Raw genomic sequence first — 57,671 nt, 5'->3', positions numbered from 1 at the left:
ACAGGTGCAGTTTGATTGGCAGTTAAATGATACTACCCATTTTATCCGAATGATGAGCCCCGATGCAGGAGGAACAGATACAATAAGCCAGAACAGAGGATTTGTTGCAGTTCCTGAAATCGGAGATCAGGTAATGGTTGGCTTTGAATATCACAATCCTGATTTTCCTTTTGCAATGGGTGGAATGTTTCACGGAGGTGTAGGTTTAGGAGGTGGCATGGATAACCGCGTAAAATCTTTACAAACAAGAAGTGGGCATAGGTTAATATTCACAGAAGATGAAAGCATTTTATTGACCGATAAAAGTGGCAATGAATTGAGATTTGATACAGAGGGAAGCAACATTAATATCACTGCTCCTGAAACCATTACTATAAAATCCAAGAACCTAAAGTTTGATATTGAAGAGAATATTGAAACCAAAGCAGGAAAGAATATGGATACCAATGTTGGTCAAAATATCAAGATTATTGCCAGACAAGAGATAAGCCAAGACAGTGGTAAGAAGACTATTATAAATGCTGGTACTAATACTGAAATATCAGCAAAAGCCCACCTAGACCTCTATGGTAAAGAAAAATTCATTGGCTATACCGATGGACAGACAGAATTTGGAGCAAAAGACAGAATGCATGTATATGGAGCTAACTCATTATTGACTGCAAAAGATAAAATTGAGTACAAAGCTCCACAAATGAATAAACTTCCTCAAAATGGAGAGTTTGATTATACGAAAGAAAAACAAATAGTCAGTGCACAATGGATGGATGGTGATATGAAAGAGATTATTGACACAGCTTTTATTGGAGAAAAGATAAGTATTTTGGTATATACTCGAAATTATGATGAAGGAGAAACTATTGATGTTGATGTTGAACATGATTATAATAATGAGAAAAAGAAAGTAATTTATTCAGGAACTGTAAATAAAGAAGGTTTTGCAGAGTTAAAAGAAAAGGTGGAGATAAAAAAGAAAGAAAAAGAATATACAAACGAAACTAATATATAATTATTATGTCTGGAACAGTAACAATAACAGGTATAAGCGGAAGTGTTAACTTCCAACATTTGAAAGTAAATATCGCTCCATTCAAGCAGTACATATTGGTTTCTGGACTATTTTATCCTGATGACCATAACAATTATCAGCTTTCAGGCTCTTTTGATAAATATGTTCAAAGCTATGTGAAGAAAATCATTCAGAGCCAAAAAGGAAATGATTTTATTATTTATGATGTAAATATTTTAGCAGGAACTATTACTAAAACTGAATACTTTGCAAACTCATCGCCTAAGAAAAGCACACTAACATTTGATAAAGTAATCAATAGTGACTATGTGAGAGCTAATAATAGTATTCGATTTGAGAACAATAGTAAAAAGATAATTTCAAAAACTGATGTCTATAAATTGATTGAAGATATAGGAACAAATAACCCTAATACATTACAGGAAGTTCATGTCTTTTCTCATGCGTATTGGAATGGTCCAATTTTAGTAAATACAGATAGTGGTGGTGGAGATTGTGATATGAGAAAAGCTGACTTTACTTCAGGGACGATTAATGTTACAAATTTTAAAAATGCATTTACAAGTTCTGGCTTTATGAAAATTTGGGGATGTAGCTTTCCTGTTGCAACAAATGCTCTTTTTTCAAAGTTTAGGAATAACAAACAGTATAGTACTACTAAAACAATACCTGATTCTACTATTTTTAGTTTTGTACCTAATACATTTTATTATCATCCTAGTGGTTCGTTACCTGTTGATTTAACTCCTCAAATCAATGGTATATTAGGTACAACACATAAAGTAAATGATTCAATAAAACTAACATTTTTAGAAATAAAGAAAATACTAGCATATAACTATCTTAGTGTGTATGCAGGAGTAATTGCAAAAAAGATTGGTATTAAAGTTATATCTGCATTACCAGCAACTTATGCCAATATAGACCCAACATTTCATATTGCACCAAGTACAATGGCAAATGTAACATTTTATAAAAAGCATTTAGATGTTAAAATTGAAGATGGAAATTACGGTGTCTATGATGAGTCAACCGTTCAAAGTTTAGAAGCAATCTAATAGTTAAGAAAATGAAAAAAATAATCTTAGTTTTTGTTATATTATTAAACATTTTAATAAATGGGCAAATAAAACATATTTATATTGGAAAAGTAGATAGCATAGTTATAAGGAATTATTCCTACTATGATAAGGAAACATCTACAGTCAATGATACTAATGAAAGTAACTCTATTCAGCTACTGAATAGTAAAAAATTGACAGGAAAACAAATAGTTTTACTTAATACCCTTTTAAAATCAAAAAAAAGCTATTTGCCTGAGAGAGCTTTGCTATCACATTTTAATAAAAAAATTGAATTCTTTCTTAATGGTGATAAAATACAGGACATTACAATTTCAACAATGACGAAGAATATCACAATCTATAATAGAGAAAAATTGATTTATAAAGCTAAAATGTCAACTTCTCTTGAAAAAGGAATTTTAAATCTTGAGAAATAATGTCTCAGCATATCACAGATACTACCCAGCTAAAATGTGATAAAGGAACTTCACCAACTCCACTCACAGTAACAAGTCAATCTTTTATGAGTATTGATGGAAAGCTACAGGCTACAGAAGAGGACAAACAGCCTAACACTAACATCAAACCGTTTGGAATGTGCAGTGTTTTAAGGTCTTCCTGTACGCCCGCACCTATTAAATGGGACAACACCTCTGATTTTAAAATTGAGGACAAAAAGGAGCTATTAGACAGCTCTACATGTCAGTGCTCTGTCGGAGGACAAATATCAGTTGTGAAGTCAGCACAGAATTTTGTAGAAGAATAATATTGTAAATAATAAAAATCTGGAATACAAACCTTTATCTCTGTTGATAGAGGTTTTTTATTTAACAACTACCTAAAAAATTAATCATGAGATTTAATAAAGAAAAACTTAAAGAACAATTTGTAACTATAGCTGATAAATTAAACTCAGCGTATGAGCCAGTAGATGAAAAACCTCTTATTAAAATTGCCGAATTAACGGTTGTGTTTACTACAATGGGCTTTTTTATATATGGCTATATTTACAAGAATTTGGTATAAATTACTTTTATTATTTTAATATTTCAGATTCAATTGAGATATTATATAATAAGCTTATGCCTATAATATTTATATCTGTCATATTATCCCCCCTTATGGCAATTATACTACCAGACTTATTTAAAAAGTCAACAGAAAAAAGAATAACAGTAATTTCAATAATTGTTCTAATAATATTTATTATATCTGTATTTTATATTTTGTTTAGCGTATATAAATTTTCATTGTTACAGAAAGCTATATTTTTGATTTTAATTGGATTTACATCTATTTTATGTTTATTCAAACAACCACATTTTGGTTTGATTATGTTAATTATAGTAGGTTTCATATATATTTTTGCGGTTGCACATTTAGAAGCAAAATCAGCAAAGGAAGAAAAATTAAAATATAATTCTACTCCAAACGAATATTTAAAAGCCTCTTTACTATCAGAGGAAAACAACTGTAGAAATTTAATATATAGAACACAAAATTATACTTTTGTAAAAGATGATTGCGATAATTTAATATATGTTCAATCGAGAACAACAGGTGAAATAGAAAGTTTTACTTCAAAATCCAAATAAATTAAAAATGATTGGTTCTACCGCAGAAGGAAAAGCCAATCATTTTGATTTTAAGCCACTTGCAGGCATCTATTACTATTATTTTATAACTCAGTCTTAAAACTTGGTAAAACGTCCTGAGATAGAATAAAACAGTTATTACACCATAGGTTACAAGACAATAAACAAACTTTGTATAGTAAAAAATTATGCATTAAATTAGTTGTCCAATCCTTTGACAGTGTTCAGTACACAACGATAGTATTTTTCAACTGTATTTTTACATCTGCCTGATACAATTCTTAATGTTTTTTGAGTGATTTTTGGATATTTTGTATAATCCCAATTGGATACACAATCCACTAAGCTATTAAAGGTATTTTCAGACCTTTCATTTCCTAATACTCTACCATTAATTTTTCGCTTTTCATCTATTGTTTTGATTTTATCTTCATAAACAATCCGTCTCTTAGCATTATTTCTCGGTTTTACACTTCCTCTCAGATTATAAATTTTAGTTACTATTTGGTCTATTTCCTCCATGTTAAGTGGGGGGTTACAACACTTTGAGTTATATTTTTGAGTATAGCGTTTAAAATTGGTAAAACCTGCATGGGGATTTATGGAAATGATACAATAAGCATAAGAGCTTACACTCCCGCTTCTTTGTATATACTTAACAAATATACAATAGAAGTAGAAAAAATAACAACAAGTTTATCAAAAGCATATGGGGGTTTAAACCAACAGCACATCTGACTGAGATCATTAGTATCTATACAAATTAAAAATAGAAATTCGATGGCTTCTCTTACCGATTAGTAGGAAATACCAGACAGCGCACTAAACGCATATTGGGTGACAAAACCTTATAGAAAGTGATATTCCATCAAAAGAACAAATGATTGGATCGATAGTTATAAAATGATTCTCAAGCGATTTGAAATAGGTATTTCAAATCGCTTGAGTAAGTTTAAATTTTATTGCATGCATGATTTTTAAAATTAAGAAAATTATAAAATCTAAAAAGTCTGAATACCTTTATTGCAAATAATGAATTCAACGATTTACGTTAATAGTAATACATTCGTCAATCCTAATTTATTCCAAAAAATCATTTAGGAAGTAACCCCTAGTTTCGTTATTCTATAAATTATTGAATAGATTGATTTCTTTTAAAATGGATTGTAAATTTGCATTATCGGTTAATGCGCAGTTTTAGAAAAGAAATTCATAATTACTACTCCAATAATTATGAAAGCAATTCCAACAAATGCTGCCAGATCCAGTTTTTGTTTGAAGATAAAAACAGAAACGGCTGCTGTAAGGACAATGCCCAATCCTGCCCATACAGCATAAGCGATCCCTAATGGAATTGTTTTTAATGCCAGTGATAAGAAATAAAAACACACAACATAAGCTGCAATGACAATAACAGAAGGAAAAAATTTGCTAAATCCATCAGATGCTTTCATAAAGCTGGAACCAATTACTTCAAATATAATGGCTAAAGCAAGAAATAAATACTTCATATAATTTTAATCTAAAAATGTTTCTTTTAAATATGTTTTTAAATCAGTTGGTTTACGTCCCAACAATTGCTCGATATCAGAACCTTTTATATCATATTCTTCGTTCTTAATTACTTCGGCAAAAAGCTTTGAAAACCAAATATCTCCTTCGCTTACCCCATACTCTCTTAATCTTGTTTCGTATTCTTCCGGTTCCGGACTGAAATATGAAACTTCCGCACCTGACAATTCTGAAAGAATCTGAGCAATTTCATTAAATGAATAAGTAGGCTGAGTAGTTGTTAAATACACTTTATTTTTGTGTCCCTCAGTTCCTAAAACATTAGCGATTGCTTCTCCAATCTCTGCTCTCTTTATAAAGGAAGCCTTACCCATTCCGGCAGGAAAATAGATCCCCGTATATAATGCTTCATATCCTATGAAATCAGGAATCGTTTCTGCATATAGACCATTTCGAAAAATAGTATACGGTAAACCACTTTTTATAATATAGTTTTCAGTGGTAATATAGGAATCAGCCAAAGACTCTAATTTTGAATTTTCTACATTACAATTTAATGCTCCACTCGTATAAAAAATATGTCTAACACCCGTTTCAACTGCGACATCAATAACATTTTTATGTTCTTGCAAAGCATCATTATTACTACTGCTTATCAATAATAGTTTTTCAATCCCTTTAAATGCATTTACTAAAGACTCTTTATCAGAATAGTCTCCAATACGTATATCAATACTTTCAGTGGATACTTTAGATTTTTTTGGATCTCTAAAAAGACCAGCTATCCTAATATCAGGAAATAATTTTACAAAATTTTTAATAACAGCCGTTCCTAAGTTTCCTGATGCCCCTGTAATCAATATCATAATTATATAATTAATTTATGAGACAAAAGTATACCCAATGTTAAGAGCTTAATTTGATAAAAGTCAAATAAAATAACATATTTTAGTATCTACAAAAATCTATATTAAAAATTTCTATTTTTTATGAAGATTGTAGCGTATCCAAACCATTCCGTCTGGTAATATTTCAGTAGAAATATGCTCTAATGACTGGCCTAAAGCCCATAATTCATACTCATTACCTCTGTAATCAAAAATGGTTGGCAATCCTTTTAATTCATCAATACCAGAATAAATCATCAGACTTAGCTCTGCAATTAAACCTGCTTGAAGAAAACCACCATTAATGATTCCTCCTCCTTCAAGCAATAGATTTTTAAGACCAAATTCTAAATGTAATTTTTCCATAGCTAATTAAAGATCATTTCCATCTAAACCAGCAAATAAATAAGATGTATTATTACACAGATGATTTAGGTATTCATCTGATAACTTCTCACTAAGCATCGCAATAATATTATTTTCAAAACCATTTTTATTCTCATATGAGGTTTTATCTAATGAAAACAACTGTGGTTTTAAATACTGTTTTAGATGACAGGTGAGTCTGAAAACTTTTTGTTGGCGGATAATTATCCCCTTGGAATAATTCAGAAATGAAAAATTCCTGCAGACTATTCTGACCAATAACCACACCATCACTTTCAAACTGATCACTTAGATTAAAATAACTTTCTGCAAATTCATCCATTGATTTTTGACTCAAGTCAAAATCTTTTATTTCTTTCTAATTCTGCTTAGGGTTTCTTGCTTTATTCCCAAATAAGAAGCGATATGCCCCAATGAAATTCTTTGTATTGCATTCGGCTCATTTTTAAGTAAGGAATTGTAACGTTCTTCAGCACTTTCTGTTTGGAGGGAACTTATCCTTTCTTCTAAAACGACACAATATTCTTCTGTCATTTTTCGTCCAATAGTATTGAGATCATTATGTTTTTTATATAACTCTTCCAAAGTTCTATTTGAAATATAATGAATAATTGACGGCTCTAAAAATTGGATATTTTCTTTTGAAGGAGCATTGTAAAATAGAGGAAGTATAGAACCTAAAATAATATTTTCAAACCCAAACCATGAATTGAATTCAGAGTTATTTTTCTCAAAATAAGAACGAACTAAACCTTTCTCAATTACAAATAAACTAGAAGTTACCTGCCCCTTTTTAACAAAAAAATCTCCTTTCGGCCTTAACTGAGTTTTGATATTTAATTCAAGTTCTTTCTCAACTTGCTCCGAAATATATCCGTATTCTTTGAATTTTTTTATTAATGGATTCATTTTATAATATAAATTACAAATTTAGAATATTACACTTCTTATTCTTCGTAATTTTTCAAGACTTTTTTTAACGCTAAAAAAAGAAGTTTTCTTTGGTTTGAATATAGTAATGTCAAATACCTGCTTTAAGATTTAATGCTGTCCATAAATCCGCTGCATTATTAATTGGCTCAATAATATCCTGATATTCAAATTGTTAAAAATTCATGGTTAGTTTATTTTGGATAAAAGTTACAATTTATAACTGCAAAAAACTAAAATATTATTACAAGATAAACATCTCTTTTTTTCTTTAAAAAAATTAACAGATTTGTTTTTTTTTTATGTATTCTAAGACAAAAAACAGCAAACTTATTTTTTTGCTAAATTCATAACAATATGATGCATATTTACGTTTGTTCCATTACGATTGTGAACAATTGTAAATTTTCTCAAGTCCGAAAATTCTACAGAATTATCCTCCACAAGAGGTATTAATGGATATTTAAAATCATGATTTTTAAAAATCTTATCGATATGAGTTTTAATATAATCCTTTACTACTGACGAAAGATTAAGAGCCTCAATAATATTTAATGGATAACCATTAATATCTTCTATAAAAATATCTACCTCCCCTGCAGACTTTCCTGTTTCCGTGGTACTTTTCCTTGTTTGATCCTTCACGTGAAAGCCTGCACTGATGAGCATGCTTGCTATAAAAGTATTTCTGTCGTCCTCGGAAAAATTCCCATAGTAAAGATGATTTTGCTGCATGTTCAAACAGCTTTTAAGGATCCTGTAATCACCAATCCTACCCCATTAACTCTTTTATGGTAATATTCGACTTCTTCATCAGATATGGTAAAGTCTTCATTCGATGCCCAAGTGGTCATTGGCGACATCACAATTCTGTTTTTTAAACTAATCCCTTTATCAAATGATAAAGGAGAAAATAGCTTATTATATTTATTCATTACTTAAAATTCTTTTTTTATTAAATATTACCAGTCTTGCAATGTTGGGCTTATAACAATGTCATTCACGTTAACATTATCAGGTTGATCAAATGCAAACAGGACAGCATTGGCAATATCATCTGGCTCAATAGCCTGCTTGTTCAGCTCTGCAGCGATCTCTGCTCCTTCTTTGTTGGTCACTTTATCTGCCCATCCAGTGTTGATCACTCCCGGACTTATCAGGCTTATCTTGATGCCTTTATGAACAGAAACTTCTTTTCTTAAACTTTCGGTAATTGCCCGGACGAAAAACTTAGTTCCGTGGTAGATTCCTGCACCGACATCGATATTGATTCCCGCCACAGATCCCATATTGAGAACATGACCTGATCTCTGCTCCAACAGCTTGGGAAGTACAGCTGCAATGGCATTTAAATAGCCTTTGATATTGGTGTCAATCATCGAATTCCATTCATCAATCGCAACGTCCTTCCATTGTGAAAACAACATCAAACCTGCATTATTGACCAAATTATCTACTCTTCCGAACTTATCAATAGTAAAATCAACCATCGCTTTCATTTGGCCAATGTCTGTTACGTCTGCAACAAATATTTCGGCTTTACCTCCTTCTTCTTCAATCTGTCGTTTTACTTTTTCTATTTTATCATCCGCTCTGGATACCAAAATAATACAGCTTCCGGCTTTGGCTAATTTCAATGCTGTTGCCGCACCAATTCCGGAAGATGCTCCGGTAATAATGGTTACAGACTCATTTATTTTTTTCATATTTCTAAATTTTATAAATGATTATAAATTCTACTAAAAATTATTTGGATCGATACATAACCGGTTGCTCTTGTAATTTGTCGAAAGACGCAAAAAACGCCTTTGAATACGATTGTTCATTATGGAGATTTAAGCCATCTACACTTTCCCATTTTTCATTAAGGATAAAAGTATTTTCATCATCAATACTCTGGTGAACATCGTATTCGATGCAAGCCTCTTCTTTCTTAGATAATTCCGGGAGGCTGTATAAAAGCTCTTTTATCTCTTGCTGATGCTCAGGCTTTGCCTGCACAATCACCGTTAAGTAAATACTCATAAAATTTGTTTTTTTATATTAAAAGGCAAGCTCATAAGGTTTAGGAACCGGGATTTCAGAACGAAGCTGTTTTGCAGCCTCTAATGGAAAATAAGGATTTCGTAAAAGTTCCCGGCCTATAAAAATAAGATCGGCATCTCCATTAGTCAAGATCGTTTCTGCCTGGTGTGCATTGGTGATCATACCTACCGTTCCTACCAGTAATTGATCTTTCAACTCATGTTTAATGGTACTTGCAAAAGGTAATTGATAACCTGGGCCTACTGTAATTTTAGCATTCGGAACGGTACCTCCGGAAGAAACATCAACAATGTCAATTCCCCTTTCTGATAATTTTTTACTTAACCATACTGAATCATCAATATTCCAACCATCTTCCATCCAGTCTGTAGCCGAAATACGAACGGCAATTGGAAGTTCAGAAGGCCATACAGCTTTTACTTTATCTATAATTTCAAATAAAAACCTTGCTCTGTTTTCAATGCTTCCGCCATAATGATCGGTTCTTTTGTTTGGAATAGGTGATAAAAATTCGTTGATCAGATAACCGTGAGCACTGTGAATCTCGATCATTTCAAAACCAGCCTTTAATGCTCTCACGGCAGCATCTGCAAAGGCTTTTTGAAGCTCTCCGATAACTTCCAAAGTCATTTCCCGGGGCGTTTGCATTGTTGGGGAAAATGCAACAGCAGATGGCGCAATCACTTCCCACCCATTTTCTTCATCGGGCATTAATGGGTGGCTTTCACGTCCTGAAGCCCAAGTACTTCCTTTTCTTCCGGCGTGTGCCAATTGAATTGCAGGAACAGATCCGGTACTTTTTATAAATGATGTTATCTTGGTAAGCATTTCGATATGTTCATCTTTCCAGATTCCCAAATCTCCAACTCCAATACGTCCGTCGGCTCTAACAGCTGTTGCTTCCAGCATTACTGCACCTGCGCCTCCCATTGCTCTCGAACCATAATGAATCAAGTGCCAATCACTTGCAAATCCATCTTCGCCCATATACATACACATTGGAGAAGTGATGATTCTATTTTTAAACGTAACTGATTTTACAGTCAGCGGACTGAATAATTTTGACATTTTTATTTTTTTTGACGCAAAAGTTCCCGCTGGAAGCAATATGGTGCTTCCAGTAAAAACTTTAACGGAATGATTTTTAATTATTTATCGTAGAGATGAAAAAGTTTTGCAACAACTTTCCAAGATCCATCAATTTTGATTAATGAATGAAAATCTGTAAAATCTTCATCGGCAGCATCGTGTTCCATTTCAATACGGACAACTGCTGTGGTGGGTGTTTTATGTAAAACCGTAAGATTGGTTTTGATGTTGGGCGCTGCGCCAAATTTCTCCACATAAGTGTACAGATTATCTACACTTCCTTGCGACAGATCATTACCTAAATGACCATACATGATCGCATCCTGATGGAAGGTCTTTTTTAATTCTGCTACATTTCCTGTTTTAAGTCCATTGACATAGCCTTCCATTGCCGCCAAGACCTCTTCATAATCCTGAACGGTGTTAATATTTTTATTTGCTGACATTATTTTATGGTTTGATAAATTTTACTGATAATTTTCCAATCATTGCCGTCTTTCACCAGTGTAAACATATCGGCATATTTGTTCGGTCCAAATTGAGATTCAATTCTCACAATCGCAGCATCACCTTCCACATCTAAAGTAGTTAGTTTATAATTTGCTTCCATAGGCTCTGCTGCCGAAAATCCGTCAAAAAGTGTCTGTATCGGAACACTTTTCAATGCTCCTTCTTCAGACCATGACATGGTTGCGGTTGATGCGAATGCAGGTTTTGCAATATTGCCGTCTCCTTTTCTTCCTGCTTCAACATATAAATCTATTGCTTTCAGGATAGCTTCTTTTTGTTCTTGATTGTTTTGCATAACTTCTGTTTTATTATTTTGATTGTTATTACCTTGACAGGAAATTAATAATCCGCCAATTGTCAAGGCTGAGATAATTGCTACCGTTGGGACTGAAGAAAATATCTTCTTCGATATTCTTCCAATGTTTTGCCTTAACCCATCAGGATTAGAATTTGCGAAACCCGAAATGATTTTTTTACGGTTTTGAATGTTTTTCATAAATCGTCCTTTTTTGAGTATTGTTAATTTTTGAGCATAATTAACTGTGTTTTTGAACAGAATAATTAAGCTCTTCTTCTATAACAAAGGTACAATGACGATAATGGAATGCTTTTTCTAATTAGTTCAAAGATTTTGACTAATTAGTCCTTTTTTGAGGATTAGAAATTGTGAAATGAAATGTTGAAATTTCCGCTTTAAATCAGATTTGATATGGAAAATATTTAATGCGAAAATGAGAATATGTTGAGAAAATATTTAATAACTGAATTATAAGATTTCATCTAATGCTTCGGCAATTGGAGTATCCCCATCATGCATTAAAATTACCTTACCAATTGTTGAATTATTCTCTAAAACTGCAACAAGGGTATCTACCACATTGGCAATAGAATTAGATCCAGGATTGGTAACTTGGGTTTCTATTTTTCCAGTTCCTTGCTCTTCTTTAAGCGCTCCGGGCTGTAAAATCGTGTAATCGAGTTGGGTTTGAGTAGTAAGATAAAGATCAGCATAGTGCTTGGCAATATTATAATCAGCTAAATCACTTAGAAAAGACTCATTCCAGCGTTCGGGTCTCAATGCAAAAACTGAGCTCAGCATTATATAACGTTTAACCCCGGCTTTTTCTGCAGCTTGCATGGTTTTAATTGCTCCATGTAAATCTATCTGTAAAAGATTTTTCCCACGCGACCCGGAAACAAAATAAATGGCATCAACACCATTCATACTTTCTGCAAGCGTATCAACATCGCTGAGCAGATCCATGTAAACCTGCTCAATATTATCAGCATTATTTGGTGAATCTGGATTTCTAGAGCCCGCTAAAACCTGATGCTGAGCAGCTAGTTTAGTAACTAAAAGAGATCCTACTCTCCCATTTGCTCCAATGACTAATATTTTCATCCGTTTAATTTTAAAATAATCTGTTAACGAGAGATACTTGGTGTCTGCCCATGAAATTCCTTATATATTCTTGAAAAGTGAGAGACATTCTCAAATCCTAGAGAGTAACAAATGTCTGAAACCGACAAAGATGTTGTTTCAAGCATATCTTTTGCCTTTTCCAATCTCTTTTCTCTGATCCAGGTTGCGGGTGCAACATTGTATATATTTTGAAAATCTCTCTTAAAACTTGACAGACTTCTGCCGGAAAGATAAGCCAGTTCGGAAACAGAGACTGGCGAGGCATAATGCTGTTCCACCACGTTACGGATATCCGTTCTTATAGGCTCGTGTAATTGTAGGATTTGTAAAAACATATTTCGGTTACATTCCGCAACATCGTATAGCAATTCCATAATTTTCAACCGAAGTTGTCCGGGATGAACCACAGATTGATCAAAAAAATAGGGCTTCATAGAATGAGCAAAAGCAACCAGACATTCATTCATTGGATATGGTCGTGTTTTAATCTCACCTTCAGGTTTAGACACCTTGATCTCTGACGTTGACAGAAATGATTTCAAAAGATCATCCTTGATACTAAACATTAAGCTATCGTAGATATTGTCATTTTCAGCATTTCCAAATTTATGATACTTTACTGCAGTAGCTTTCTTTAGTAAAATCATATCATTTTTGCCCACTGTATATTCCTGTTTTCCATAGGTAAGAACAACCGTTCCCTCGAGGACAATAAGAAGCAAATGCTGTTCGAGATACATTGTTCCTTTAACTTCCGTACTGTGTATACACTGCTCAATTAAAGTACAACCATCCAGCTCCAAAGTATTCTGAGGTGTATCAAGACCTATCAGAGAAGTCGGAAACTTTATCATTTTTTTCATTTACTTATTTTTTTGTTATATTCAATTTGATTAATGTACAGGCAATACTAATTTAATCAATAACTGCTAATCCATCACAGATTAAAGTACTACTTAAAAATATACAAATTGAGAGTACACAAATTTATGGTTCTTTTATATAAAATAATATTCTATTTGGCTCAAATTATCTTACTAAACAGTTCAAATAATAGCGTATTGGAATTGAAGCAGATTGAAAAAGTTTTTCGTATTGCTCTTTTTATTTCTTCAAATTATATTTTATAATTTATCAATTTTACGAACCTTGTTGTAGCAATCAATTATTTTACAAATCGAAACCTCTAGGTATTACAATGCTATGAACCTGCAATAGATTTGACATTTAAGCTTTCATTTGTGATAACTCAGAAATTCTTTCCAAGTCTTCTGTACGGGTCTGACTAATCGTTTTACACCCTCTATGTTCTTCTAAGTCATTTAACTCATCTATTTTTCCAGCTTCCTGTTTGTAGTTTTCATATTCTTCATCAGTAATAAAAAAGATGGTATTTTTATAGCCATAATAAGTTTCTGGATCTGAATAAATTGGGTTTTTAATTTCAGACTCTAATATTCTTACTTGTCCTGCCCATTCATTGCAAGGTAAAATAATATAAGACTCCATAAGAAGTAAAGCTTTGCGAATATCTTAAGCGAATTGTATCAAAAGATTGAAGTACATTAAAAGAAGAAGTAAATAAAACAATAAGAAATTAACTACAAATATGATGGATATAAAAGAAATGCAGCAACTACTTGAGAATGAATCAGACGGAAACGAATTGTATGATTTGCTAATAGATTGTGGAAAAAAATATCCCTGGACACCTCAGGAAAAAAATCAGTTAAAGAGTATTATTGTAAAAATATGTGACGATCCTAGCGAACAAGCACGCAGTGCATCCATCAGAGTTTTGTGCTTTTATTGGGGAATGGAAGAGTTTAGAGATAAAGCATGGGAAATGTTTTCTTACGATAAAAATGACGACGTAAGATCAGATGCCCTGATCAGTTGGGCCAACACATATCGTAAACAGAATAAAGCATCAGTTATGAAAACACTTTATTCAATTCTCGAAAATAAAAACACTGAAGTTCATGTTAGGGAAACAGCTTACCGATGTATATTTTATGTATCTCCTCTACCCCCTGAAAACAGACCAAACCAAATTTTAGATTGGGATCATTTTGATGAAAATGTAGATTGGAAGTTAATAGAAAAATTGATTTCAGAAGCACAATGATTTTAAATTCAAGCTTAAAGAACCTATTCTTTAGTAAATTAATATGTTACATCTAAACTAAAAAAATATGATCAGAAAAAACGAAGTTTCCAATACTTAAATGTCTTTCATTTTCATATAATTGTAATGAAGGTGTATTTAAGAAAGAGGTGCTCTGTAAATTTAATCCATAGAACGTAGATGGTCAATTTGTTTCGAAACCGGTGGTCAACTCAACTGGAATTTACATCTATGAAAGAGGCAGGCTGGTTTTCTGTACCGAACACACCAACATATCTGCTTCAAAAAGAATATTGCCGCCAGTTTTAAAACCGGACAAAAGCGAATAAATCTGTTGTTCCTTTTCCTGACGCTCATCAGCGGAAAGCGCAGACAATAATGTATTTATGATAGGATTGCAGTCTTTGAAAAAAGCCCACAATTCCTGTTCGTTACCTTCCCAGTTCAAAACGGTTTTTCTTTCCATTACCCGGAGATTGCTGACAGGCTTGTCATCGAACAAGGTCTTAAGCGCCTGGCTGTCAGAAAACATAAAGGGGTCCTGGCCGTCGGGATACTTATGGTCCGCCATAGCGAATGTGTCCTTGACGAGCCGGAACAACTGGTTGTCGCCCGTCCAGGTCGTGATTGCCATATGTCCTTCTGGTCTGAGTACACGCAAAAACTGATCTATGGCCCTGGATGGATGCTTAAGGTACATCAGGGAAAAAAAGCAGGTAAGCAGGCCGAAGCTGGCATCGGGATAATCCAGAACTTCTGCATCACACACTTTGAACGAGATATGAGGCAGCTTTTCTTCCTGTGCCAGCAGCCTGGCAATTTCGATCGATTCTGTGGCAATATCACAGGCCTCAAAACGGCATTGCGGCCATGCCTTCGCCAGGTCTAGTACCGGGGTGCCGGTTCCTGTGGCAACATCCAGTGCAGCAGCCGGCAAGGTCATCTCCTCCATCAATTCCTGAATGGCGAAACAGGCGTCTTCTGTCCATCGGGTGAGGTAGGCATGCCACCTAATCCAGGGATCCGAAGTTTTTGCGATGATAGACGCCCTGCGTGCCACCTGTACGAACCTATTATCTAGGGTTAATTTTTCACTGTTATCCATAATAGCTGCTACCTTTTTAGGACGGGTAATGGGGTTATTTAATTTACAACAATCGGTTTGGCTCAATCTGAAAATCCTGATCTTTAAGTGATGCTATTTCCACTATCGCTTTATTCCAGACTTCTTCCGGTGCATGAATAACCAGCTGCCCCAGCGTTTGTAAATGCTCCACTTGTATGTCCATTTCTTCCAGTTGGTTTTTTAATGCGATGAGCCGGTCTCTGCCTTTTTCCTTTGTATAAAGTACAGGTGATGGGGCATCAGACAAACTTACCAGGAAACTGATTTCTTTTTTTTCCATAACTTTTTTTTAACTGCTTAAATTTATTCTGCCTTTACCAGCCCGCTCTACATCCTGCAAAGGTATTACCATATTAAGCAATAATTCTTTGAGCTTTAGCGGTTGAGTGATCAGTTCGGGCTGCCGTTCCAGCAATAGTGCTGCTATCCCTGCTGCTACCGGCGAAGCCATTGAGGTGCCGCTTTGTTTGAAATATTGGTTCCCGGGTCCTGACAGACTGGAGTACAGCCAGACGCCCGGAGCACTGATATCCGGTTTGGTGATATTGCCCAACTGGGCTACTGTGCCCCAGGAGGAGAAAGAAGCCACCTGGTCATTTTCGTCCAAAGCTCCGATACCCAGTGTCAGGTCGTAATTACCCGGGCTGGAATCGCTGTTTTTTCCTTTACTTCCATTATTGCCTATTGCTGCAATCATCAGAGTGCCTGGCTCCGTAAGCGCCATGTCCAGTGCACCGTGCAGGTAGTCATTGAAGCCGGATGCAGACTCTATGGAGGCATTGATCAGATGGACTCTTCCCTCCTGCGTATCATTGTCACTGCCTTGCTCCAGCAGGTAATTCAGACCGCCCAGTATTTGTGCCAGGTATCCTGCTGTACCACCTCGTTCCGTAAGACAGGCTGCTACAGTCAATGAAGCATCCGGTGCTACACCAGCATTTTTGCCGGCCAGCAGGCCGCATACATGAGTACCATGGGTACCGTAGTCTTTTGGGGTTGTGCCTACAAGTTTACCGACACTGTCAAACTCCGCAAATTTTATCTGCTTGCCGGCAAACTCCTGGTGACTAGCGTAAATTCCACTGTCGATGACGCCTACATTGATATTCCTGCCGGTAAGGCTCCCATCCAGGTTAAGCTTTTTTTTATGCCAGAATTCCGGTAAGGTAGCCAATGACTCCTGCGATATTTCTGCGGGTGTAACTGATGCCACTTCTACGTTTTCCCTGATTGTGGCATCGAAAGCATTTTTGAAGTAAGATTCATCGATCTGCTCTTCGTCGATAACAAAAGTGCAAAGATTGGCAAGGGCATGGTACACGCCCTGCGACCGCGATGCTGCGAGCGCTGATCTCATCTTTTTTTGATTTGGCCCATTTTGAATAAGATCATGAATATGGGCGGTTTTACCCTTTGCTGAATGGAGATCGAGACCTGGTCCTGCACTCCTTAGTCTTTGTCCTCTGGACTCCAAATCCTGCAAAAAGGCTTTGGATGGAATAACGATTTTAACTGCCATAGCTATAGATTTTTGGGTCTTGTATCCCTGATTGTGATTACTGTATTTTTTCCTTTTAGTTCCTTCGGATCGAGCTGTATAATACCCATAGGATGCTTGGGCATATACGCCGGCATCGGAATATAGAAGGCCCAGGTGAAGGTTAGCCCAATCGGACCGCTTAGCTGTTCTTCGGTAAGGAGATGCGTGACAAGGAAATGCCCTCCCGTATCCCCTTTTCGTGGCTGCATAACATGAAGCAGGTGCTTTTCTGCAGATACCAGGCCACATTCCAGCTCAAGGTTATAGCTGATGTCCCAGGTAACAGTCGCTTCGTTCTTTGTATCGAGGTCATGCTGGTGTTTTTCAACAGAGCAAGCCGGCAGGTTAAAGGGAAAATAGTCGGCCGGCCAACGGAAATAAGCATCCCAGTAAGGGTCCAGGCGAACAATGGATTGTGTTTCAGTATTTATGTTTATCATGTGATTATAGATTTTTGAAAGAATTTAAACGACGGAAGGAGCCAAACTTCCCAGCCTGGTCTAACCTTAAGAATAAGTGGCATAATGCACCTGTTCCATGAATAACAGACAACAGGTGTATATCGGAAGCCCAGCTATCGGCAAACCATTGACCTGTCTGCTCTTTTCTGGAGACGATCGCTGCAGCAAAACGCATTGCCTGTACGAGGTATTGTCTGTCCCCGGTAATATCAGAGAGATTCAGCGCCAGTTCTGCATGATCGATCAGCTGCTGTACTGTTAACTGCCGGATATCCCGGGACAGCCGTGCAGCATAAACATCGGCACTGTTTTGATCATACCTGTATTCCAAAGCTGTAAATAAAGTTCCCATGTCCGGGTCTTGCCCGAATGAAAAATTACCGGATTGACCCTCCACAATCTGGTTGAGGTAGTCATACCCCGGCTTTAAGGAAGGCAGTACCTCCAGCGGTCTTGCATATGCCGGAAAAATGCTTTTGGATTCAAAAGAATACCGGGTAAGTTCCGCAAGTTCCCCGGCCGGTTTAAGCCCGTGAAGACTGAACAGCAACCCGGAATAACCACTGATGAAATCCGGAGAAGTATACTTCCTGAGTTGCTCCAGAGGAATTGCATCGACGTAAAGCTGTAAAGCAGCCCTGGCTTCAGCAGATTGCAAATGCCGGGCGGCATATTCCAGAGCGATAATCTGGGAGCCGATGCCTGCATAAGCGCCAAGCAATAAAGGTTTGTCTGTAGTACCCCATACCAGGTCCAGGTGAATGAAGTTGGCAATAGAGTTTTTCACAACGGATAAGGTGGAGGCCAGACTGCCTAATGCATATGTTTTATAATCTTCCAGACCATATGCCCGGTAAAGATCGATAAACATCATACTCAGCCCGCAGGTACCCGATAAGAGGTCGGGCTTCAGTACCTCCAGCATATAAGTACCGATATGTGGCTGGTAATCCAGGCCTATCCAGGCCATATCGCCCTGCGGGCTTTTTATAGCCTGATCCATGATCAGGGAGGCACAAGACTTTGCCTGCGCGGCCCAGTCCGGAATTGGCGCTTGCCCGGCTGTTTGTTTATAGCCGCCTGCCGGAGCCGCATGATCCCCGCAATAGAAGGTGCTTGCAACGATTTGCTGATGTTTTTTGATGTCGAACGAATCGATCGAGCGTAAACGGCCGGTCATCATGTCAAGAGCGCTATGGTCAAAATAGTTAAATACAGCGGTATCCACCGCCAGTTGTTTACTTCCGCCCGTGGCCGTAAAAAGCGGGATGTCCAGGTGGCGCATCGACGCGATCTCATTAGCCAGGATGGTTGCTTTTTCCCTGTTCAGCTTATGGTCTTCCCATACTTCTTTGAACAGCGAGAATAATGATTTATCCCTGATGATACCACCGACCATGTTTTGTGAATGTGTCGAAATTTTGATAATACGCATATAAGTCCAGGTATCGCGGTGGATATACCGCAGGAGTGCGTCCGAGAATTTATTAAGACAGCTGTTTTCTGCCAGCAGCTTATCTTTTAAGTGTACCAAAGCGTGATTCATATCTGCATAACCTTGCTGGAACACATCCATATAATCCGAGGAAAGAGCAAATACTCCCTTGACACTTGGCAGGTAATCCGTTTTTTCCCAGGTAATATACCCCGCATCCGATTTCTTGATCCCTATGCTGATATTGTTATCGGCGGCCAGCGAAAGTTTGAAAGGAGAAGAAAAAGGTTTGATTGCAGCCAGGGTACCCAGGTCTTCTGCTTTTACACCCATGCCTATCGGTGTAGGGAAAGAAATGATGCCGATCTTGATCACGGACTCTTCCACTTCCTGTAATGCTTTCTGCTCTGATGGTAACAGGTCTTTACCGGTCTCTTTTATATGCTGGATCACCATTTCCAGGTCGACAAATACAGGTTGATCTCCGTGTGCTACCAGGTTGTCCAGCCAGAAATCCCTGGCACCGCACAACTGGAACAAGCGGGTAAGCATGCCCATCCGCTGAAAAAAAGCCGGAAATTCCGAAGGGTCGCTGCATTCCTTATGGGTAATAAACTCCTCCCAGGTATAGTCGCCCATTACCGCTATCCGACGCGTAGCCAGGTTCAGGGGTAATACGGTATTCAGCTCTGTGATCAATTCAAAAAAATCATTGGCGATCTGTAAATTCTTGGGTTTGTAAACCAACTTCCTGCCGCCTGAAAAAGTAAGTAACGCTACCGATCTCCCGTTGCAATGCACATCACCCGCATCTCCGGAGTAATCGACAAGCAGCCCGAGCTTATCCGTATTGAAGAAGGTGTTGGCGATCATCACCCTGTCCTCCGACAAACGTTCTAAAAACTCGGTTATACTATCGGCCCAATTGGTGTAGGCAACGGCTATTAAACGGCCAAGAACAGGGTAATGTTCGATCCGTTGCAGCCATGCCTCAAAGCCTGCCAGGTCTGTTGTTTTATCACCAACGGCAAATGAAGGAATAATACTGTTGAGATAAATCTCGTTATCCAGTACAGAAACAGAAAGCGTCACCAGCCTGCGGCCAATAGCCTGCACCATCTGTGCACCAGAATGGTAAGTGATTCCTAAACCGAGTCTGTCTGATTCGGAAATAACATGTGCTTCCGCCATTTTAACGAACGGAAGTAATATACTTTCTACGGAGTTCTCCTTCTTATTTCCGGAGTGGGGCCGTGTGTTACAAAAATCGGGCAGGTTCTGAAATACTTTTTTTAGTGCTCTGCCCCAGTCCGGCAACAAATCCGGATCGTCAACGATCACATGCGACTGAACTGCACTTAAGAATGTGGTTTTATCCCAACCCATGAACTCCAGGAACGCATCTAATTTGGCGATATCGCCATAACCTACTATATCTGCCCACTCCTGCGTTATGGCCGGTGTGGAACCTTGTATCTTTTCCGAACAGGTAAATGCCTTATCGGCCATCAGCTCATCAATAGAGCAGGCAAGTGCAATAACCCGGTGCAAGCGCGCTGTTGTTATTGTTGCTGAGGGAGATATTATTTCGTTAACATCCATAAAAGAAGCCTTTTTTATAAAGTTCGTTAATTAATGAGTCTGATACCTGCGATGGGATTGAAAGGTGAGCCTCCGCGTACTGCCGGATATCGGCAAATCTGACCGGAGCTTCGGTTATATGCTTTGCCAGATGGTACAAGGATGGATTGTCCGTTTCATCTATAATTTCCTTCTGATTAAAACGTCCTTTTATCTCGATACGATCCGGTAACACCCTTACATCCAACCATGGATGAAAGCGAAGGATGTCGTTGTCCTGCAGCGTCTCCTTAAAATATTCTATGCTCCATGCCTGCAGGATCGCTTCCAACCCGGCAGCATTTTCATAGATTGCCTCTGCAAATATGATATAGCCCAAAGGCCATTCATCTGATGCCGTTGTGGGGCTTATCAGTTGTACCTTCCTGCTTACCGCGTTAATCAGAAAGCCGGTTACACAACAAATGCTGCCATTGGCATATTCTTCCGATCCGGCGTAGTCGGGATTAAGACGGTGCCAGGGCGCTTTGCGCAGCTTATTGTCTTGCTGGGACAGTATTTCCGGTCTTTCCAACGCTTTCTTTCTGAAATTGCCGGCATTGCCGTAAGCAAAGCTGGTATTCATATTGAGGGCCAGGCATTCCACTTCAGCGAGCTCTTCGGCGCTAAATGCTTTATGAACTTTACTCATAATGCCCAGCGAGGTCAGGGAAAACCGGTTGAGCCAGCAGCCATGCTCTGCGGAAAGCCTGATAAAATGACGTATGCGTTCTGTATCCTTATGAGCTACCGCCGTAGTGGTAGGCGGGAAAACCCCGCATGATTCATAAACATCAAGGCAGAATTTTTCATAATCAGGGTTGTCAAAAGGTTCGGTGGCCCAGTAAAGAAATGTGGATTTCATAGCGTCACCAAGGAAAGAATGCATGGTATCGAGCAGCCTGAGCCACTCTTCGCGGTTGTCGTCGTAATTGTAGTTTTCTTTAAAACTATCCGGTGACAGGGCACAAAACCAACATCCTACGGAGCATCCCTGTGATAACTCGACCGTCATGGAGGAGTGAATATTAGTATCGGTAAAGAAAGGCCCGAGATCGAATCGCTGGCGCGCGATCTGCCGGTTTCTCCAGGCAAGCATGCCTCGATTCCCCGGCAGGTTTTCAGACAGGTAAAACGACTGAATAAGATCCTGCTTGCTCTTCGATATTTCCCACATGGTTTGTACCGGTTGCGGCAACTCCGTTATGCGGTCATCGATCATGTATTTTATATCATCAGGAGTGATCGGTATGGCGTGCTTTTCCAGGGTCTCTGCTGTATTGTTGATCAGGTCTTGTTTGAAATCGGGATCAGCCGACCAGCGTTCAAAAAATCTCTTCAAACCTGCATAACGATGCAGATTATCATGATAGCTGTTTCTGTAACTCAGGCTCTTTTCCATGTTTTTCTAATTTATTGATGGTTTCCTAAAATAAATTCTCCAACAGAACTCTCCTGCAGGACCGTTTTTTTTGTAAGCCTGCCGAGCGTCTCAATATTACCGTTGCCTATCGCACAGGCGCCAAGACCAAGGTCAGTAGCAACAAGGTATAGGGTCTGGAAAACTACACCGACATTTTTCAGGATGGCGGCGTAAGCCATATTTTCATACTTCCAGAACATACGTTCAAAATCGGCGGCGAAGGTAATAACGGCGGGAGGCAGCTGCTCACTTCCGGTACAGGCCCTGGCATACCACATCATGGTATCGGTATCTCTGTTTTTGCGCTGCAGCAGGCATAACTTATGCTCAAACGCATTGTACTGATAAAATCCGGGTTCGAGCCCTTCACATTCATAAATAGTTATGTAAAAGACAAGTTCGTACATACTGCCTCCCGAAGGGTATGGCGCGCTTAATGTTTCTATTTCTCCGGTATCGCCTGCCGCGTTGGTTACCGGGTATGGGCGGCTACCCTTAATATGCAGACATCTGTACAGCAGTATGCTCAGCAACCGGAGATCGAGCCCGTTAAAGGTCCGGGTAGAATGTCTTTGTCCCATACAGTAACCCAGTGACTGCGATAATTGCATTTCTTCCGGATCCGGTACCGACAGGTAAATTTCCGCCAAGGCCCCTGCTTCTCCCCTGCTTGCCTTCTTGGGAAGAATACGGTTTATAAATCTATAAGTCGCTCCCAGATTGTAATTATGCCTTCCGTAACGGGTGCGGGTATGAAACAGCAGGTCGTGAAAACTCCATAATTCCTCCGGGGACGGTGTGCTGACAACAGGCTCAAATTCCAGGAAGTCGCCGGTATGCAGCATGGTAATAAAAGCTTCAAGGCCAGACCCACTGATGTGCTCCTCCTGGCTTAATGCCTCTGTTGTGGTAAAAGCAGACAGTAGCGAAATAAGCCCCAGGATACGCTGATCATAGATAAAGATCCTGGCCTGGCCAAGCGCTGATTCCAATAGGAAATGCTCTCCTTCCCGACGGATAAAGGCAAACTTTGAAAGGCGGAATCGCTGGGAGTTTTTATCCATGCAAAAAACGGCGGAGCCAGTCATCTGTTCGTAACTGCAAAAAACGGTATTATCCTCTGCCAATGTGTAGGCCAGGTAACCCGCCTTTTCCAGTCTGTCGAGGTGCAGGTTAAAATGGTTTAACCCATTATAGCCCTCCTTTTCAAAGGCAATGCTGCCCAGTTCTGTTTTTGTGTATTGATTATTTTCCAGAAGCTTTAAGGCAGTAATGGCAGAAGGTCGGAGATTTTCGATCATGAAAAAATTTCCCTGATTGCCAAACAGCAGACCATCCTGTCCTTTTACCTCGATCCGGGTATTCTGTTTCAGTGAGAGCTTAAGCCGGTTAAGCTCCGTTGACTTCTTTGCTATGTTATGTTCCATGATCATCTGGATAATGTTTGATTAAATAAAGATGGAAATCGGATTCAGTTCCGACTCGTTTAAAGGGGCCTGAAGCCAGCCCATTTGTACAGGAACATCGTATATACGGCCATCGGCATACCTTGCCCAGAAGTGACGTAAGCCCGGCACAACAACCTTTACCACGTGCAAGCCGATGTCTGGCCTGGTTTGGTCAAGGATGTGCATATCAAGTCCCATCTTTTTGACAACTTCAACACAATATTCAAGGTCATTTTTTATATCTGTAAACCGGGGAACATCAAAGCTTTCCACTGTGCTTTTCGGGCGTCCCGTATCGGGTACCAGGTAGGGCTGGTTTTCCAGGTTGGCCGTTTGCCACCAATGTACGGTTTCAGGGTCGTCGTAACGATATTGGCCCGGTGGCAGGCTTTCGTCCATGGACGGCATCATTTGGTTCAGCTCGGTCAGTGCCCGTCGCAATGCTATGCTTGGGTCCAGGTGTGCGGCAGGAGCAAATACAATGTCCTGAAAGGTGGTACGGTCGTTGCGGGCAGAGATGGCAATAAACGCAGGAATACCGCTGTCGCCGGTGAGATCCAACACCCACATATCCCGGTTCCTGCTTTTGTGATAGGCCTTAAGTTTAAGTGCATAATCGTCGTTAAAGCTTTCCAGATCAAGTTCCGGCATCTTCAGTCTGTTATACCACCATATCGCGACACTATCCCTCTCTATAAGCTCCATGAATCCCTGTAGTACTGCTTCTTCAAGTGTATTGCCTGCAGCACATCCGTTGGAATCCGGTGCGCAGAAGAAATGTTCTCCGCCATTATCCGGGTGGCTGTAATAACAATAAGCGGTAGGCAGGTAGACAACTTCATTTCTTGTAACGGACCATAGCGGGCTCCATTCGATAAGTGCATTTTCGTCCAGAGGAAGAGGTACTATGTTAAAGAAGCTTTCGCGGGCATTCCACAGATTCATGTCTGCTACTTGCTTTTTGCTGAAAAGCATAGAGTCATTGGGATGGATGGCCTTATCGCCAAGGGCTTTAAAACTGGTAAGCTGCCGTGGCTCGTCTCCCCTGTAGACGCCAGAATAACGTTCAATGGCTTCGCCGATTGCACTTACTTTAGCTTGAATCTCTGTAACGCCTTTGCCACAACTGTTGCTTCGCAGATTCTTTCGCAGCGATTGCAGGTTGTTGGTCTTTATCGCCATATTCTGACCGGAAATAAATACATGCTGCAGTACATCATCTCCGTTTGTAATACGTTCCAGTTTATTGACAATACCCGTTATCGGGCTGATGAGGTGTTTAAAACGGCTGTAGGTTTCTTCAGCGGTTACGGACCGATGACCACCGTCAATAAAGCTTTTCGGGCTGGATTGAAATTGAATATTTCCGGGTATCCTGTCTGTATCGGGTGTGCCGCATACTCTACATTGCGGTCTACGCACCACTACGTGTTTATTGGTTTCCAGTGTTCCGTAATGGATCGTCAACATTTTATTTTCCAACTGCTCGTTATGCCCCAGCACGATAAATTTCAAAAGCTCGGTCAATGCCGTGCTGAGGCTTGTATCGATCGTTGAAGGTAAACTGCTGGCTGCCACCAGAGGGGTATTAATTTTACCGGTTTCTTTCAGGTATACTTCAACATCCCGGTTAGCTATAAGACGTTGTATCAAACAGTCGAAACATGCGGTCTTGCCGGGTCTGAATATGGGTCCAAGCCAGATTTCTATCCCATTAGGTTTACAAATCAGGAAAGGAATATTTTGATACCATAAATCTCTGGCCTTTTCAAGAACGCCTTCCTGAAGATAGTCGTCCGTTAAGATTACGGCAAGATTTTCCGCTTCTCCTACAACAGGAAGCCCTCCTCTATCCATCTGACGGATAAAATTGCTGCTTTCGGCGGTACCATAAGTATAGACGCGGACGCGGGCCTGCTCCTTATTCTTCTGTACCACTGACTGTTCTACCCCGAGAGAACTCCAAAATGCAGATTCGGAAACACTTAGTTTATGCTTGGTTTCAAAAATATATTTTTTCTCTTTCAGCAGGGACAGCACATACAAAACCTGCTGTGAATCAACCACACCATCGAGATGCTGAATAATGTCGTCCACACTTTTGACACCGTCCAGGTACTTCGCGACCTGGATAAGCGACTTGCCGGTCAGTAATTGCTGGCCGAATTCCGAACTGAGAATAAGCTTGTCGTCTTCTACAACTATCGGGTGTATGTGATCTTTAAATTTAGGTATACGCATGTTAATCTCTTTTATAAGGATAAACGATTTTTCAAAAAATGTCAGGGGACAACTAAAACAGCATTGGGCCTGTTCAGAAATCCTCTCCATTCACCAGGGAATAATCCGCTACAACGGGAACCGGACAACCCGGTTCCCGCTATACCGGACCTTTTGGAATAAGCTTATCTCAACCGGCTCATTGATTTTTGCACGGAATGATGTTTATTCCAAAATGTTTTAACTGCAAGAATTTGTAGATGCGCTTGATACGCAGCTTACGCAAGACGGTACAGTAACACAGGTACTTGATGTGCTTTGGCAGCTCGCAGCAGCAGCCGTTGCAAGGGATTCATCTTTAATTTCTTCGTTAACCTGCGGTAAAAGCAGGTAAACATCTGTACTGGTACTGTTCGGGATTTCTGAGTTGGCCGGAGCGCCTACGATCACGTGGATATTCATACCCTCCGGGATTTGCATACCTGCGTCAGAAAGGACTCTGTTCGGGTTGCTTACATACTCACGTGCAAAATCAGGGTTGGCCTGAGCTTTTGCTGTCACTTCGCTGATGACTCTTACTGCTTGGTTTTCCATTGTTTTAATTTTTTAGTTAGAAATTTTTGTGATTGTGAAATTCCACGTATTAAAGGTACTCTGAACAGGGAGACAGAGATTATGTAGAAATACTGGTTTTATAAAATAGGTATTTATACTACAAATATCACTTGTTCATGATTTATCGTATTGATGCAAAGGATCTTTCCTTACCTAATGGTTAATCAGGAACTTCTATAAATATGAAAAAGGAGTAAAAGGAAGTGTTTATTTATAGATCGTCAGCAAAAAGTGTGTTGCTATTTTCTCTGTTGCGCAAAGTCTCCCGACTTTGAGCCAGTACATAAGAACATTTTCTTTAAGCTTGCTTGAAAGTCGGGAGACCTGGGAGAGCGGGGGAATGAATATAAATGCAGTCTCGTTTTATAAACGAAATTTTCAATCGTTTTCGTACTGTCCATCCAACCGAAGCAAACTGTTTCATCAACGGCTTCATTCCACCTCATTGAAGGAAGGTTAGACTTGCTGGTGTAATAAAGCCAGACAGATTGTTTGGACTGGCGATTTTTCACAACCATGATCTCCAACCTGTTTGGCTTTGAGGACAATATCTTTCTACTTGCTTATTAAGCGTTCTGTTGTTCTAACCATTTTAAAATTGTTTGGGTGGTTTCTTCCGGCTTTTCCTGTTGAATCCAATGGCCGCAATCCAGACTCACAATATCCAGATCAGGAACAATATTTTTCAGGTTTTCAGATTTGGGAATCTTGTCCTGTTCACCATATATCATAAGAGTCGGCTGATGAATGATTGGGGGTATGTCCGCCATTAAGTGCCAGTTTCTATCAAGGTTTCTGTACCAGTTTATACTTCCTGTAAATCCTGATGCTTTGAAAGCAGAAACAAATACAGACAATTCGCTGTCTTCCATTAAGGGTTCTCCCAGTGGACTTTCTGCTCTTGCAAGATTGATCATCATCATTCCGGGCTCTGGTGGTGTTGGAGGTACATTTTTGCGGAATAGGTTACGGAGGAACTGAGAGGTGTTTTCATTCATTATAGCATCTGCTACTCCTGGCTGTCGATTGAAGTGAACAAAATAGAAGTCTCCTCCAAATATAGCTTCCATCAACTCAATCCATGGCTGTTCTCCACGCTCCTGGTAAGGCAAAGCCAGATTTATTATTTTATTTACCCTCTTAGGATGCAGTAGTGCCAGGTTCCAAACAACATTGGCTCCCCAATCGTGACCTACAAAAGTGGCATCTTCATATCCAAAGTAATCCAGTAGTGCGACCAGGTCATCCGTCAGATGTACAATATCATATTCTGTTACTTCAGTCGGACGGGATGAGTTGCCGGCACCTGATGACGCCAGGAAAAAGCATGTTCCGGAAAGCCATGGCAGAGTACAATAGGTTTTCCGGCATTCTGTTTACCGGCTTCAAAAACTTCCAGTTCTACGCCATTCACTGAAATAAGAGTGGGATTGGGAAAATGGGTTGGCTTACATACTGAGCTAATTTCGTTTGTCATTGTTATTCTTTTAAAGATTAATTAATGCTGCAAACTTACACCCGCAACGTGACAGCAGTATGTCAGCAGTTAAAAATAAATTAGGTCTATTATTTTCTGCTGTGGAAAGTCTCCCGACTTTGAGGTAGTAAATAAGATTATTTTCTTTGAACTTGCTGCAAAGTTGGGAGACTTCGGAGAGCGGGGTTTTTGACTTTTTGTTACTTAATTTCAATATTTTTCGCATAGCTACATAAAATTATTGCTAAACTTATGGTTCTTTGTAATCAAAAAATCTCAGCAGTGCTGAGACTTTTAAAGTCATTTGTAATAATCCAAAGATTATTTCGAATCTCCGGGTTTGTGTTTGTGAGGTTTTAGATCCGGATGCTTTGGTTTTGTTTCCGGTGTTACTCTTCTCCTTTTGTCAGGAGTTCCGTCAGCCTTATCAGGTTTTGGACCAGGCTTAATTGCTTTAATTGTTTCCATAATAAAATTTATTTAACATACTAAATTTAAGGTAAGTCAAACTTCCTACATTACGGAAAACCACAATTGATGTATTATAATCTTCTTATTTTTATATATAAATAACTTAATATGATACTAACGTTAATTAATATCTCATTTGGTATTGGTGAATTCTTCTCAACAACATTCTTAATTTTAATTATTTTATCATTCTGCGTTTATCTCTACAGGATTTCCAAATATAAAAGGTATCAGAAATCTAAATATGCAATTTCATGTCTTTCAATCATATTAACTCTACATTTAGTAGTCTTTCCTTTTCTATATACTTTAATGCTCAAAAGTAATCCAGCTAGTTTTGAATTTAAAACAGCTATTCATGATAGTCGAAAACGAGTAGTGCTTAATGAGTGGATTGATGATTCGAAGAATATTCCTTATGAGATTAAATCTCTCGAAAATATTAAAATTTCAAATTATACTATCCTAAACACGCAATTAAAACAATTGAAACAATTAAATTTTACTGAAAGTAATATAATATTTACAGATTACAAGATTAATTTGCCAAGTAAAAATTTTGACTTTACAGCAACTATCTATATTTTTGATAGAAAAGGTATTTTAAAAAAGGAATTGTATAAAGCTGGAACTCAGGCTGAATTAGATTCTGTGAAATTTGGAAGTATAATAAATCAAAATATTAAATACCTTAAAAATGAATTGCATTATTATAAAGTTAAAAAAGCAGAATTAGATAAAAATAATTTTTGGACTTATGCAACACTACTTCCATATAGTATATCTTCAATATTTACAGGAAATATGTCTCCATTAACGCCAATGGCTAATATATTATATACTATTCATTATGCTGTCATCTATTGTATTGGGATAGGCATTTTTCTTTATTTTCTAATTAAAAATCTGGAGTTCATTATTAGAAATCGAAAATCTTAATTCTTTTGACTATGATTATCAAAGTGTTGCGTTTTTTCAAATATTGTTTTTTTTATTTTTTACTTTAAGTAATATCTCTCAAGTCTGGAGATTTAGGAGAGCAGGTGTTTTCTTTTTATGAATCAAATATTTTTGGGGAATCAGCGTTATAACCCCTAATAACCTATTTATTTAATGATGAACATCAGATACTTTAGCCTTCTCCTGGGCCTATTTTGTACTAACCTTTTTGGACAGACTCCTGAAAAAATCACTTTTAAAGATACTCAGAACCATTATTTGAAATTACTTCCGAAGGATAAACCTGAAGGAATACTTGTTATTTTACCGGGTGGAGGTGAAAATGGCGAAAAAGTAATGAATCAGATTAAGCTGGATGATCTGGCGTTGGAGAAGAATCTTATCGTATTACTCCCAACCTGGGAAGAAGGGGATTTTGGATTTCATATAGAGCAGAAGTTTTTAGACAGAATGGTAAAAGATACAGTGGAAAAGCATAAAATTCCCAAAGATAAAATATCAATGGGAGGACTTTCCGGCGGAGGAATGCTGGCTGTTACCTATGCTGAAAGGGCAATCAGGGACAAAAACACCTATTTTATACCCAATTCTGTATTCGCTCTTGACGCACCATTAGATTACGAGAATATGTATTACAGATTGCAGAGAGAGATAGAAAGAGACTATTCTGATATTGGAACTAATGAAGCTAAATATCTGACTGCTGAAATGGTTGATGCTATGGGTACACCGGATAAAAACAGAGCCAATTACGTAAGAGAATCCATGTTTTCTTATCGTGAAAAAGATGGCGGCAATGCAAAATATCTTCTGAATATACCTATTCTGATGTATACAGAACCCGGGATTATATGGCAGATGGAAAACAGAGGAAGGGATATTTACGACCTTAATGTGGCAGATATTACAGCTATGATTAATCTATTACGGCTAAAAGGCCACAAAAATGCTGATCTTATCATCACCAATGATCGTGGAATTCGTCCGGACGGTACAAGACATCCTCATTCCTGGAGTATCATGGATTCTAAAGAATGTTTAAACTGGATATTAAAACATATGGGAGCATAAAGTTGCCACAGCTGATTGTATGTTTTACAGGTATTTACTAACGGATATACAGATAATAGTTATGAAGAAGGGAAGGCGCAAAACCGTAGAGTAGAGCTGATGAAAAAATAATATAAACCTTACAAGAATACAGAATTAGACATTCTTTTGCTTAAAAATCCCAACGAAAAGCTGGGATTTTTTTGTTTTAATTTCTGCTGTGCAATGCCAGTAAATAAGACTTGCTACAAAGTTGGGAGAGTTCATAGGGAGGGCTTAAATAAATGATTGTAAATCAATTATATTTTCTTGCCCAAACCATTTTTTTATATTTTCGAGTGCTGCATCATCAATTTTAGATAGCATCAACACAACTAAATTTTCTTTTGCTCTAGAACATTCAACATAAAAAAGATTTCGTGTACGTAATTTTCTTTCTGGTTTTTCTTCTGAGTCATTAAAAAAATTATTGAAGTTATATTCTCGTTTCCACTCGGTATCATCAATTACAGTTAAGACGTTTCTATATTCGTCACCTTTGGTTCCATGTTTGGTAGAAAAGACAGTTTCATTTTGTATATGTTTCCAGAAATTTAAAATTTCTTTATAAGGTAGATTTATAAAGTCCTCATAGAATTTTTTGTCTTTTTCAATTTTTTCTTTAGTGTCTTGGTCTAATTCTTCTGAATTTTGATATATTCTTTTTAAATATTCATCCAATGAATTTGATGAAATTATTCCTTTATCTAAAACAGTTTTTAAAACTTCTTTAATTGTTCGTGTACTTCTATTATTATTTAAATCATCTAAAGTCTCCGATATTATTTTCTTTTTGTAATGTTTGAATTCACTTAATAGAGTGCCATTTTTTTTAATGAATCGAATGACTTCATTATGATTTTTCTTATTCCAATAAATTAGTAAATGCTCTAAACCAACCGGTCTTTCCTGAGAATTTTTCTTATCAACATAACCAGCAACTAATCTTGTAAGAATATGATTTCTGTCTAAAAGCCGTTCTTTAACAGACTGTGTAAATCTTTGGGAAAATAATTAATAAAGATTGGAAAACCCTGCTCTTTCTGCTATACGACTATTTGCTAAAACAAGAATCTTGTCTGATTCTGCATTAAAAACCCAACCTTGCTCTATTAATTTATTTACTACTTTATCATAGAAATCATTTTTGTGACCTTTTAATGAATTTTCAAATTCAGTAACTTTTTGCTTTTCTCCTTTTTCAGGATGATTTTTCCAATAAAGAAATTTAACTGAACCTTGTATTTCTTTTTGAGGCTTCTGTTCAATATTTGTTCTAAAGCTATTTAACAACTTTACAACTTCTTTTGAAGATCTATAATTTTCTTCCTTTTTAATTAAGACTAAAGTTTTATTTTCTTCTGTGTAATAGTTTTCCAGATTTCCAACACCTGTATCATAAATTTTTTGATGAGAATCCCCATAGAAACCTAATACAATCCATTTTTCATTTCTTTTTAATAAAAAGTCTATTAAAGTTTGTACTGTATCTAAAGATGTATCTTGGTATTCGTCTATAAAAATATACGGATATTTTTGTGCAACGATTGATGTTAACAAAGAGTAATTTTCAAAAAGCATTTTTGACAATTCAATAACATCATCATGATGTAATTCTCCATTTTCAAAATCACGGAAAGAGGAATCATTATAAAATACTGTTTCAATATTATTAATTCGGCCTTTTAAGTTTTTAATATACTTAGACGTTTTATCATTATCAACATCTTTATGATATCTTATTTCGTTGAGCTTACATAATTCAATTTTAAGTTGTTTTTGGAATTGTTTTATAGATTGCCATAAAAATTCGTGAATCGTATAGACATTAACCAAATCATTGAATTCAATTCTTTTGATAATTTCATTCTTTGCTACATTAGTATATGTAATACAGATAATACTTTGATTATTTAATCTCAAATTATCACCTTGTAAATCAATTAAATGATTTAATGTTTGGATTAATAAATATGTTTTACCTGAACCAGCACCAGCTTCAACAACAAAACTTGATTTTTTCTCAATACATTCTTTTACTTCGTCAAATGCTGCCATACTAGTCAATTTTTGTAATTTCAATGTGATCATTTTTTGCTAACCATTCCAAGCCTTCTTTAATATATTTTGGGACTTTCCATTCAAGCTTAGTTAAATTTTCATCAAAAGTCATCAAATCGAAAGTGAAATCTGTTTTTTGTTTAGAAGATGGATCTACTTCTGATTGATCTTTTTCCGTATCCATATAAATTAAGTCATCCAAATTTTTAAGTTTTTGATAAGAAAAAGATTTATGCACATTTAACTCTACACCGTCTTCAGTAGAATATTTACCTTTAAAAAATACTTGATTGCAATTAACAATTGCATTTTCCAGGCTTCTTGCAACAAAAGTTTCATTATCTTCAGCAATTTGGAAAGCTACTCTAATAGTTGTTGATTCATCTAATTTTTCTTCATAAGTTAATGCTAGTAGCTCTGAAATTTTCGTTTTCTTAGGAAGCCATATAGATAATGTTGAATTACTTGTATTTGCATCAGCTTTTAATACATGACAGGATTTACCAGTGATAGAATCAACAGAATCTATATCAGTTATAACAAGAACTTTTGTATTTAAGAATTTAAAAAACTCTTTGAATTTATGAGTATAAGCTCCACCTACTTCAATAATTGAAACATATTCATTTTCCAGTTCTTTAGCAACTTTCTTTATAAACAAAGGCATCAATAGTTTTTCGGTGATACCTTCAACCATAATTACCTTATCTGCAAAAAATAAATCACATTTGTTTAAGTTTAAATATTGTTTCAAAAATCTAAAGGTATCTTTATTGGTTTCTCTATGCTTAAAGTCATTAAAATCCTTAACCTCGACAATATTTTTATTGTTTTTTTTAAATTTGTTGAAATATCTGATTCTCTCAAAACTTCTTTTCACATTTAGACCTGCCTCAGCAATCATATGAGAAGAATGAGTACTAATAATTAATTGCACTTGTACTTTGTCTTCTGATAAAGTTTTTTCAATAGTTTCTCTCACTTGTTCAACAAATACTTGTTGCATCTGCGGATGTAAATGTGCCTCTGGTTCCTCAAGAAGAATTGTTAAGATTTCAGTCTCATGCTTCGCTTTATTTTTCTTAAAATGTTCGATAAAAGAAACAATTTTTAAGACCAAAAAAATTAGATTACTATATCCTAATCCGTTGTAGTTTTCAGGAAGTTCAATATCACCATTTTTGTAAAAATATTTTATATTATTTTTTATGATGTTCTCTGGGTCAAATTTAGATTTCAGTATTATTTCAGGAATATTTATTTCCTTGTCGACACCGAATGATTTAAGTTTTTCTAGAATTTTTTCAAGGACTTTTTCATATTTTTCATCCAATTCAGTAGATACGTTTTTTAAAGTACTTTTAAGCGCTTCAACATCAGCATCCTGATCACCATGAACATTTTGATAATAATCTGAAAAACCAACTGCTAATGATCTATTTCTATCTGTCTTAACATCGTCTAATTTTCTAGATGCTTGAATACTTTCAAAATATAAAACTTTTGAAATTCTACTTAAAACATTATCTTCTATTAAATTATCTCCTCCAAAAAGGCGTGTGGAATAATATCCAGTAATATTTTCATTTAGCCATTCAATTAATCTTATGTCTTGATTTACTCTGTTATGAAATGTTTTAAAAAGATTAATTGTATCACTAGGTTCATGTTTGAAGAGTATTGTTGCTTCTGTTTTTGAATCGTCTAAGTCAGATATAAAGTCGCTTATATTTATTAGAGAATCTTCATTTTTATTATACTCAATTTTTATTTCTAGTGTAATTCTGGGAATATTTAGGATAATTTCTTTTTCCAGTCGATTTCGTTCAACTTCGTCGACTTCAACAAGTAATTCATCGTTAAATTTTTTGTAGCAATTTTCAAAAATTTCATAACTATTTTGAGAAAAATCATGAAAGGAAATTTTATATTTTCCTCCTAGAAATAAGTTAATGATTTCAAAAAGAGAAGTTTTTCCTGTGTTATTTTTTCCAACAATTAATGTTATATCATCTTCTATATTTATTGAAATATCATCTAATAAACGAAAATTGGTGACTGAAATTTTAGTTATTTTCATGGTTAAATATTGGAAATAGTTTTAGTATTTTATAAAAGATAAAAATAGTAAAAGAGCAAAAAATCTCATTACGGATTTCCATAAAAATAATAACCCCAAAATCTTATAAGGATTTATTTAACAATTTAATTATTATCTATTTGGAAAGTAATATCCAAATTCAAGAAGACCTTAATGAGTTTAGGAAATAAAATTAGATTGTAACCCCTTCAATTTTTCCTTGAAATTTAAAATAGAATTAATGGATTTATATAGATATATATATGGATTCATCACATTGCTAGCTGCTAGTTCCATGTTGACTTGCGATTCACGAATTATGTTTAAAGTAAATTCTTGAAGTTTAGTATTTTGAGAATAATCAACTAGGCTTTCGAAATTTTCATTCTCTTCTAAATTGTCAATCAATTCATCTAAAATAATGTATAAATTACTATCTGTTGTTAGATTGCTATTTAAATAAACAGATCGGATTTCAGATTTAAATTGATTATAGGCATGATTATAATCCTTTATTCTAGGCTTAGTTACAATGGTAGTGCCTAAATCATTATTTACATCAAAAATATTTGCTAGATACTTAAAAGGAAAATTTGGAGAATAATTTATCATATCTTTTCTTGACTCATCATATAGCAAAAAATATAATTTTTTTTGATAAGCATTTAATGATAATAGCAATAGTTTTATAGCTTTATTTAATTGCTCAGCACTTTCTTTTCTTATTTTAATTGCTTGAAGATTTCTAATATAAATTTCAATAATTGCTATTGTAATAATAAGTATTAATAAAGAAAGTGCTAATCCCCGAACGTACTGTTGCAATTTATCAGAATCGAAGATTATATTTTGATTTTTTTCCAAATTGGAAGTATCAAAATATGAATCTATTAAAAATAATAAAAGTGTAAATATTGAAAGTCCTATAAGTATTATTTTGAATTTTTTTTCCATATTGAAGTTTATTGTATCGATAATTATTTTGATTTTTAACTTACTGTAAATAACAAAAATAAAAAGCATCTCAAAATTTCCAATCAGTATTTTCACTGAATTTCTTAAAGATTTAGAAAACTCGTCATAAAAAAATCCCAACTCTCGTCAGGTTTTTTTTGAAATAAAAAGTTATTTACCTTGCGGTTTCTTAGGTGGTTTTAAAGAAGGTGTATTTCCTGGTGTCTCCTTATTATCGCGTTGGCGTTTATCTGGTTTGCCAGTTGATTCTGCTATTCTTTTAGGTCCTGGTTTAAGTGCCATAATATTAATGTTTTGTTGGTAACTTAGTCAAATTTATCAATGATAATTTATACCACCTTACGGCTTCCCGTAAACAACAAAAATAAAAAACCTCTTAAAATTTTCAATCAGTATTTTTACGTAATTTCTCCAAAGCTTCATCACAAAAAAAAATCCCAACTTTCGTCAGGATTTTATTTGTTTATTTCTCTAAAAAACTCTTCTAAAGTAATTTCTTTCTTTCGACAAATTTTTGCTAGTGTTTTTATAGACATATTGTATTCGGTCTTTACTGTTCCTAAGGCAATATTTTTAATTTTCCTAACGGTACTTTCTTCAATATCACATTTAGATGCAAAATCTCTCTGCGATTTTGCTTTTGAAACCCAGTTTGTGTAAATGTATTGGCAGATGGCAATATTTACCTCGTTTTCTTCGTCCATTAAAAACAAATTAAGAGAAAGAGAAAAAAAATAATGCGGTTTTCTGTGCGCAATATTGAAAATATTATTATATTTGTCTAATAAGCTACAATAAAGTAGCTTTGCGATACTTCAAAGAATATTAGAAGCTATTGCTTAGAATCTCGAACAGAAAACTGGTAATTTTTAGCATACGAGACGATAAGCAGGAAGCTCACGACCTAGGCGTGGGTTCTCTTATCTGTATGCACGGTATACCAGTACCTCTGTTCGGATATTGTAGAGTCCCATGCCGTTTTTATTTTCATGCTGTCCAGCTGTTCTACAATCATCTTTTTCTAAGCCTGCTTTACTACATCAAGTATCATGACATGTTACAATGGAGTGTACAATCCGTTGCGGCCTTAGGGCTTTCTGAAAAACACAAATTCTATCATAAGTTTTTATTTTGTCTTGTAGGGCGGGAAGTTCTGCCCATGCTGAACTTCCTCCCTTTTTACAACCAAGCTTGTTTAAAGCATCTTATGTACAACAAAAACCGAAGATTCAACGAAGTTAAAAGGCAGAAAAGTTTTTTAAACACTTTAGTTATTTTAAGGTTCCAGCTTTGTGAATATCAGGTACACCGAAGTTTTATGAAAATCTTTGATTTTCTTCTGAAGTGTCCTTATTGATGCAGGAAGATGCTAACCTTTCTTAAGTGGGCTAAAGTGTTTTTAAAATTGATTCCTGCGGAAAGATAAAATATGAACAGAAATTATTACAAAAATACAAACACATGAAAAAGACCAGAACAGACTTTGAGCCCCCATGTTGGGCGGTGCTTAAAAAGCAATCAGGATTACAGCTGATGGAGACTTTCTTTCAGTTCAATGAGCTGGATACTTCGAAAGAAAGGCTCAGCAAGATTATGAATTATGCCGTAAAAAAGAATAGCTGGATCAATGAAGATCCTGCGGTTACCTTTGAATTTTATCAGTCGATGAGGTCGTTGATCCGGGCAGGATATCTCATCATGCTGAAGGAAAGAAAATGGGCTGTTGACACCCAGCCGGAGAAGATTTCCCCGTGGGTTCTTGGTCTGCTTTCGGAGAAGGAATACCGGAATCCTCTGCTTGTTTTCAAAACAGCATTCAGGGAATACACCCTCAAAGAATATGATTATTTTATGTCCGGAATCGTCTATTTCTCAATGGGCGTTTATGAAAATCTACCGGAAAGAAATATCGTGATGCCCTACATTCATACGGTTAAAATGCTGGATGCCGCCCACCTTATACTTCAAAGAAGGAGAGAAAAGAAAATGGCTGACACGAATTCAGAATAAGAAGGCTGAAAAGGTTGAGAGTTTTTGCTATAGATGCTTAATATAATGATGGTGTATTTTTTCTGACGCAAAGTTTTCATTTTTGAAACTGTTGATTGTAAGAGAGCAAAGGATAGAGTCAACTCCGTTGATTCGTCGAAGCGTATGGATAAGCATACCGCTTGATCAGCGACAAAGTCGCATCACTTTGTCTGCTTACAAAAAAGCGGAATCATCAATGAACTTTGTGTTTATCTTTTTCATCAAAAAATAATTTCAAACATGATCTATTGAATACTGTATGTATTATAATCAATCTGGTGTATTGGTATCAGAAGCAGAATTAACATTTTCATAAAGTATAATCAGGCACATTCAGATATATAATGCCATAATTTTTTCTATATTTAGAAGAAGAATAGTAGTATATGTCTACGAATGTTTAGACAAAAGGCTTGTGTTTGTATTTTGCACTCTAAAGCATGCCTGGAAAATATAATATAAAAAAAGACAATGCCGATCAACCAACTACCTCCGGACGGAGGAATGCTGTATAAAGAAACAGATATGGCTCAGTTTTTTCCTGAGCCATTCAACGCAGTAACTGCCCTATTATTTTTAGCCATAGCCATTTTTTGGACTCTTAAAATGAAGGGGAATTTTAAAGAATATCCCTTTCTAACCTACTGCTTACTCTTGTTATATATTGGCGCTGTCGGAGGAACTGTTTACCATTCATTCAGACAGTGGCCGGTATTTATCATGATGGATTGGATGCCCATTATGCTGCTCTGTTTGTCTGCCGGATTTTATTTTGTGGCTCAGAGCACCCGATGGTACTATGCTGTTTTCATGGTTCTGGGGTATCTATTGCTTATGTTCGGTTTGAGAAATTGGATTTTGGCAGATAATACTTCCCTCTTTATCAACATCAATTATGCAATCATGGCTTCGTTTGTGCTTTTTTCGGTAGTAAGTTATTTAATCTATACCCAATGGAAAGCAGGCAAATGGGTAGGCTTTGCTTTATTGTCTTTTGCTCTCGCACTCACTTTCCGTATAGCTGATAAGTGGGAATGGCTGAGTTTCGGAACACACTTTTTATGGCATACTTTTGGGGCTGTTGCAACATTTTGTATGTTTAATTACATTTATCTTACGCGGAATACAATTAGAAAAATATGAGTAGTTTCTATTTTAGCTGAAACTCTGACTCATAGATAAAGTGTCTTTAAACTTAACTACAAAAGTTTTATTTTCTGAACACTTTAGTACACTTTAGAACGTGTAATGAAATACCGTACAATTAAGTTCACATTAGATGAAAATCTTTGATTTTCAATATAACTTTGGTGTACTTCTTATACACAAAGTTAATCACTTAAAATAGCTTAAGTGTTTAAAAAGCTTTTGTGACTTAATAAAAATTTAAACAGTTTTTTTGTGAAATTCACAGTCCGGTTCTTTTAAGGTTGAAAGAAAGATGATTTACTTATATTTGCCCTGCAAAGTAAAATTAAATGTTCAAAAAAGTAAGCACTGTATTTATCCTTGGATTGTATACGGTTTTTTGTTCGGCCCAGCAGGTCCGGCCATCAAAATCATCTGAAATTTACCGTGAACTCAAAACACTTAAACAACTGCCTAAAGTTTTGTACCTGGCAGCTCATCCCGATGATGAAAATACAGGACTACTCTCCTGGTTAATCAACGATCAAAATGTAGAAACGGGGTATTTGTCTTTAACGAGAGGTGATGGCGGCCAGAATTTATTAGGCACAGAGCAAGGGGCTGCATTGGGTTTAATCAGAACGCATGAGCTTTTAGAGGCAAGAAAGTTAGATGGTGCCCAACAGTTTTTTACGCGTGCGATTGATTTCGGGTTCTCTAAAAATACAACCGACACTTTTAAACAATGGGATGCAGACAGCATTACAGCTGATGTAGTTTGGGCCATCCGTAAATTCCGTCCTGATGTAATCATTTGCAGGTTCCCTCCTACTGCTGCGGCAGGCCACGGACAACATGCGGCTTCGGCCGTGGTTGCGGAAAAAGCTTTTAAGCTGGCAGGCGATAAAAATGCTTTCCCGGATCAACTGAAATATGTAAATGTATGGCAGCCCAAACGTGTTTTGTGGAACACTTTCCGCTTTGGTTCAGTCAATACCACGGCCGAAAATCAACTGAAAGTTACCGTTGGGCAATATGATGCACAATTGGGAATGGGCTATGGTGAACTGGCAGGATTAAGCAGAAGTTTACATAAAAGCCAGGGGGCAGGAACACAGTCTGTCGCCGGGATCAGAACTGAATATTTTTCCCACGTTATCGGTGAGCCCGCAAAAACAACGCTTTTTGACGGAGTAGTTAAAACGTGGTCCGGAAAAGGAAACGCTGATATAGACCAATCGTTAGATAAAATTATTTCCGCCTTCAATTTCAACGATCCAGATCATAGCCTGCCTGCTTTGCTTGCTCTGCGGAAAAAGATCATGGCACTCCAAGATGGTGAACTGAAAAAGGATAAGATTAAATCGCTTGACAATATCATTTTAAGCTGTGCCGGGTTTATGGGTGAGGCCGTTACCAATCAGGCTGAAGCTGTTGCCGGAGATCACTACAATTTCAGGTTAAATTTGATTTCAAGAGCTGCAAATCCTGTTGTTTTGGAACATGTAAAATGGTTAGGTCAGTCAGAAAGTTTCAACAGAACCCTATCAAAAGATTCTTTAATTACCATTCAGCATGATATTCAGATTCCTGCTGATGCAGCACTCACAGAGCCTTACTGGTTGGCAAAACCAGCCACGAACGCAGCAACTTTCTCTGTTCCCAATGATACATTAATCGGTTTGCCTGAAGCAGAATCACCAATGAATGTTTTGCTTGGTTTAAGAATCGGTTCGGAGAAATTTCAGGTTAAACTTCCCCTATCTTTCAAGAAATTAGATCCGGTACGTGGTGATGTGGTCGAAGCCTTGCGCATTGTTCCTGCTTTGGAAGTGAAATTTACGCAACCCCTTTATTTGGTCAGAGAAAATGAAGATTTACATTTAAGCTTAAATTTTAAGGTAAATTCCAGCAAACAATACAGTAAAGGCGTTCTCAACCTGATGTATAACGGAGAGCGATTAGGCGGTGCTGATATAAGTTCTCTCAGTGGGAAAAATACGACCATCGATTACGTTATTCCAAAAGCCAAGCTTTCCTCCATACATTCATCTCGTCTGCAACTGGATGCAAATTTTGTTGCAGATGGAGTAACTTATAATAAAAAACAAGTATTAATTCAGTACCCGCATTTACCCTCCTTACAATATTTTGCACCCGCAACGGTAACCGTCATGAAAGGCGATATTCAGGCGAAGGTTAAAAAAGTGGGTTACATAGAAGGTGCGGGCGATTTCATTCCTGAGTTCCTACGCATTGCAGGGATTCAGGTAAATGTCCTGAAAGATGAAGATTTTTATGGCAACTTAGATGAATCCGGTGGAAAAGGCGGTCCGAACAAGCTGTTGCAGTATGATGCCATCGTATTGGGTGTTCGTGCCAATAACACAGTAAAAAAGCTGGATCGCTGGATGCCTTTTTTATGGTCTTATGTAAAAGCAGGAGGTAATCTGGTGATGCAGTATAACACCAACCAGGATACAACCGTTGACCAATTGGGAATGTACAATTTCAGCATTGCCAACAAGCGGGTTACCGAAGAAAATGCTGCGGTTACATTTTTAAATCCCAATCATAAATTACTGAACTTTCCGAACAAAATTACAAAGGATGATTTTAATGATTGGGTACAGGAGCGTGGCGCCTACTTCCCCGATCACTGGGATGCGGCGTACGAGCCACTTTTTGAAATGCACGATACCGACGAACAGCCTCTGCAGGGATCAACTTTATATGCCCGGTACGGGAAGGGTAATTTTATTTATACCCCGTTGGCATTTTTCAGACAGCTGCCTGCGGGAAATGTTGGTGCGGCACGTTTATTTTTTAACTTTTTATCTGCACAGAAAAACTAATGAACAAGCAACTTAAAAATTGGAATACCTGGTACGTGTTATTAGCGGTCGCATTAGTATTGCAGATCGGATTTTATTATTTGTTTACTAAATTCTGGGCATGAGTAATATAGACTGGACAGTTCTCATTTTCACACTTGTTGCAGTGGTGGTTTACGGCGTATTGATCGGTCGTGGCCAAAAAAGCAACGAATCGTACCTTAAAGCAGATAATAAAATGCCCTGGTACATTGTGCTTATAGGGATTATGGCTACCCAGGCCAGTGCCATTACATTTCTTTCGGCACCGGGCCAGGCTTATACAGACGGCATGCGTTTCGTTCAGTATTACTTTGGTTTGCCCCTGGCGATGATTGTGATCTGCATCACCTTCATTCCGATTTTTCAGCGCTTGAATGTTTACACTGCGTATGAATATTTGGAAAACCGTTTTGATAAAAAAACCAGGGTGCTCACTTCACTGCTTTTTCTTTTTTCCAGAGGATTATCAACAGGAATCAGCATTTATGCTCCAAGTATCATCTTATCAAGTGTTTTAAACTGGAATATTTATTTGACCAATGTTTTAACAGGCGGTATTCTGTTGATTTATACCTACGTTGGCGGAGCAAAAGCGATCGCTCACACCCAAAAATTACAGTTTCTCATTATTCTGGGAACAATGGCTTTTGCAGGTTATTTGCTTATTCAAAATATGCCGAATGGAATTGGTTTTAAGGATGCGCTTTATCTTGCGGGGAAATCCGGAAAGCTCAATGTAATCACCACAGAATTCGACTGGAAAGATAAATACAATATCTGGAGCGGATTAATTGGCGGTTTTTTTCTGGCACTCTCCTACTTCGGTACAGACCAGAGCCAGGTCGGAAGGTATATCACTGCGAAAGACAATACCAATGCAAAAATGGGCTTGCTGTTGAACGGATTGGTTAAAATTCCGATGCAGTTTGCGATTCTTCTTATCGGTGCTCTGCTTTTCGCATTCTTTTCTCTAAAACCGGCTCCAATTTATTTTAACGAACGCTCTTACCAGCATTTAAAGGACACCCAGCCTGAACAGGCTGCGGTTTTTGAAAAAGAGCACCAGGATTTACAGGTAAAATTTAATGCAGAATCGAAAGAAATTTTAGAGCTGAAAGAAACTCATTCTCCCCAACTCACAAAAAGAATTCAGGATTTTAAAAATACGCAGACCCAGGTAAAAGCACTTCACGGTAAGGTAGAGGAAGCGATCAATAATTCGAACTATAATGCAGAGAAAACGGATACGAATTATATTTTTCTGTATTTCGTAAAAAACACCCTGCCTGTAGGGATGATCGGTTTACTCTTTGCCGTAATTTTTCTGGCCAGCTGGGGGTCAATTTCGGCAGCGCTGAATTCTCTTGCCGCCTGCTCGTTAAAAGATGTTCATTTGATATTCAGAAAAGAAATTCCTGATGATGCAACCGAATTGAAGTACAGCCGTCTGCACACTTTGGCATGGGGTATATTCTCAATCGGTGTAGCCATGTTTGCCACTCAAATGGGTTCGCTTATTGAGGCGGTTAATGTATTGGGCTCTCTTTTCTACGGTCCGATATTGGGAATTTTTCTTGTGGCATTTTACTATAAAAAAATCACAGGCACGAATGTATTTATTTCTGCAATTTTATCAGAAATTACGGTTATTGCCGTTTATAATTTTGATATCGTTTCTTTCCTTTGGCTTAACGTCATCGGGGCAGCGGCAGTCATTATATTTTCTGCAATCGGTTTAGTGTTTTATAAGCCGAAAGCAGTAAATTCGTAAACGAACAAAATAAACAAAAATATTATGAAAACCATCATTAAATCTGCTGCCGTCCTTGTTGCGACGATGACAATCTCTCTGAATGCCTTTGCACAGGACACTAAAAAACCTGCCAGCCCTCCAGCTACAGCTACGGGGAAAATTAAAGATGCAACCATTACAATTGCCTATAGCAGTCCTTCTGTAAAAGGACGTACCATCTGGGGTGGTTTGGAAGCTTATGATAAAGTTTGGCGTGCGGGTGCCAATGAAGCAACTACTTTCGAAACGGATAAAAACATTACCGTTCAGGGTAAATCTCTGCCTGCAGGTAAATACAGCTTTTTCTTAATCCCGAAGGAATCAGGAACCTGGACTGCGATTTTTAACAAAGAGCCAAAACAATGGGGCGCTTATAAATACGAGCAAGCTAAAGATGCTTTACGTGTTGATGTCAAAACAAAAGCTTTACAGACAAGCCAGGAGGCTTTGGTTTACAAAGTAAACAGTAATGGATTCACAATGGACTGGGACAAGATCTCAGTTCCTGTAGAGATCAAATAAATTGGCAACAATATACTTTATTGTATCCAATCAGATCTTTATATAAAGTATATTATCTATGGTATAAAGCTTAAAATATTTTATCATTTACTACTTAAAATGTTAACAGCAAAATGGTGCCACTTGTTTTAAAGCGGCGCCATTTTTATTAATAACAGATTATAAGTTATATAATCTTTTTAGCTTATTAATTATGAGACTATGCTGTTGATCATACGCAAAACCTTGCCCGTTTGTAAAATTTACACCTTCTTACAATGTATAGACTGCTTCCCCTGAATAAGTTTTATACCAACAACTTTTCCTTTTTCGTTTAGCAAAAACTTGAGTTCTGCGCCATTGTCAAAAGAATAGAATTCATTTTCTCCGATTCTCTTAAGCAGGGCCTTTCTGCTTTCTTTACCTTCTTTTTCATGATTATACATTGCAATAAATAAGTGATTTTTTCCTGCCTGAGTTATTTGAAATGTACCAACGGTAATAACGCCTGCCAATTTTGCTTTGTAGATTCCCTTATATATTTCTGTAGATGGGGCTGTTTCACTGGAATATGTTGTGAAGTCCGGGCTTTTATATTTTTTTTGGTAATACCTGGAAACAATACCGATTACAAGATCATTCAGTTTTACATTGGTTCCGTTTGCCAGAACAGCAATACTAAAACTGTCTTCGGGAAAATATGCTATACCGGAGTGGAATTCATCTATTCTCCCTGTATGACCATATCCTGTTCTATTATAAAATGGCGTTTTAAACAATCCGTATCCGAAGACAATTTGAGGGTCTGCCTTTTTCATTTGCTGAACTGACTTTTCTGAAATCAAGTTCCCTGTAAAAAGTTCTTGCATTAATTTCGATAAATCTTCGGTGGTAGAAACAATATTCCCGGTTGCAAAGGTGAAACTTGGATGCGTATCAGATTCCTTTGACCAATTTTCGCCATCAAACTTGTAAGATTTAGTTCTCTTACCATATTGACTCGGGTCTTTTTCACAATAGGTATTGTGCATCCCGACTTTATCCAAGATTCTTGCTCTGATGTTTTCTTCATAAGATTTCCCTGTAATATCTTCTATGATGTATCCCAGCAGCAAATAATTTGAGTTGCTGTAAGAGCTCTCCTTTCCCGGTTTGAAATCAGGTTTTCCCTCCTGCACCAGCTTCAACATATCCTCTCTTGTGTAATTCTTACTTTTTTGGTCGTAATAATCTTCCCACTCCAAATAATTGTAGATTCCGCTGGTATGATTCAGCATGCTTCCTATGGTAATCATTCCGGCATTTTTTATGGTTGGGAAATAGGTGCTGAGTTTGGAATCAAGCGACAGTTTACCTTCTTCGATAAGCTGAAAAGTAACAACTGCAGTAAAAACCTTTGTAACAGACCCAATCCTATACCGATCCGAACCCTCTGCGAACTTATTGAAGTCGCCTTTATAAATGGTTTCGCCATTTTTCTGAAGCAGAACACTACCGGAAAAAGCATTATTTTTTTGGAAATTAATCAACAGGCTGTCAATTGACCTTTTTAAATCAGGGTTTTGAGCTGATAATACACTAAAAATACTTAAGATAAATAGCAGGCAGATCTTTCTCATTTTTTAATATTAATTTTTTATATACTGCAAATAACGTAAGCTTTGTAGAGGCATTATTTGATTTTTTGACCAACCACACAAAAACCCGGATATATAAATCAATAGGTCCTTTCATTATTTTTGTCCTGAAATAATGCATATTGGTGTAAAATACGACAGGTCCATTCAGAAAACATTTAACTTTATGGTTTTTATTACAACATATGAAGTCACCAAAAGTATACACGATTCTAAGAGTACTGCTCAATATACTTTTTGTCGGATTTATTTTATTTTCCAGTGCAAATAATAATGATAAAAATCTGCCTTTCGTCTTTATTTTATTATATAACATATTACTTTTTGTACCTGCCTGGATCAATAATTTCCGGCTTCTCCCCAACCTTCGGCGAACAAAAAAATTACTCCCGTATTTAATCTCAGTAATCACCGCTTTTTTTGTTTCAGTTCTGGTGACAGGTTATTATTTACAGTGGCTTTATAACCGGTTCAATACGGACGAATTAACCGATTTCACATCATTAGCCGCTACATCTTCAGCTCCCGGATTATTGGAAAAATATCAATCCTACTTTGATGTATTTCCGGGAATCATTATTATACTATTTGTTATGGCAATGGGGTATTCACTACAAGAATATGTATTAAAGGCCAAAAGAAATGAACAGATCCAAGCACAACAAAGGATTGCTGAGCTCAGCCTCTTAAAATCTCAGATCAGTCCTCATTTTCTTTTTAATGTATTAAATAGCTTGTATGCCCTGTCCCTCAAAATGTCAAAAGAAACACCTGACATTATCTTAAAACTTTCCGATATCCTGCGATACTCGTTATATGAATCTCAATCTCAGGAAATTTCTATCGCGAATGAGATCCATATTTTGAATACATACATTGATATTGAACGGCTGAGAATGCCTTCAAATGCGCAGATCTCTTTTCACCATACTGAAATAACAGAGTCGGCGAAAATTGCACCAATGCTCCTATTACCTTTAATAGAAAATGCCTTTAAACACGGTACTGATTCTACGATTGGCGTCTCATATATCGATATTACTTTACATTGTGATGACAACAACCTTACATTTAAATGTACCAATAGCTTTAAGGAAACTGCAACAAAGGATTTTGGAGGAATAGGGATCGAAAACATACAAAAACGCCTTTCATTGCTGTATCCGTCAAGACATGTATTTAAAATTAAAAAAGGTAAAGCTGATTTCTGTGTAGATCTCGAAATAAAATTATAAAAAATGATGAAAATAAAATGCTTAATAGTAGATGATGAAAAACTGGCTCAGGAAGTTTTGGTTCATCATATTTCAAAATTTGAAATTTTGCAGCTGGAAGGTATTTGCAATAACGTGTTTGAGTTGATCAGTTTTTTAAATAAAAATAAAGACATTGATTTGATTTTTTTGGACATCAAAATGCCAGAGATCAGTGGAACTGATTTTGTTTCTATTTTTAATCATCCTCCTGCCATTATATATACTACCGCATACCATCAATACGCTTTGGAAGCATTTAACCAAAATGCTATAGATTACTTATTAAAACCTATTTCTCTTGATCGTTTTTCTAAAAGCGTCCAAAAAGCAAGTCAAAATTTAGGAAAAAATCAACAGTCCAATTCGATGATGAATGGAAAAGAGGATGAGAGTTTTTATGTAAAAAGCGATAAACGGCTGGTAAAAATCAATGCTTCCGAATTGATCTATATTGAAGGTATGCGCAATTACGTTTGTTTGTACACAGAAAGCAGCAATGTGATGGTTCATGGGACATTGACGACCATTGATGAGACCCTAAAACACCTCAATTATATTTGCCGGGTACATAAATCTTTTTTTATCAACCTCAACAAAATTAATTATGTAGAACAGCATGTGATATCGCTGACCAATAAAAAGAACATTCCCATAGGATTAAGCTATCGTGATGAAGTCTATAAAAAATTAAAAATAATGTAAGAGTATTCAACTGAGCTTTATGGTCAATTACCTATAAAGTAATTGAAGACTATCCTGTCTTACGTACAAAAGCGGCAAATATCTACGATATTTGCCGCTTTTTACTGCATCATGCTTTCAACTTTAGCAGAAAGCGTTTTATTCCTGCTGAATTATGTGAAACTAAATTCGGAATCCATTATAAGTTATTTGAGAAGATGGTATCTTTTTCAGACACTGCTTTTCCATTTTTGTCTCCCACATAAACACATATACCCCCTACCCATGTTTCCAATACCGGAATGTTTCGCATTTTCATGTATTGTAAGGATGGAGTATTTAATGAAAGAGGGTCCTGTTCCAATATAACAAAATCAGCAAAGTGCCCTGTATTCAATGAACCTACCCATTGATCTGCATAGCACTGCCATGCCGCATCATAAGTAACCGCAATCAATGCCTGCTCGGGGGTAATACGTTCGGCGCTGTTTAAAACTTCAATATCTTTTGGATTTTTTTCCATTATTCTGGTAATGGACTGTTCCATCATTCGCAAAGGTCCCAACGGGCTTACCTCATTGTCGCTGTGAAGTGTAATTCTCATACCGGCAGCAAGCGTTGAACCGCAAAGATCCAGCATTTGAGCCTTTTCACCGAATATCACTTCTTTAAAAGCGTATCCCCAGTAGCCTACGTGTCCGATAAGGAAACTTGGTGACACCCCCATCTGCAGCATATTAGTTATATGATCTGCCGTCAGCAGTGAGCAGTGCTCAATACGATTACGAAGTTCGGGGCCTCTATACTGAGCAAGCGTACGCTGATAAGCATTGATTGCAAATGTTACCGCCTGGTCGCCATTGGCATGAACCATTAGCGGCCAGCCTTTGCCGGCTACCACCGTATTGATTAATGTATTATAACTTGGAGGAATGGTTTGTGCCGGAATACCTGCCTGTGGAAAATTAAAAACCCCAGTATTATTTGCAGGATCGCACAGGTATGGAACACTCTGATACCCGGTCAAGCCTTGGTTCGAACCGTCTGAAACCACTTTGATATGTCCACAGTATACCGGTTTATAGTGATCGGGTTCTTTATAGTGATCCAGCTGATCAACATCTTCCTGGCTGGAACAAAGATAGGCCCCGCCTGTCCTCACCCACTCAGTATGGGTCTCGAAATATTTGGTTAAAAGCATTTCTGATCCTTTGTTCAGTCCGGCATCATACATAAAAGTAACTCCTCTTGAATTCGCCAGTTTAAAAAGTTGGGTAAGATAACTGTTAATCTGTATGCTCATAGCAATGATCTGCAGCTTTACGACCTTCAAGGCAGGTGTCATTTGCAAACCTTCCTGTAACTGACCTCTGGTCTCACTGATATACTTATCAACGCTGCCATATTGCTCTTTGATCTCACTGCTATGATCAAACACATGCTTTAATGCCTCGGTGTTAAGATAAAGCGTATGCATAGAAGCACTTAACAGCATCATTGGTTTCTTATTATTAATACTGTCAAGTACTGTATTATCAATTGTTATCAACTCTTTTTTGCCATTTTTTTCCTCAAAAGGCATTAATGACGGATCCAGTCCTCTTCCCAAAATAACAAATCCCGGAATTTTAGGAACATGTTCGTTGATGATTGATCCCACAGAAGTCAAATCATATACAGCCAGCAAATCCTGTCCTTCAAAAGGGCTCACATCCAGCCAGCCCTGCATCATTGCCGTAGGAATCATATGAACATGAGGCTCGATCAGGCCGGGAAGCAGCGTTTGAGTTTCGGTTAACTCCCTTTTTTGATATCCCGGATAGTTCTTGTCCATATAGTCTTTTACATCCCCCTTATTGCCAGTTATCACTACATTTCCATTGGCTACTCCAATGGATTCAATAGTTTCTGTTGAGCCTCCAATCATAGGGCGGATAATTCCCCCACTGATCATCAGATTTTGTGGTTTTTCGTGGGTTGCTTTTCCGGAACCGGGGTTTATTTTCGTTAGATTCTCTGCACTGAAAAGTTCTTCTTTAAGGATTTCCAAAACAGGATTGTTGCAAGAGCAGTGGGTACAGCCATGCGTGTGTTTGTGTAGTGTTTCCATAGGAATAATTTGGTTTTAGTTTTTATATAAATGAATTCTATGCTTATCAATTTTTAATTATACATCGGCATTATGCCCATGAAAACATAGGCCTGCCACAGGGCATAGCTTATTATATAATTAAAATAAAAAGAGGAATTTTTAGTATATTATATTAAAATAAATATTTATGCGTGAATAATTTTCATATATTTTCATGGATTAGTTTACTTTATAAAAATAATAAAAATATTCTTTCGATCTGTATTTTTTATCACCAAGTATTGATTAATTATCTCTGTCTGACATTTTAATTTACAGCCCCCTTATGTATTGTTAAACATTTTAAGAAACAGTACATCTCCAAATCTGCCTACTCTACTTTTATATTTATCATTCATTTTTTAATTTGGACCGGTCTGGTTCCGTCGCTCTCAAACGAATTGTTTTGTGGAATCAAAACGTTTTTAGAAAGTTATCATAACCACACGATACAATTATGCGGTAGCGCTGGATTTTGTACTAGCAGAAGTGGAGAAAGATAGATTTACAGGAGCAATTAAGTTTTCTGTGAAAGTCAGTTTTCAAAGAAACAAAAAAGGTAAAATAACTGCTGCTAAAGATCTGCAAAAAACATCTAAATAGTCTCGTATTATGATATCATATCTGGAAAATGATTATTGACAATCACTTTTATTTATCAGATATATTCTATTTTTACAAAAAGATTAAATGGATAAATTAAGTTTTCTGGAAGTCATTGCTGCGATTGCCGTCTTTATCTCGCTCCTGCTTGCCGTATTCTTAGTAACGGTAAAAACAGAAAGGAAACTGGAAAACAGATTATTTGCAGCTTTCCTTATCATTAATGCCATTGATATCAGCGGACTTTTTATGCACCTTTTTATTGACAGTTACAATCTGAAAACTTTCAAAATATCTGCTTACTTATTAGTAATGCCTCCTTTCTATCTTTACGTTAATTCCGTTTGCTATTCTGATTTCACCTTAAAGAAAAAGCATTTACTGCATCTTATCCCTTTCATCGTTGGCAATTTAATTTTAGTTCCAAGACTTTATCTTGCAGAAGGTCCCGCTAAAGAATACTTCTTTAACCATATGTGGCACTCCCCTGAAATGTTTTTTTATCAACTCATTGGGGAACTGCAGTTTTTCTTTTATATCATTGGGGTGTTCATGATACTCAAAAAATATAAGAAGATTTATCTTGAAAATTACACCAATCCGAACACCTTATTATACAAATGGCTGTTTCAGCTTACAATTATTTTCTTATTCATCCATGTATGTATTATTTTTAAAAATATAATACGATATACTGCATACAACGATCTATTTATTTGGCTGCATATTCTGGCAGGAACTTCCTTTTTATTGGCTGCCTGTTGGTTTATATTAAAGGCACTCAACTATCCTGAGCTTTTTCGCAGAATAGATTCTACCTTACAACCGACAAAAGATTTTGCTGAAACTCTGGAAACTGAAAATAAAACCGACGAAACAAAAAAAAATCAGATCGAACAGCTTAGAAATTTCATGGTTGAAAAAGAACCCTTTCTAAATCCTTCCCTGACCATTCAGGAACTGGCACATCAGGTGGGAATTCCCGTTCGTGAATTGTCTGTTTTAATCAACCATCACATCAATCAGCATTTTTTTGATTTTGTGAATGAATACCGTATTAAAAAAGCAATGATGATTCTGAAAGACTCTACAAAAAAAGACATAACAGTTTTGGAAATCTTATATGAAGTAGGTTTCAATTCAAAATCTTCTTTTCATACTTCATTTAAAAAATATACGAATCAAACACCAACAGTATTCAGAAACAGTTGACAATTAATCAATTGTAAATAATCGAACTTTGGACTGCAGATAATCGGACTCATTTTATTCATTAAAATGAGTCCGACTTTTTTATATGGACTTTTTTCAAGATTCTCCACAGCATATTTGCATCAGAGTATGAATGTCAAATTAAAACTTAAAAACTATGAAATATTTAATCCCTATTTTATTTTTTGCCTTATCTGGGTGTAAAAGTGTTCAGCCAATCAGTAAACAAAATGTTGAACATGCGATTACAAAAAATGCTCTTCAGTTATTAAAGGACAAAAGATTTCATTCGGTTTCCATTGCAGTTCTTAAAGATGGAGCATCCACCACAAAACATTTTGGAGAATTAGCGATTGGAAAAGGAAACACACCCAACGATTCCACCCTTTATGAATTAGCTTCTGTCACGAAAACCTTTACAGGTTATGTAGCCGCAAAAGCCGTACTTGATAAAAAAATAAATTTAGATGATGATATCAGAATCTATCTTAACGAACCTTATCCCAATTTAGAGTTTAAAGGTGAACCTATAACTGTCCAACACCTCATCACCCATACCGGTGGATTTCCCAACTTTCCAATAAAAAGCGAAAATAAAGAGGCTTTTTTTGAAGGATTAAAACTAATCAAAATTGAAACGAAACCCGGAGAAGTCTATTCCTATTCCAACACGGCTCCAGAGTTGACAGCATATATACTTGAAAAAGTATATCAGAAAACCTTTGAGGAACTGGTCACTGAATTTGTTTTGAAACCCAACACAATGAACCAAACGAAGTTTACACTCAATGATCATGACAGGACAAGATTGGTAAAAGGCTATAACGATAAAAACGAGTTAATGCCTAACTTCAACAGAACTTTATGGGGTGGAATTTCAGGATTGCACTCAACGACTACGGATTTAGTGAAATATATGAAACTGCAGCTTGACAAGTCGAATCTTGTGGTCAGCGAATCTCATAAAAAACTGTATAAAGAAGGTTCTGATTTTTGGGAAGGCTATCATTGGTACATCATCGAAAAAGATAATGAATTAATTTATAGACATCACGGAGGAATATATGGAATGCAGAATTGGTTGGTGATCTATCCTAAACAAAATATAGGAATATCCATATTGACCAACACGAGCTTTAATGAAACAGGAGAAATTTTAGAAAAAGCAGTTGATCAATTGTATGATGATATCAATGTAAAATAACAAATAAAAAAAACATAACAGCTGTTTGGTAAAATGGCGGGTACAGTGCCTTTTCAAATTTAAATGATCAATATTGATCGTACAAAATCATGGGGCTTAACATTTTTTTGTAAAGCCCTTTGATGTATTGTTATTTCTTTGCTCTTTTTTATGAAATAAGAACCTAAATATCCATTCTCCAAGTCTTTTAAATGATTACATTAGCACCGAATTAAAATGCGCTAAGATTTCTATGAAAAATATATTCTTTGTATTGCTTATTTCAATGGTACAACCTGTACTGGCACAAACTAAATTAGAAAAAGCAATTACCAGTCTTGAGAATAATTATAAGCAGGAAAAAGTATACTTACTTACCGATAAATCACAATATGCAGCCGGTGACAAAATCTGGTTTAAAAGTTTTGTATTTGATGGATACAACCGTTCTGCAGTATCTACTACTTTATTCGTTGAGTTGTATAATTCTGATAAAAAATTAATAGACTGGAAAACGATACTCCTCACCAATGGTGAAGGCAGCGGAGACTTTCAACTGAAAGAGGATCTCTCTGAACAGGTTTACTTTGTGAGAGCTTATACTCCTTACATGACCAATTTTAACGAAGATTTTCAGGTGGTGAAAGCTCTTCCTGTTTACAATCCCAACTCTACAGAATCACTGGTGATTTCCAAAAGTTCTGACTGGTCTGCAAAAGCATCTCCTGAAGGCGGAACTTTCATTAACGGTATGCCTTCGAAATTTGCCGTAAGACTATCAAGCACAACTTCCCTTCCGGAAAACTGGACCGGAAAAGTAGTAGATACGCAAAATCCCAATGTACCTATTACCACATTTAAATCTTTTGACAGAAATGTAGCCTCTTTTAAAATAACACCTGCTTCAGGAAAAAAATACCAGGTTATCATCCAGGATAATGCGGGAAAAAGTAAAACCATAGATCTTCCCGCAGCTGCAGACAGCGGTCTCAATTTAGAAGTTTACAGTTCCAAAGAAGGAATTAAATACACCTTAAGAGGCGTGAACTTAAAACAACAGCTTCAAAATTATAAAATTGTAGGAACGATCAGCAACCACCTTGCCTACAAAGCCAATATTAAGAATTTAACCAACGAGGCTTCAAGTCTTATTCCTACCAAAATCAGCAATGGATCCAACTGCATTCTGCAATTAGCCGTTTTTGACGAGGACGACAATCTGGTTGCCAAAAGACTTTGCTTTATAAAACCCGATCAATTAAAAATTGAGAAAGCAGAAATTATAGGTCAGAATATCAAACTGACTCCAAGATCTTTCAACAGCATTGATCTTTCTCCGGAATCCTATTTTAAAAATTATACTGTTTTGGTAAGTGATGACAGTGGAACCCAAAATCCGGAAGAAGAAAATCTTCTGAGTGCACTTTGGTTAACGGGAGATTTTACATCAAAAATAGACAGTCCGGCGCAATATTTTTCTAAAAACGCCAATACAGAAGCATTGGATGCACTTCTTATTTCTGAAAACTGGCAGAGATTTGACTGGAATTCGTTACTTGGCGGATCCGTACCCACCATCAAAACTAAACCTCAGCAATATCTTTCCTACAAAATAAAACCTATTAAGAACAATGCCCTGGTGATCAACAGCACGGTAAATTTAATATTGAAGCTGGGTAATAGTGAGCCTGTCATCAACCAATTTCAAACGGATCAAAACGGATATGCTTATTTAAATAACCTTAACTATAATGAACCGTTGGATGTTTCGTTATTTGTAAATTCAGAAAAAAGCACAGAATCAAGTACTGATAATTTATTCGTCACCATAGAACCGCTGGTCAATCCCACCTCATTTACTGGTAATTTCCCGGGTACAAAATATCAATTGGTAAAAGCCGGTGACAAGAAAGCCGTATCTCCAGCGATTTCCAGAGCGATCAATACTCAGAAAAACATTAAAAAAACAGAGAATGTTGATGTACAGATTGAAGAAGTAAAAGTAACAGGAAAAAAGAAAGATCCGAAAGAAGAATTGGACAGCCAACTATCCAGCGGAATGTTTAGTTCTGTGAATTCTACCGTGTTTGATTTCGTCAATGAAGACCAGCATACCAACGGATCCAATAATATATTGGACTGGCTGCAGGGAAAAGCTGCCGGTTTAACGTTTCAAAGAAACAGTTCTGGCATCAATGTACCCTCCATCCGCGGCCAGCAGGCTAAGCTGTATCTGGATGAAAGCCCTACCGATGCTGCCATGATTGCCAATGTTCCTGTAAGCACGATTGCCATGGTAAAAGTGATTAAAGAAGGAGGATTGGTCGGTAATGCCATAGCCATCTATACGATGAAAGGGAATATGAAGTCTAAAAACAACAACAAAGAAATGCAAAAGAACAACTCATCTGTCGTAAAAGGATATGATAAGCCTTCCGAATTTCTTATTGAAATGCTAGATGATGATTCTGCGGTAAAAATTGAAAATGATACGAGAGAAACCCTTTACTGGAATCCAAATTTATTTGACAGCGACTATGTTCCGCCAAGAATTAAATTTTTTAATAATGACAGCGCAAAACAATACAAAGTACTGATCATAAGTTTTGATGAAGACGATAATCTTCTTTATGATCAGCAAATCTTTAAGTAATATATCTCCGCATAAAAAAGCCTTTCAGCAGAACTGAAAGGCTTTTTTTTATGGAATGGCCCAAAATTATTTAAGCTAAATTATGCCATTTTTTGAATAAACTGTCGTACTCTTTTTGATCCGAGTTTGTCTTAATTAATCTGGCAAGCTGAGGCAAATGTACTTCGGCATCTGCTTTTCGCTTATGATACACCAAAAAGTCGCAATAGTTCCAGACATTGGCAAAATAAGCTTCCAAACTAATGCTTTTTCTGTAATGGGTTTCGGCTGCTGTTAGATCATTATTCATTAAGTGACATGATGCCAATTGATCATACAGAAAGGCTTCATCGTGCTGTTCCCAACTTTGGGTGAGTGCTTCCTCGTATACCGCAATGGCATTGGCGCTGTCCCCTTTCATCAAAAACTTCCCTGCGCGGTTGACAAAATCATTGGTTTTATCATTTCTGACTGGTCCAGAATCTTTATCTGTATTCACAACCCCAATTTCACCCGACATTGCTGCTTTTGTCAGAAAGACCACTAATTTTTCATCTGATTCCGTATGTTCAAAAAAGTCCTGAACGGGTTTAGACAAATGCTCTTCAAGCTCAATAGTTGTTGTCGCCTGGCTCAATCGGGTATATAATTTAGAAATCAATTGATCGCTTGAAATATTCATACTGTTTAAAATCTCTTTCAAAAGATCTAAAACGCCTAATAAATGGATTTTATACTCAGGTGTAATTTTATCTCCAAATGGAAGCACAAAAGCTTCTCCCAATTCTTTTAAAGCGGCATTTGAATCTCCGCCTGCATAAAGTTTTTTTGCTTTGCTCAGTCTTTCAGGAGCATTTTTCAATCTGTTTCTGCCGGAAAACACGGTATAGATGACAAGAAAAACAATGATTGCCCCGAAAATAAGAATGTATTTCATAATTTTATTTTTTTTGATGAGTTCCTGCTCTGTTAAAGCCTATTGTTGCTCATAAGAGAGACAGATATGATTTAGTTTTCATGGTTTTATAAATAATCCTCCCCTCAAAAAATAAACAAAGAGTATCTTCTTCAGCAGAGGACGATATGGGTTTTTAAGTAATGTGTTCTGTTTTTTTTCTATTCTTAAAAACAATCAGCATGTGCGAATACCCGGACATACTGATTGAGACTCGAACATTAAATCCCTTCATTTGTGTTGTTTTTACACGCTTTGAGCATTGTTACGATGCCTGTTTCGTGAAAGGAATCCAGTGTAATCAGAATCCCCCCTGCTACACGTTCCCTTTTATAATTTTCACAAATTACCGGTCTGCTACTTCTATGTCTGTTATTTTCCCACCTTCCCAATATGTGGTTACTTTAGACTGCAGTTTCAGAATATCTGTAATCGTGAAAATATATTTTTTTCCATCTTCCGTAAAATAAGTAAGTTCTGCCTTAGTGCTCAAACGGTTGATCGGATACTCACCTTGCTGTTTGGCAATGTCTAAAACATTTTTTCCATTAGCCACATAAGGTGCAAAACCCTGTAATAATCCAATTTCCTTTTCCGGAGAATAAGAATCCACGATATGCTGTACCTCTTCAGGAATAACGATTTTACTTTTTGTTATGCCCGGTTTCAGAACGACATATTGCGTTTCAGAAGGTGTTGTAATCACAATTTTATCGATAGCCGTGTTTTCATCTACCAGATAATAGGCATCGTTGAATCCTGCATCTATATCATGGCTGTAATAGTGAAGATCGTCTTCTGATTTTAACTCATTCTCTTTATTAAAAGCTTTGAGAAAAATCATGTCATTTTTTGGATTTTTTACCTCCAGATAGATATATTTTTTTCCTTTTGGTGCTATTTTCATCATTTGTTCCTTAGCTGAATGCAAGACTTTTGCTTCCTCCAGCTTGACGATCGTAATAGGATTTTGATCTATTTTGAATTCTTTACCTACTTCTATCTTTGTATCTTCCTGTCCACAGGATGTGAAAAGGAGCGTAAGGGAAAGAAGCGGGATTAAAAAGACGGTTTTTCTCATAAGTTTAAAATTTTGCGTTAAGATTATTGTTTTTAAAATGCAATGATAGGTGAAAATGAAACGGAAGTTTTGACAGATTACCAAGTGTCAGAATTCTGGCTAAATTCGTCGGGTTCCCAGACAAATCCGTTTTTCAAAAAAATCATAAATCCGTCAATAAAACACACGCTTAATCGAATCAATCTATGATTGATTCTGTCTTTACTTCCTAAATTATGCATGGCTTACATAAACCTTTGCGTCTATGAAATTCTTCTATTACAGATACCAAAGCATTTATTATTAAACGCAAAGTTTTTACTTCCAGAATGTTCCAGTTTTAAGGAAAGCAAAGAAGGCGACTCTGTCGCGGATGAAGCGGATGCATAAA

Annotated in this window: 56 protein-coding genes (1 of these 56 running past the window's edge); 19 read left to right on the top strand and 37 right to left on the bottom strand. The window is 36.7% G+C overall.

Annotated features, from left to right (window positions below):
* The 6 genes from IW16_RS18405 to IW16_RS18385 all read left to right on the top strand — a co-directional run.
* A protein-coding gene (locus tag IW16_RS18405; protein ID WP_117590664.1) for a type VI secretion system Vgr family protein crosses the window boundary here: on the top strand, positions 1-1,009 show its 3' portion. 1,214 nt of this gene lie to the left of the window's left edge; only the last 1,009 of its 2,223 coding nucleotides appear in the window; the start codon falls outside the window, past its left edge; the stop codon is at positions 1,007-1,009.
* 5 nt (positions 1,010-1,014) lie between these two features.
* Positions 1,015-2,088: a hypothetical protein gene (locus IW16_RS18400; RefSeq protein ID WP_034747851.1), complete on the top strand. Its 1,074-nt coding sequence runs from the start codon at positions 1,015-1,017 to the stop codon at positions 2,086-2,088.
* Positions 2,089-2,099: 11 nt separating this feature from the next.
* Positions 2,100-2,531, top strand: coding sequence for a hypothetical protein (locus tag IW16_RS18395; protein WP_034747848.1), 432 nt, complete (start codon positions 2,100-2,102; stop codon positions 2,529-2,531).
* Entirely contained in the window at positions 2,531-2,860 is a 330-nt protein-coding gene (locus IW16_RS18390) for a DUF4280 domain-containing protein (RefSeq protein WP_034747845.1), read from the top strand. Before IW16_RS18395 ends, IW16_RS18390 begins: the two co-directional genes overlap by 1 nt.
* A gap of 86 nt (positions 2,861-2,946) precedes the next feature.
* A complete protein-coding gene (locus IW16_RS26705) occupies positions 2,947-3,120 on the top strand; it encodes a hypothetical protein (protein WP_165572000.1) in 174 nt (57 codons plus the stop codon).
* 95 nt (positions 3,121-3,215) lie between these two features.
* The gene (locus IW16_RS18385) at positions 3,216-3,689 is read left to right on the top strand and encodes a hypothetical protein (protein WP_034747842.1); all 474 of its coding nucleotides are present in this window, start codon (positions 3,216-3,218) and stop codon (positions 3,687-3,689) included.
* A gap of 198 nt (positions 3,690-3,887) precedes the next feature.
* Here the strand turns inward: IW16_RS18385 and IW16_RS18380 are convergent, their stop codons facing one another.
* From IW16_RS18380 to IW16_RS18305, 16 genes are all read right to left on the bottom strand, one after another.
* A complete protein-coding gene (locus IW16_RS18380) occupies positions 3,888-4,211 on the bottom strand; it encodes a hypothetical protein (protein WP_034747839.1) in 324 nt (107 codons plus the stop codon).
* 662 nt (positions 4,212-4,873) lie between these two features.
* Entirely contained in the window at positions 4,874-5,200 is a 327-nt protein-coding gene (locus IW16_RS18375) for a DMT family transporter (RefSeq protein WP_034747836.1), read from the bottom strand.
* Positions 5,201-5,206: 6 nt separating this feature from the next.
* Positions 5,207-6,067 (bottom strand): SDR family oxidoreductase, encoded by an 861-nt coding sequence (locus tag IW16_RS18370; RefSeq protein WP_034747833.1) that lies wholly within the window; start codon positions 6,065-6,067, stop codon positions 5,207-5,209.
* Between the two features lie 114 nt (positions 6,068-6,181).
* Complete coding sequence (locus IW16_RS18365; RefSeq protein ID WP_051890471.1) at positions 6,182-6,454, bottom strand: dihydrofolate reductase family protein; 273 nt, start codon at positions 6,452-6,454, stop codon at positions 6,182-6,184.
* Between the two features lie 145 nt (positions 6,455-6,599).
* Positions 6,600-6,797, bottom strand: a complete 198-nt coding sequence (locus IW16_RS18360) for a hypothetical protein (RefSeq protein WP_034747829.1) — start codon at positions 6,795-6,797, stop codon at positions 6,600-6,602.
* A gap of 26 nt (positions 6,798-6,823) precedes the next feature.
* Positions 6,824-7,384: a Crp/Fnr family transcriptional regulator gene (locus tag IW16_RS18355; RefSeq protein WP_034747826.1), complete on the bottom strand. Its 561-nt coding sequence runs from the start codon at positions 7,382-7,384 to the stop codon at positions 6,824-6,826.
* 351 nt (positions 7,385-7,735) lie between these two features.
* Entirely contained in the window at positions 7,736-8,140 is a 405-nt protein-coding gene (locus tag IW16_RS25815) for a hypothetical protein (RefSeq protein WP_051890469.1), read from the bottom strand.
* 2 nt (positions 8,141-8,142) lie between these two features.
* On the bottom strand, positions 8,143-8,340 hold the full coding sequence (locus IW16_RS26360; RefSeq protein ID WP_051890467.1) for an oxidoreductase: 198 nt from the start codon (positions 8,338-8,340) through the stop codon (positions 8,143-8,145).
* A gap of 27 nt (positions 8,341-8,367) precedes the next feature.
* On the bottom strand, positions 8,368-9,111 hold the full coding sequence (locus IW16_RS18340; RefSeq protein ID WP_034747823.1) for an SDR family oxidoreductase: 744 nt from the start codon (positions 9,109-9,111) through the stop codon (positions 8,368-8,370).
* A 40-nt stretch (positions 9,112-9,151) separates the two neighbouring features.
* Entirely contained in the window at positions 9,152-9,430 is a 279-nt protein-coding gene (locus tag IW16_RS18335; RefSeq protein WP_034747820.1) for a putative quinol monooxygenase, read from the bottom strand.
* Between the two features lie 18 nt (positions 9,431-9,448).
* A complete protein-coding gene (gene namA, locus IW16_RS18330; RefSeq protein ID WP_034747817.1) occupies positions 9,449-10,519 on the bottom strand; it encodes an NADPH dehydrogenase NamA in 1,071 nt (356 codons plus the stop codon).
* A gap of 80 nt (positions 10,520-10,599) precedes the next feature.
* Positions 10,600-10,986 carry a nuclear transport factor 2 family protein gene (locus IW16_RS18325; protein WP_034747814.1) on the bottom strand — a complete coding sequence of 129 codons (387 nt, stop codon included), beginning with the start codon at positions 10,984-10,986 and terminating at the stop codon, positions 10,600-10,602.
* Complete coding sequence (locus IW16_RS18320) at positions 10,986-11,546, bottom strand: nuclear transport factor 2 family protein (protein WP_034747811.1); 561 nt, start codon at positions 11,544-11,546, stop codon at positions 10,986-10,988. Before IW16_RS18320 ends, IW16_RS18325 begins: the two co-directional genes overlap by 1 nt.
* A gap of 270 nt (positions 11,547-11,816) precedes the next feature.
* Positions 11,817-12,452, bottom strand: coding sequence for an SDR family oxidoreductase (locus IW16_RS18315; protein ID WP_034747810.1), 636 nt, complete (start codon positions 12,450-12,452; stop codon positions 11,817-11,819).
* A 23-nt stretch (positions 12,453-12,475) separates the two neighbouring features.
* Positions 12,476-13,336 carry an AraC family transcriptional regulator gene (locus IW16_RS18310; protein WP_034747807.1) on the bottom strand — a complete coding sequence of 287 codons (861 nt, stop codon included), beginning with the start codon at positions 13,334-13,336 and terminating at the stop codon, positions 12,476-12,478.
* A 364-nt stretch (positions 13,337-13,700) separates the two neighbouring features.
* Entirely contained in the window at positions 13,701-13,982 is a 282-nt protein-coding gene (locus IW16_RS18305) for a hypothetical protein (RefSeq protein ID WP_034747804.1), read from the bottom strand.
* 100 nt (positions 13,983-14,082) lie between these two features.
* On the opposite strand from IW16_RS18305, the gene IW16_RS18300 reads away from it, so the two are divergent.
* Positions 14,083-14,601, top strand: a complete 519-nt coding sequence (locus tag IW16_RS18300) for a hypothetical protein (protein WP_034747801.1) — start codon at positions 14,083-14,085, stop codon at positions 14,599-14,601.
* A 229-nt stretch (positions 14,602-14,830) separates the two neighbouring features.
* Here IW16_RS18300 and IW16_RS18295 read toward each other — a convergent pair whose 3' ends face one another.
* The 11 genes from IW16_RS18295 to IW16_RS26700 form a co-directional block, all read right to left on the bottom strand.
* Positions 14,831-15,706, bottom strand: a complete 876-nt coding sequence (locus tag IW16_RS18295) for a class I SAM-dependent methyltransferase (protein WP_034747798.1) — start codon at positions 15,704-15,706, stop codon at positions 14,831-14,833.
* Positions 15,707-15,749: 43 nt separating this feature from the next.
* Positions 15,750-16,007: a hypothetical protein gene (locus IW16_RS18290; protein WP_034747795.1), complete on the bottom strand. Its 258-nt coding sequence runs from the start codon at positions 16,005-16,007 to the stop codon at positions 15,750-15,752.
* 9 nt (positions 16,008-16,016) lie between these two features.
* Complete coding sequence (locus tag IW16_RS18285) at positions 16,017-17,516, bottom strand: S8 family peptidase (RefSeq protein WP_084694587.1); 1,500 nt, start codon at positions 17,514-17,516, stop codon at positions 16,017-16,019.
* 195 nt (positions 17,517-17,711) lie between these two features.
* A complete protein-coding gene (gene lanM, locus IW16_RS18275) occupies positions 17,712-20,765 on the bottom strand; it encodes a type 2 lanthipeptide synthetase LanM (RefSeq protein ID WP_034747784.1) in 3,054 nt (1,017 codons plus the stop codon).
* The gene (locus IW16_RS18270) at positions 20,755-22,185 is read right to left on the bottom strand and encodes a radical SAM family RiPP maturation amino acid epimerase (RefSeq protein WP_034747781.1); all 1,431 of its coding nucleotides are present in this window, start codon (positions 22,183-22,185) and stop codon (positions 20,755-20,757) included. The genes lanM and IW16_RS18270 overlap by 11 nt, the downstream gene beginning before the upstream one ends.
* 11 nt (positions 22,186-22,196) lie before the next feature.
* Positions 22,197-23,633: a SagB family peptide dehydrogenase gene (locus IW16_RS18265; protein ID WP_165571999.1), complete on the bottom strand. Its 1,437-nt coding sequence runs from the start codon at positions 23,631-23,633 to the stop codon at positions 22,197-22,199.
* A gap of 21 nt (positions 23,634-23,654) precedes the next feature.
* Complete coding sequence (locus IW16_RS18260; RefSeq protein WP_034747775.1) at positions 23,655-25,895, bottom strand: TOMM precursor leader peptide-binding protein; 2,241 nt, start codon at positions 25,893-25,895, stop codon at positions 23,655-23,657.
* 219 nt (positions 25,896-26,114) lie between these two features.
* Positions 26,115-26,468 carry a hypothetical protein gene (locus IW16_RS18250; RefSeq protein ID WP_034747769.1) on the bottom strand — a complete coding sequence of 118 codons (354 nt, stop codon included), beginning with the start codon at positions 26,466-26,468 and terminating at the stop codon, positions 26,115-26,117.
* 587 nt (positions 26,469-27,055) lie between these two features.
* Positions 27,056-27,742 carry an alpha/beta fold hydrolase gene (locus tag IW16_RS18245; protein WP_262485517.1) on the bottom strand — a complete coding sequence of 229 codons (687 nt, stop codon included), beginning with the start codon at positions 27,740-27,742 and terminating at the stop codon, positions 27,056-27,058.
* A 20-nt stretch (positions 27,743-27,762) separates the two neighbouring features.
* Positions 27,763-27,966, bottom strand: a complete 204-nt coding sequence (locus IW16_RS27000; RefSeq protein WP_228376963.1) for an alpha/beta fold hydrolase — start codon at positions 27,964-27,966, stop codon at positions 27,763-27,765.
* A gap of 321 nt (positions 27,967-28,287) precedes the next feature.
* Positions 28,288-28,434, bottom strand: a complete 147-nt coding sequence (locus tag IW16_RS26700; RefSeq protein ID WP_165571998.1) for a hypothetical protein — start codon at positions 28,432-28,434, stop codon at positions 28,288-28,290.
* 315 nt (positions 28,435-28,749) lie between these two features.
* On the opposite strand from IW16_RS26700, the gene IW16_RS18240 reads away from it, so the two are divergent.
* Both IW16_RS18240 and IW16_RS18235 read left to right on the top strand, forming a co-directional pair.
* Positions 28,750-29,376, top strand: a complete 627-nt coding sequence (locus IW16_RS18240; RefSeq protein ID WP_034747766.1) for a hypothetical protein — start codon at positions 28,750-28,752, stop codon at positions 29,374-29,376.
* A gap of 174 nt (positions 29,377-29,550) precedes the next feature.
* Positions 29,551-30,468 (top strand): hypothetical protein, encoded by a 918-nt coding sequence (locus IW16_RS18235; protein ID WP_034747764.1) that lies wholly within the window; start codon positions 29,551-29,553, stop codon positions 30,466-30,468.
* A gap of 255 nt (positions 30,469-30,723) precedes the next feature.
* On the opposite strand, the gene IW16_RS18230 is transcribed toward IW16_RS18235, so the two are convergent.
* From IW16_RS18230 to IW16_RS18210, 6 genes are all read right to left on the bottom strand, one after another.
* Positions 30,724-31,167: a hypothetical protein gene (locus IW16_RS18230; protein ID WP_034747761.1), complete on the bottom strand. Its 444-nt coding sequence runs from the start codon at positions 31,165-31,167 to the stop codon at positions 30,724-30,726.
* Between the two features lie 333 nt (positions 31,168-31,500).
* The gene (locus IW16_RS18225) at positions 31,501-32,544 is read right to left on the bottom strand and encodes a UvrD-helicase domain-containing protein (RefSeq protein ID WP_034747758.1); all 1,044 of its coding nucleotides are present in this window, start codon (positions 32,542-32,544) and stop codon (positions 31,501-31,503) included.
* Position 32,545: 1 nt separating this feature from the next.
* Positions 32,546-34,627 (bottom strand): ATP-dependent nuclease, encoded by a 2,082-nt coding sequence (locus tag IW16_RS18220; RefSeq protein ID WP_034747756.1) that lies wholly within the window; start codon positions 34,625-34,627, stop codon positions 32,546-32,548.
* 180 nt (positions 34,628-34,807) lie between these two features.
* Positions 34,808-35,581: a hypothetical protein gene (locus IW16_RS18215; protein WP_131327933.1), complete on the bottom strand. Its 774-nt coding sequence runs from the start codon at positions 35,579-35,581 to the stop codon at positions 34,808-34,810.
* Positions 35,582-35,752: 171 nt separating this feature from the next.
* Positions 35,753-35,884: a hypothetical protein gene (locus IW16_RS27105; protein WP_262484371.1), complete on the bottom strand. Its 132-nt coding sequence runs from the start codon at positions 35,882-35,884 to the stop codon at positions 35,753-35,755.
* A gap of 173 nt (positions 35,885-36,057) precedes the next feature.
* Positions 36,058-36,306: a helix-turn-helix domain-containing protein gene (locus IW16_RS18210; protein WP_034747751.1), complete on the bottom strand. Its 249-nt coding sequence runs from the start codon at positions 36,304-36,306 to the stop codon at positions 36,058-36,060.
* Between the two features lie 757 nt (positions 36,307-37,063).
* Here IW16_RS18210 and IW16_RS18200 point away from each other — a divergent pair.
* The 5 genes from IW16_RS18200 to IW16_RS18180 all read left to right on the top strand — a co-directional run bounded on the left by IW16_RS18200 (position 37,064) and on the right by IW16_RS18180 (position 43,951).
* The gene (locus IW16_RS18200) at positions 37,064-37,612 is read left to right on the top strand and encodes a hypothetical protein (protein WP_034747746.1); all 549 of its coding nucleotides are present in this window, start codon (positions 37,064-37,066) and stop codon (positions 37,610-37,612) included.
* Positions 37,613-38,104: 492 nt separating this feature from the next.
* Positions 38,105-38,776 carry a hypothetical protein gene (locus IW16_RS18195; RefSeq protein ID WP_034747744.1) on the top strand — a complete coding sequence of 224 codons (672 nt, stop codon included), beginning with the start codon at positions 38,105-38,107 and terminating at the stop codon, positions 38,774-38,776.
* Positions 38,777-39,111: 335 nt separating this feature from the next.
* The gene (locus IW16_RS18190) at positions 39,112-41,616 is read left to right on the top strand and encodes a PIG-L family deacetylase (protein ID WP_034747741.1); all 2,505 of its coding nucleotides are present in this window, start codon (positions 39,112-39,114) and stop codon (positions 41,614-41,616) included.
* Positions 41,617-41,716: 100 nt separating this feature from the next.
* Positions 41,717-43,408 (top strand): sodium:solute symporter, encoded by a 1,692-nt coding sequence (locus IW16_RS18185; RefSeq protein ID WP_034747740.1) that lies wholly within the window; start codon positions 41,717-41,719, stop codon positions 43,406-43,408.
* 24 nt (positions 43,409-43,432) lie between these two features.
* Entirely contained in the window at positions 43,433-43,951 is a 519-nt protein-coding gene (locus IW16_RS18180; protein ID WP_034747737.1) for a DUF2911 domain-containing protein, read from the top strand.
* A 242-nt stretch (positions 43,952-44,193) separates the two neighbouring features.
* Here IW16_RS18180 and IW16_RS18175 read toward each other — a convergent pair whose 3' ends face one another.
* Complete coding sequence (locus IW16_RS18175) at positions 44,194-45,549, bottom strand: serine hydrolase domain-containing protein (protein WP_034747735.1); 1,356 nt, start codon at positions 45,547-45,549, stop codon at positions 44,194-44,196.
* A 203-nt stretch (positions 45,550-45,752) separates the two neighbouring features.
* On the opposite strand from IW16_RS18175, the gene IW16_RS25810 reads away from it, so the two are divergent.
* Complete coding sequence (locus IW16_RS25810) at positions 45,753-46,802, top strand: sensor histidine kinase (protein WP_051890465.1); 1,050 nt, start codon at positions 45,753-45,755, stop codon at positions 46,800-46,802.
* A 3-nt stretch (positions 46,803-46,805) separates the two neighbouring features.
* The gene (locus IW16_RS18165) at positions 46,806-47,525 is read left to right on the top strand and encodes a LytR/AlgR family response regulator transcription factor (protein WP_051890463.1); all 720 of its coding nucleotides are present in this window, start codon (positions 46,806-46,808) and stop codon (positions 47,523-47,525) included.
* Positions 47,526-47,703: 178 nt separating this feature from the next.
* Here IW16_RS18165 and IW16_RS18160 read toward each other — a convergent pair whose 3' ends face one another.
* A complete protein-coding gene (locus IW16_RS18160; protein ID WP_084694584.1) occupies positions 47,704-49,614 on the bottom strand; it encodes an amidohydrolase in 1,911 nt (636 codons plus the stop codon).
* A gap of 711 nt (positions 49,615-50,325) precedes the next feature.
* On the opposite strand from IW16_RS18160, the gene IW16_RS18155 reads away from it, so the two are divergent.
* The 3 genes from IW16_RS18155 to IW16_RS18145 all read left to right on the top strand — a co-directional run bounded on the left by IW16_RS18155 (position 50,326) and on the right by IW16_RS18145 (position 55,286).
* Positions 50,326-51,450, top strand: coding sequence for a helix-turn-helix domain-containing protein (locus IW16_RS18155; RefSeq protein WP_034747732.1), 1,125 nt, complete (start codon positions 50,326-50,328; stop codon positions 51,448-51,450).
* A 157-nt stretch (positions 51,451-51,607) separates the two neighbouring features.
* A complete protein-coding gene (locus tag IW16_RS18150) occupies positions 51,608-52,654 on the top strand; it encodes a serine hydrolase domain-containing protein (RefSeq protein ID WP_228376962.1) in 1,047 nt (348 codons plus the stop codon).
* 232 nt (positions 52,655-52,886) lie between these two features.
* A complete protein-coding gene (locus IW16_RS18145) occupies positions 52,887-55,286 on the top strand; it encodes a hypothetical protein (protein ID WP_034747721.1) in 2,400 nt (799 codons plus the stop codon).
* A gap of 70 nt (positions 55,287-55,356) precedes the next feature.
* Here IW16_RS18145 and IW16_RS18140 read toward each other — a convergent pair whose 3' ends face one another.
* Together IW16_RS18140 and IW16_RS18135 are read right to left on the bottom strand one after the other, a co-directional pair.
* Positions 55,357-56,202 (bottom strand): tetratricopeptide repeat protein, encoded by an 846-nt coding sequence (locus IW16_RS18140; RefSeq protein ID WP_034747718.1) that lies wholly within the window; start codon positions 56,200-56,202, stop codon positions 55,357-55,359.
* Between the two features lie 364 nt (positions 56,203-56,566).
* Positions 56,567-57,301, bottom strand: coding sequence for a hypothetical protein (locus IW16_RS18135; protein ID WP_034747715.1), 735 nt, complete (start codon positions 57,299-57,301; stop codon positions 56,567-56,569).
* Between the last annotated feature and the right edge of the window lie 370 nt (positions 57,302-57,671).

It is taken from the genome of Chryseobacterium vrystaatense, assembly GCF_000737765.1.
Taxonomy (GTDB): domain Bacteria; phylum Bacteroidota; class Bacteroidia; order Flavobacteriales; family Weeksellaceae; genus Chryseobacterium; species Chryseobacterium vrystaatense.
The sequence above is the reverse complement of the archived record's forward strand: the minus strand, read 5'-3'. Positions and strand labels throughout refer to the sequence as shown.

What these genes read in the sequence shown, in the direction of transcription:
- lanM (WP_034747784.1), bottom strand. Translation starts at nt 20,765, where the DNA reads ATGGATGTTAACGAAATAATATCTCCCTCAGCAACAATAACAACAGCG.
- IW16_RS18400 (WP_034747851.1), top strand. Translation starts at nt 1,015, where the DNA reads ATGTCTGGAACAGTAACAATAACAGGTATAAGCGGAAGTGTTAACTTC.
- IW16_RS18375 (WP_034747836.1), bottom strand. Translation starts at nt 5,200, where the DNA reads ATGAAGTATTTATTTCTTGCTTTAGCCATTATATTTGAAGTAATTGGT.
- IW16_RS18235 (WP_034747764.1), top strand. Translation starts at nt 29,551, where the DNA reads ATGATGAACATCAGATACTTTAGCCTTCTCCTGGGCCTATTTTGTACT.
- IW16_RS18250 (WP_034747769.1), bottom strand. Translation starts at nt 26,468, where the DNA reads ATGGAAAACCAAGCAGTAAGAGTCATCAGCGAAGTGACAGCAAAAGCT.
- IW16_RS26705 (WP_165572000.1), top strand. Translation starts at nt 2,947, where the DNA reads ATGAGATTTAATAAAGAAAAACTTAAAGAACAATTTGTAACTATAGCT.
- IW16_RS18285 (WP_084694587.1), bottom strand. Translation starts at nt 17,516, where the DNA reads ATGTGGCCTGGTATCTGCAGAAAAGCACCTGCTTCATGTTATGCAGCC.
- IW16_RS18135 (WP_034747715.1), bottom strand. Translation starts at nt 57,301, where the DNA reads ATGAGAAAAACCGTCTTTTTAATCCCGCTTCTTTCCCTTACGCTCCTT.
- IW16_RS18335 (WP_034747820.1), bottom strand. Translation starts at nt 9,430, where the DNA reads ATGAGTATTTACTTAACGGTGATTGTGCAGGCAAAGCCTGAGCATCAG.
- IW16_RS18160 (WP_084694584.1), bottom strand. Translation starts at nt 49,614, where the DNA reads ATGGAAACACTACACAAACACACGCATGGCTGTACCCACTGCTCTTGC.
- IW16_RS18290 (WP_034747795.1), bottom strand. Translation starts at nt 16,007, where the DNA reads ATGGAAAAAAAAGAAATCAGTTTCCTGGTAAGTTTGTCTGATGCCCCA.
- IW16_RS18140 (WP_034747718.1), bottom strand. Translation starts at nt 56,202, where the DNA reads ATGAAATACATTCTTATTTTCGGGGCAATCATTGTTTTTCTTGTCATC.
- IW16_RS18165 (WP_051890463.1), top strand. Translation starts at nt 46,806, where the DNA reads ATGATGAAAATAAAATGCTTAATAGTAGATGATGAAAAACTGGCTCAG.
- IW16_RS18185 (WP_034747740.1), top strand. Translation starts at nt 41,717, where the DNA reads ATGAGTAATATAGACTGGACAGTTCTCATTTTCACACTTGTTGCAGTG.
- IW16_RS18305 (WP_034747804.1), bottom strand. Translation starts at nt 13,982, where the DNA reads ATGGAGTCTTATATTATTTTACCTTGCAATGAATGGGCAGGACAAGTA.
- IW16_RS18385 (WP_034747842.1), top strand. Translation starts at nt 3,216, where the DNA reads ATGGCAATTATACTACCAGACTTATTTAAAAAGTCAACAGAAAAAAGA.
- IW16_RS27000 (WP_228376963.1), bottom strand. Translation starts at nt 27,966, where the DNA reads ATGACAAACGAAATTAGCTCAGTATGTAAGCCAACCCATTTTCCCAAT.
- IW16_RS18370 (WP_034747833.1), bottom strand. Translation starts at nt 6,067, where the DNA reads ATGATATTGATTACAGGGGCATCAGGAAACTTAGGAACGGCTGTTATT.
- IW16_RS18315 (WP_034747810.1), bottom strand. Translation starts at nt 12,452, where the DNA reads ATGAAAATATTAGTCATTGGAGCAAATGGGAGAGTAGGATCTCTTTTA.
- IW16_RS18175 (WP_034747735.1), bottom strand. Translation starts at nt 45,549, where the DNA reads ATGAGAAAGATCTGCCTGCTATTTATCTTAAGTATTTTTAGTGTATTA.
- IW16_RS18390 (WP_034747845.1), top strand. Translation starts at nt 2,531, where the DNA reads ATGTCTCAGCATATCACAGATACTACCCAGCTAAAATGTGATAAAGGA.
- IW16_RS18270 (WP_034747781.1), bottom strand. Translation starts at nt 22,185, where the DNA reads ATGGAAAAGAGCCTGAGTTACAGAAACAGCTATCATGATAATCTGCAT.
- IW16_RS18365 (WP_051890471.1), bottom strand. Translation starts at nt 6,454, where the DNA reads ATGGAAAAATTACATTTAGAATTTGGTCTTAAAAATCTATTGCTTGAA.
- IW16_RS18340 (WP_034747823.1), bottom strand. Translation starts at nt 9,111, where the DNA reads ATGAAAAAAATAAATGAGTCTGTAACCATTATTACCGGAGCATCTTCC.
- IW16_RS26700 (WP_165571998.1), bottom strand. Translation starts at nt 28,434, where the DNA reads ATGGAAACAATTAAAGCAATTAAGCCTGGTCCAAAACCTGATAAGGCT.
- IW16_RS18150 (WP_228376962.1), top strand. Translation starts at nt 51,608, where the DNA reads ATGAAATATTTAATCCCTATTTTATTTTTTGCCTTATCTGGGTGTAAA.
- IW16_RS18310 (WP_034747807.1), bottom strand. Translation starts at nt 13,336, where the DNA reads ATGAAAAAAATGATAAAGTTTCCGACTTCTCTGATAGGTCTTGATACA.
- IW16_RS27105 (WP_262484371.1), bottom strand. Translation starts at nt 35,884, where the DNA reads ATGGCACTTAAACCAGGACCTAAAAGAATAGCAGAATCAACTGGCAAA.
- IW16_RS25810 (WP_051890465.1), top strand. Translation starts at nt 45,753, where the DNA reads ATGAAGTCACCAAAAGTATACACGATTCTAAGAGTACTGCTCAATATA.
- IW16_RS18180 (WP_034747737.1), top strand. Translation starts at nt 43,433, where the DNA reads ATGAAAACCATCATTAAATCTGCTGCCGTCCTTGTTGCGACGATGACA.
- IW16_RS18195 (WP_034747744.1), top strand. Translation starts at nt 38,105, where the DNA reads ATGCCGATCAACCAACTACCTCCGGACGGAGGAATGCTGTATAAAGAA.
- IW16_RS18240 (WP_034747766.1), top strand. Translation starts at nt 28,750, where the DNA reads ATGCTCAAAAGTAATCCAGCTAGTTTTGAATTTAAAACAGCTATTCAT.
- IW16_RS18380 (WP_034747839.1), bottom strand. Translation starts at nt 4,211, where the DNA reads ATGGAGGAAATAGACCAAATAGTAACTAAAATTTATAATCTGAGAGGA.
- IW16_RS18320 (WP_034747811.1), bottom strand. Translation starts at nt 11,546, where the DNA reads ATGAAAAACATTCAAAACCGTAAAAAAATCATTTCGGGTTTCGCAAAT.
- IW16_RS18145 (WP_034747721.1), top strand. Translation starts at nt 52,887, where the DNA reads ATGAAAAATATATTCTTTGTATTGCTTATTTCAATGGTACAACCTGTA.
- IW16_RS18260 (WP_034747775.1), bottom strand. Translation starts at nt 25,895, where the DNA reads ATGCGTATACCTAAATTTAAAGATCACATACACCCGATAGTTGTAGAA.
- IW16_RS18395 (WP_034747848.1), top strand. Translation starts at nt 2,100, where the DNA reads ATGAAAAAAATAATCTTAGTTTTTGTTATATTATTAAACATTTTAATA.
- IW16_RS18220 (WP_034747756.1), bottom strand. Translation starts at nt 34,627, where the DNA reads ATGAAAATAACTAAAATTTCAGTCACCAATTTTCGTTTATTAGATGAT.
- IW16_RS18295 (WP_034747798.1), bottom strand. Translation starts at nt 15,706, where the DNA reads ATGGATAACAGTGAAAAATTAACCCTAGATAATAGGTTCGTACAGGTG.
- IW16_RS18300 (WP_034747801.1), top strand. Translation starts at nt 14,083, where the DNA reads ATGATGGATATAAAAGAAATGCAGCAACTACTTGAGAATGAATCAGAC.
- IW16_RS25815 (WP_051890469.1), bottom strand. Translation starts at nt 8,140, where the DNA reads ATGCAGCAAAATCATCTTTACTATGGGAATTTTTCCGAGGACGACAGA.
- IW16_RS18210 (WP_034747751.1), bottom strand. Translation starts at nt 36,306, where the DNA reads ATGGACGAAGAAAACGAGGTAAATATTGCCATCTGCCAATACATTTAC.
- IW16_RS18360 (WP_034747829.1), bottom strand. Translation starts at nt 6,797, where the DNA reads ATGGATGAATTTGCAGAAAGTTATTTTAATCTAAGTGATCAGTTTGAA.
- IW16_RS18155 (WP_034747732.1), top strand. Translation starts at nt 50,326, where the DNA reads ATGGATAAATTAAGTTTTCTGGAAGTCATTGCTGCGATTGCCGTCTTT.
- IW16_RS18215 (WP_131327933.1), bottom strand. Translation starts at nt 35,581, where the DNA reads ATGGAAAAAAAATTCAAAATAATACTTATAGGACTTTCAATATTTACA.
- IW16_RS18265 (WP_165571999.1), bottom strand. Translation starts at nt 23,633, where the DNA reads ATGGAACATAACATAGCAAAGAAGTCAACGGAGCTTAACCGGCTTAAG.
- IW16_RS18225 (WP_034747758.1), bottom strand. Translation starts at nt 32,544, where the DNA reads ATGGCAGCATTTGACGAAGTAAAAGAATGTATTGAGAAAAAATCAAGT.
- IW16_RS18325 (WP_034747814.1), bottom strand. Translation starts at nt 10,986, where the DNA reads ATGTCAGCAAATAAAAATATTAACACCGTTCAGGATTATGAAGAGGTC.
- IW16_RS18190 (WP_034747741.1), top strand. Translation starts at nt 39,112, where the DNA reads ATGTTCAAAAAAGTAAGCACTGTATTTATCCTTGGATTGTATACGGTT.
- namA (WP_034747817.1), bottom strand. Translation starts at nt 10,519, where the DNA reads ATGTCAAAATTATTCAGTCCGCTGACTGTAAAATCAGTTACGTTTAAA.
- IW16_RS26360 (WP_051890467.1), bottom strand. Translation starts at nt 8,340, where the DNA reads ATGAATAAATATAATAAGCTATTTTCTCCTTTATCATTTGATAAAGGG.
- IW16_RS18355 (WP_034747826.1), bottom strand. Translation starts at nt 7,384, where the DNA reads ATGAATCCATTAATAAAAAAATTCAAAGAATACGGATATATTTCGGAG.
- IW16_RS18200 (WP_034747746.1), top strand. Translation starts at nt 37,064, where the DNA reads ATGAAAAAGACCAGAACAGACTTTGAGCCCCCATGTTGGGCGGTGCTT.